Below are 57,671 nucleotides of genomic sequence, written 5' to 3' on the forward strand. Positions count from 1 at the left end.
CTACTGCATTGGGGCATCGCTTCGTCGAGCCGGTGCTCGAATCCTCATGTACTGGCGTGTACACTGCGGTTCTGCGCGCCGTCTCTCCTCGCGCTGCCCGCACTGCAGCGAGTTTCGCAAGAAGTCTATTTTTATACGCTACTGCATTGGGGCATCGCTTCGTTGATCCGGTGCTCGAATCCTCATGTACTGGCGTGTACACTGCGGTTCTGCGCGCCGTTTCTCCTTGCGCTGCCCGCACTGCAGCGAGTTTCGCAAGAAGTCTACTCTGGATTTACTCTTGCCAGAATAAGTAAATATAGATAGGCTGCCCTTTTTAATTAATGAAATCCTGCATGCTTGACGTTCAATCCCTCACTTTTGACTATCAGGATAAGCCTTTGTTACAGAAGGTTCAATTTTCTGTAGCTGCAGGACAATTGCTGCATTTGCGTGGCAATAATGGCGCTGGCAAAACAACATTGCTCAAATTATTGACAGGTTTGCTTCAGCCCCAGGAGGGGGAAATTCGTTATGATGGACAAGCAATCATGACGGATCTTGCTGCTTACCAACAAAAGCTTTGTTATGTTGGGCATAAAGGAGGGATTAATCCTTTACTTACGATCAAAGAAAATTGTTTCTTTGATATGCATTGGGGTAGACGTACCCTCAGTTTTGACCATCTATTAGCAGGCTTTGGTTTGCAAGGGTTTGGTGATGAAATGGTCTATCATCTCTCAGCGGGGCAAAGAAGGCGAGTTGGATTATTACGCATAGCAATGACTGATGCGAAATTATGGTTGCTGGATGAGCCTTTGGTCGCTTTAGATAAAGAAGCCATTGCTACCTTGATGACTTGCCTTGAAAGCCATCTTGCTCGAGGTGGACAGGTTATTTTGACTTCACACCAGAATTTGCCATTAAACCGGACGAGTTATCAGGAGTATTCCTTGTCATGATGAGTCTGTTAACCCTCTTTCGCCGCCAATTCCGACGCGAAACGCTCATCCATCTTCGCCAACCACGACTTTTGTTTCAGGCGGCCTTATTTTTTTTAATGGTTGCTGTTTTTTTTCCACTAACAATGCCACCCGACATTATTCTTTTGCGCACCGTTGCACCAGGATTAGTATGGATAGCCATGTTACTTGCTATGTTGTTAGCTTCTGTAGGGCTTTTTCAACAGGATTATGAAGACGGTGTTGTGGAACAATGGTTGATTTCTGGTTACCCCCTTAGCGTCATTGTAGGAGCAAAAATTTTAGTGCATTGGTTACTTAACCTGATACCCATGCTGATTTTTTGTCCCTTGCTGGCTTTATTGTTTAATTTGACTGCTTATGAAACAACAATTTTACTTTGCAGTTTGATTGCTGGTACACCGGCCATTCTTTTTCTATGTGCCCTGGCTGCAGCATTTAGTGCGGGCATGCAGCAAAAAGGGGTATTAATGGCTTTGATCTTATTGCCTCTTACTATCCCGGTCATGGTTTTTGGCAGTGGCAGTTTAACCGCAGTGATGCAAGGATTGCCTGTGCTAGGCTATTTAGCACTCTTGCTGGCTTTATCCATTCTTGCGGTTGGTTTTTTACCTTTTGCTATTGCAGCGGTGATTCGTATTAGCCTTGCCGAGTAATGCATGGTAAAATTTCTGTTTTTTTCTGATTCAATTATTCCCTATGTGGAAATTTTTATACCAACTGGCATCGCCAAAGGCATTTTATGAGCTGACACGATCATGGCTGCGTTGTCTGGGTGCAGGTGCTTTGCTTTTTCTTATACTTGGTATGATCTGGGGTTTGGTTTTTGCACCACCGGATTATCAGCAAGGTGATGCTTTTCGTATTATCTATGTGCATGTTCCGACAGCTTTTTTATCGATGGCAATTTATGGTTGGATGGGATTTTTGGCCGTGCTTTTGCTAGTCTGGCGCATTAAAATGGCTGGTTTAATGCTGGGAATTGCTGCCCAAACAGGGGCCGTTATGGCTTTTCTGGCGCTACTGACGGGTAGTATCTGGGGCAAGCCCATGTGGGGAACATGGTGGATTTGGGATGCACGGTTAACCTCCGAACTTATTTTATTGCTTTTATATCTGGCGATTTTAGCGACTGGAACGGCTTTTCAGAATAAAGAGCAGGGCGATAAAATCGTCGCTATTTTGACTTTGGTTGGTTTGGTAGATTTGCCAATCATTCATTATTCTGTTTATTGGTGGAATACCTTGCATCAAGGCGCAACCTTATCTGTTTTTGCCAAACCAAAAATCGCAAGTACTATGCTTTATCCTTTATTATTGACTCTGGCTGGTTTTTCTTTTTATTGTCTGTGGGTTATGTTACACAAGGCTCGTAATGAGCTAGTTCTGCGTGAACGCCGGCAGCAGTGGGTAAAGAACCTGGTGGAGAGGGAAGAATTATGACTCAGTTTATGCAATGGCTTGCCATGGGAGGCTATTCTTCCTACATATGGTCTGCATATGGTCTGGTAGTTGTCGTTTTGGCAATAAATACAGTTGGCCTACGATTACAACGCGCCCGTGCCCGCAAATTATTACAACAATGGTTTAAGAGACAGTCTTCATGAATGCTGTACGTAAGCGTAAAATGCTACTGCTTTTATTTATCATTTCTATTCTCGCGCTGGTCACGGGTTTAGTGCTCTATGCATTGCGCCAGAACATCAGTTTATTTTATACCCCGACTCAGATTGTCAATGGAGAGGCTTCCAGTAAACATACAATTCGTTTAGGTGGTATGGTGGTAAAAGGCAGTATTGTACGGGCAAGCAAGGGGTTGGCAGTTCAATTTAAGCTAACTGATTTCAAGCAAACAGTGACTGTCAATTATGCAGGTATCTTACCCGATCTGTTCCGTGAAGAGCAGGGAATTGTGGCGCTTGGTGAGCTCAGCACAGATGGGCAATTCAAAGCCCAGGAAGTATTAGCGAAACACGATGCCAATTATATGCCTCCGGAGGTTAAGGATGCCTTGGCTAAAGCGGCTCAACAAGGAGAAAAGAAAAGCGCATGATTGCTGAAATTGGTTTATTTTCTCTAATACTGGCTTTGCTATTTGCTTTTTTGCTGGCGATTATTCCTGCCTGGGGGCTTGTACGAAACAAAACAGATTGGGTTTCCGCAGCGCCGCTTTATGCATGTGGGCAATTTGTTTTTATAGCCTTGGCCTATTGCTGCCTCACGGCTTGTTTTCTGAGTGATGATTTTTCTGTGGCTTATGTACTCACCAATTCCAGCATTTCACTCCCCTGGTTTTATAAGTTATGCGCGGTCTGGGGGGGGCATGAAGGTTCGATGCTGCTGTGGGTTGCCATATTAAGTGTATGGATGCTGGCAGTTAGTTTCTTTAGTTCCGCGTTGGATTCGGCAATGCGTGCCCGGGTTTTAGTGGTGCTAGGCTGGCTTAGTGTTGGATTCATTCTTTTTCTGCTTTCAACCTCCAATCCCTTCATACGGCAATTTCAATTATTAGAGACAGAAGGGCGTGATCTGAATCCTTTGTTGCAAGACCCAGGATTTTTATTTCATCCACCAATGCTTTATATGGGGTATGTTGGGTTTTCGGTTGCGTTTGCTTTTGCGATTGCCGCACTTTGGGTGGGGCGGGTTGAGGCGTCCTGGGCAAAATGGACCAGACCATGGACTTTAGCTGCCTGGTGCTGTCTTACTGCAGGAATCACTCTGGGTAGTTGGTGGGCTTATCGTGAATTAGGTTGGGGCGGCTGGTGGTTTTGGGATCCTGTTGAAAATGCATCTTTTATGCCCTGGCTCGTTGGTACCGCTTTATTGCATTCACTCGCAGTCAGTGAACAACGACAGCAATTTAAGGCTTGGACTTTATTACTGGCTATCACTGCTTTTTCACTTAGCCTGGTAGGCACTTTTTTAGTCCGTTCAGGAGTATTAACGTCGGTCCATGCTTTTGCTGTTGATCCTCAGAGAGGTCTTTATATTCTATGCTTCTTATTAGTCGTGATTGGTGGCTCGTTAACCTTATTTGCATTGCGGGCACAGACTTTACAGCGCCGTGATAATCCTTCACCGCTTTCGCGTGAGAGTGCCTTACTGCTGAATAATGTCTTTCTGGCAGTGATGATGCTGACTGTATTAATGGGGACCGTGTATCCGTTACTCATTGACGGGCTCGGTTTGGGCAAGCTGTCTGTTGGGGCGCCTTATTTTAATTCAGTGTTTGTTCCACTGATGATTCCTTTAGTGATCCTCATGGGAATTGGCGTTCATTTAAATTGGCAGCGAGACAGTTGGCAAAAACTGGGGACTAAATTGCGACTTGTTTTTTTTGCCAGTCTTCTCTTACCTCTGGGTTTAGAGTTTGCTTTAACCGGACGCATTGATGGTTATGCACTCTTGGGGTTAATACTTGCTTTCTGGGTGGTATTGAGCACAGTAAAACTGATTCATATTCGTAGCAAGCAGCGAGGCTTAAGAAATCTGGGTCAGGCTTTTTGGGGAATGGTTGTTGCTCATTGTGGGGTCGCCGCAACTATCATTGGTATTGCGATATCGAATTGTTATGGCATTCAAGATGATGTAAAAATGGCACCAGGTGAGTCTGTATCACTGGCAGGTTATACCATAAAATTTTTGCGGGAAATTCCTTTAGAAGGCGCAAATTATCACGGCACACAAGCGTACTTTGCGATTGGGCACAAGGATAAAAGCACTGTTATCTATCCTGAAAAACGTATTTACAATGTTGGGCAAATGGCAATGACTGAGGCAGCGATTGACGTCAATCCCTTTCGTGATATTTATGTTGCTTTGGGTGAGCCTCTTGATGATGAAGCCTGGTCGGTGCGTTTGTATTACAAACCGTTCGTGCGGTGGATCTGGGGGGGCGGTTTTATGATTTTAGCAGGAGGTTTACTTGCCTTAGCGGATCGCCGTTATTACCAGAAACGTCAGAAGCTCGCTAATCAGATACAAGAGGTTGCGGTATGAAAGCACTGTATTGGCGGTTAATTCCCTTAGTAGTTTTTAGTCTTTTGGTCGTTTTTCTCTGGCGTGGTTTAAGTTTGGAACCACAGACTCTTCCTTCCGTACAGATAGGGAAAACTTTACCTGAATTTCAATTATCAACCTTGGCTAAAGATCAATTATTCACCCCACAATTGATGCACGGACGAATTGCTTTATTAAATGTGTGGGCGAGCTGGTGTGCTGCTTGTACGGACGAACAGGTCTTTTTGTTGCGGCTCGCTCGTGAAGGGGTACCGATATATGGCTTAAATTACAAGGATAGTAGTGAAAATGCCAAACGCTGGCTTGCAGAATGGGGTAATCCTTATCAAGTGATTGGCGAAGACAAAACAGGGAAAGTGGCTATGGATCTCGGTGTTTATGGGACTCCTGAGACATTCCTTATTGATAAGAAGGGTATTATTCGTTACCGCCATGTTGGTATTCTGGACGAAAAAACCTGGCAAGCCGATTTCTTACCGCTTATGAAAACGTTGCAGGGTGAAGCATGATGAGATTGACGGCTTGTTTAAGCCTGCTCCTGGTTTCTTTGTTTTTATCTACAGGGCATGCGAATACACTTTATCCTTTGGAAACGCCGAAACAGGAAGCGCAATTTTTACATCTATTAAAAGAGCTGCGTTGTCTGGTTTGTCAAAATCAGGATTTGGCTGACTCCCATGCAAGTCTCGCCAAAGATTTGCGTATGCAAGTGTATGAGTTGGTTAAAGAGGGAAAAAGTGACAGTGAAATTATTAGTTATTTAACTGCCCGCTATGGTGATTTTATTTTATTTAAGCCACCAGTTAAGCTCTTGACGGTATTATTATGGTTTGGTCCTGCTTTTTTTCTTTTGCTGGGATTATTAATTTTTTGGCGTACTTGTTTGAAGCGAACGACAAATGAATGAATGGTGGCTTCCGCTGTGTTTTATTACCCTGGTTCTGCTGGCGTTGTCAGTGGCCTTATACCCATTGCGTAAAACGACGTGGTTTGCGGCTGTTTTGGCGCCAATAGTAATTATTGGGGTAGCTGCTGCCTATTGGCGCTGGGGTGCGTGGTCTACCTGGCAACATTATAGGCAGGAAACAGAACGGCAGCGTCGAGTTGAAGCAGTTCTTCAAACTATTAAAAGTCCGACGGAATTAGTTGATCGATTAAAGGCGCGTTTACAAGCTAATCCTGACAGTGCACGGGGATGGTATTTATTGGGCAGGCTTTATGTCAGCGAAGGACAATGGCAAATAGCTTCTGAAGCATTTGCCAAGGCACATCAACTCGATCCCAACGATATAGCAACCACCGTCAATTATGGACAAAGCCTTTGGCAGTTAAATCAACAGCGTTTTGATGAGCAGATTAGAACTTTATTTACTAATTTGTTGCAGCAAGATCCTGACCAACCAGATGCCTTAGCCATGTTAGCCATGGATTCATTCATGAATCATAATTATCAGCAAGCAATTAACTATTGGCAGCATTTATTGAAATTGGCTCCTGAACAATCAGAAGAAGCGCAAATGATCCGCAAAGCCATTGCCAAAGCCCAGCAACAGCTTCAATAATGATTGAAGACTTTTCTTTACAGTCGTTTTTCGTCTACACTCAAATTCAGGATCAATGTATTGCCAATGATTTCAAGGAGAGAAAATGAACAGTCGAGTTTATCAAATTGTTGAACTGGTAGGCACATCGGAAGAGGGCATTGAAGAAGCAATTAATAATGCTGTGGCTCAAGCAGCAAAAATGCATGGTAAACTGGATTGGTATGAAGTCGTGGAAACACGTGGCTTTATTGAAGGAAGTAAAGCCAAATATTACCAGGTTCATTTGAAAATAGGTTGCCACGCACACTAGGGTTTTTTGTTTCATTGAGGTGATCAAATAGCATTTTATCTCCACCCAATATCAGGATGAAAAGTCCGTTTCATTGTTGGGTCAAAATGACCCAACCTACTTTGCTAAACAAGTGTAGCCTTGATGCAGCGTAGCGAAATCAAGGTTTATTTATCTCAATGTTTGTATCATAAGCGTGGGCATATTCACTGTTTAATTTTGGAGAGTGAATACCTTGATTACGCTACGCTGCATCAAGGCTACTAGACGGTATGACAAAAATATAGCGAAGCGCTCACATGTCACACTAATTCGACATAGTCGCGCAGGGCTTTTAGAAAGTGCATGCCATAATGGTTGAGTTTATGTTGGCCTACCCCGGAAATATTCAATAAATCTTCCATCGTTTGCGGTTTCTCACGCACCATTTCATGCAAGGTTGTATCGCTAAAAATCATGAAAGGTGGTTTATTTTCTTCATCGGCTAATTGGCGGCGCAGAGCGCGTAATGTTTCAAACAGTGGATGATGAGTGGCAGTGAGAAGATTGCGTGCTTTTGTTTTAGCTGTTTTATTTTTCGCATCCACATTAACGAGAGCAAGAGAAACTTTTTCTTGTCCTTTTAATAGGGCGATAGCCTTTTTAGACAGGCGCAACACATTGAACTGATTCAGATCCTGATAACAATAATCCCGATGAATCAATTGCCATGCTAATTGCTTCCAGTAAGCAATTGATTTGTCCTTGCCAATGCCATAGGTGCTTAAAAGATGATGTCCTGATTTTTCGATTTTTTCGGAATTCTGCCCGCGCAATACTTCAATAGTATAGGTTAAACCATAACTTTGGCGTAATCTGTAAATACAGGAAAGCAATTTTTGCGCATCTTCAGTTGCATCGACGGTTTGGGGCGGATTATCGCAGACATCGCAATTGCCGCAGGCTTGATCACTCGTTTCAGCGAAATAACGCAATAGAATTTGCCGGCGACAATGAGTTGCTTCGGCAAAGGCCAACATATGGTTCAATTTAGACGTTTCTACCCGTCGCTGGGCTTCGTTATTGCCTGTAGCAATCCAGCCGCGTAATCTGGCACTATCTGCAGGATCATAGAGAAGCAGGGCTTGTGCAGCCAAGCCGTCGCGGCCAGCCCTGCCAGTTTCCTGATAGTAGCTTTCTATATTTTTCGGCAAATCGTAGTGCACGACAAAACGCACATTGGACTTATCAATACCCATACCAAAAGCAAGTGTTGCGACAACAATCTCAACGCGATCGTGGCGAAATAAAGATTGCACTTCGCGTCGTTCACTATGAGACAAACCAGCGTGATAGGCTTTAGCACTGTAGCCAGCTTCCTGCAATTTTGTTGTAAGGCGTTCCACCCCGTTGCGAGTACCGCAGTAGATAATGCCTGACTGTTGTTTTTGTGTTTGTAGAAATTGGTTTAACTGTTTTAGGGGATTATTTTTGGCAAGCACAAGATAGTGGATATTAGGGCGATCGAAAGAAGCAATAAATTGTTTGGGATTGTAATTAAGTTTAACAATAATATCCTGCCGTGTTTGTTGATCAGCGGTTGCTGTCAGCGCAATGACAGGCACTTCAGGGAAATGCTGTTTCAATAAACCCAACGCGGCATATTCAGGACGAAAATCGTGCCCCCATTGAGAGATACAATGGGCCTCATCGATAGCAAACAAAGCGACAGTGCACTCTTGTAACCGTTCAAGAAAAGCCTGGCTTACCAGGCGTTCAGGGGCAACATAGAGTAAATCAAGTTCGTTATTATGTAATTGGGCCAGTACTTGTCTTGCCTCATCGCTGGTTAATGATGAATTATAATAAGCGGCGCGAATTCCCTGTAATTTCAGCGCAGCCACCTGATCTTCCATGAGTGCAATGAGGGGGGATACCACAATCCCTATTCCCTCGCGTACCAAAGCGGGAACCTGATAGCATAGTGATTTACCGCCACCAGTGGGCATAAGTACCAAAAGGTCATTACCAGCAATTAATTCATTGATAATTTCTTCTTGAGGATGGCGAAAAGCGTCAAAACCAAAATAGTTTTTTAAGACATGAGCAGCTTTTGCCTGTTTAATATCAAAATTTGTGGTGGTCTCCATGTGATTTTTCTTGTTTTTTATTTCACGGACGGCAAAAATTGGCAATAATAACATCTTTATCAAACTGTCATAAGGTTGTTTGGTCTTTGAATTGAATTCACGTTTAACTAAGGATGGGGTATGGATTTTAAACTCAGTGAAGAGCATCTCGCTTTTCGTGATATGGCTGCAGAATTTGCGCGTAATAAATTAGCGCCCAATGCAGCGAATTGGGATGAACATGGTTTTTTCCCGGTTGAAACCTTGCGAGAAGCGGCAAGCCTCGGTATGGCAGGAATTGTCTCTGCTGACGATATTGGGGGCTCTAATCTCAAACGGCTTGATGCTGCTCTTATTTTTGAACAATTAGCGACTGGTTGTATCACGACCAGTGCGTATCTTTCCATCCATAATATGGTGACCTCTTTAGTTGATCGTTATGCCGATGAGCCTTTACGCAGGGCCTGGGGGCCACGTCTGACTTCCATGGCCGCGTTAGCCAGTTATTGTTTGACAGAACCTGAGTCTGGTTCTGATGCTGCTTCATTAAAAAGCCGTGCAATTTTAGACGGTGATCATTATGTTTTAAATGGCGCTAAAGCGTTTATTTCAGGCGGTAGTGTCAGCGATGTCTATTTATGTATGGTAAGAACAGGTGATGAATCCCATCATGGGATCTCCTGTTTATTAATTGAAAAAAATACACCTGGGTTGAGCTTCGGTAAATTGGAAAGGAAAATGGGATGGTGCAGTCAGCCTACCTGTATGGTGTATTTTGAGGATTGCCGTGTCCCTGTGGCTAATCGGGTTGGTGCTGAGGGGATGGGGTTTAAAATTGCGTTATCAGCACTAAATGGAGGCAGGGTGAATATTGCTTCCTGTTCTTTGGGAGGGGCGATTGCCTGTTTGCGTTTAACTCAAAACTATTTAAATGAGCGGAAGCAATTTGGTAAATCTTTAAACCAGATGCAAGCCTTGCGTTTTTATTTTGCTGATATGTTAACGGATTTTGAGGCTGCTCGTTTAATGGTATACCGCGCTGCTGATGCTCTGGATAAAGAAGATCCTCATGCTCCCATGTATTGTGCGATGGCTAAGCGTTTAGCGACTGATATTGCTTTTCGTATCAGTGACAAAGCAATGCAGTTGCATGGAGGTTATGGTTACTTACACGATTATCAGATTGAGCGCATTTTCCGTGACCTCAGGGTGCATCAGATCCTCGAGGGCACTAATGAAATCATGCGGGAAATTATTGCTAAAGCGAGTTTGGATGAAGCGTATTTTATTGATTAACAGGAGTTTCTAAATGAATTTAATTGCCCAAGAATTGGATAGCAACGGGATCTTGACCCTTACTTTAAATCGACCAGAAAAATTGAATGCTCTAAGCAGCGACGTTTTGCATGCTTTGGCGGAAATTTTCGCCTCGGCAAAAGAAAACAAAAAAGTCAAAGCATTGCTTTTAACCGGAACAGGTAAAGCCTTTTGTGCTGGTGCGGATATCTCCCGCCTGGCAGAGTGTAATGCACAAAGCGGCTATCAATTTGCTTGTGAAGGGCAACATGTCTTTAGACAATTAGAAACCCTGGGCAAACCTTCCCTGGCCGCAATCAACGGTTTTGCATTTGGTGGGGGTTGTGAATTGGCAATCGCAGCCACGATGCGGGTTGCAGCGACTACAGCACAGTTTGGTCAGCCGGAAGTAAAGTTGGGGGTTATCCCCGGGTATGGCGGGACACAGCGTTTGGCAAGGCTCATAGGTAAAGGGCGTGCGATGGATCTGTGTTTAACGGGCCGTTTTATCAATGCAGAAACAGCGCTCAATTGGGGATTGGTCAGTGAAGTCTTTGCACCCGACGTATTGGTAGAGGAAAGTAAACGAATTCTAAATGGCATTTTAGCAATGGCTCCATTAGCTATTGCGAGTGTCATGGAAGTGATTGATCATGGCTATGATTTGTCTTTGACTGATGCACTGCATTTGGAAGCGGTTCATTTTGCCAAGGTTTGTGCCAGTGAGGACAAACAAGAGGGTGTGGCTGCTTTTTTGGCAAAACGACAGGCAAAATTCAAAGGAGTCTAGTATGACAGCGGATATTGCTTTTGCTCGTGAGCGGCATATTGGTTTAGTGACCTTAAATCGCCCTAAAGCTTTAAATGCGTTAACTCTGGAGATGCTCAAGGCCTTACAGCAGCAGCTAGAACTGTGGCAGAGTGACGATGATATTCATGCGGTGATTGTTCAGGCTGAAGGTGAAAAAGCATTTTGTGCTGGAGGTGATGTACGTTGGCTTTATGACGCAGGGCTTAACAAAGATCCCGTGCAAATGCAGTTTTTTTGGCATGAATATCGGTTAAATCACTATATTCACAGCTATAGCAAGCCCTATATTTCCTTGATGAATGGGATCACCATGGGAGGGGGGGTTGGTATTTCCTTGCACGGTTCCTATCCTATTGCCAGTGAACGGTTTGTTTTTGCTATGCCTGAAACGGGGATAGGTTTTTTTCCTGATATCGCTGCCAGTTATTTACTGGCTCGTTGCCCAGGAAATTTCGGAGTTTATCTGGGTTTAACAGGCGATCGTTTAAATGCCCAGGAGGCTCTTGCCTTGGGTTTGGTGAAGCAAGTAATTAGCTCAGATAAATTGCAAGATGTCCTAATGAGTCTTATTGCTGCTGATTTATCACACAATGCTTCTCAAGCGGTTGTTAATTGCCTGCAGCAATTTGCCATACCTGCTGAGCAAGCTGTGTTTGAGAAGAAGCAAGCCATAATTGATCACTGTTTCGCGCAAGACAGTGTAGAAAAAATCTTTGCTTCATTGCAGCTAAGTGGAGATGACTGGGCTCTTCAGACTTTAGAGCATTTACAGCAAAAAGCACCTTTAAGTCTTAAGGTGACTCTGGCTCAAATTCACAAAGCAAAGAACCTGTCGATGGCTGAATGCATTAAGATGGATTATTGCCTGGTTGGCCAATTTATGCGTGATCCGGATTTTTACGAAGGGGTAAGAGCTTTATTGGTTGATAAAGATAAAGCACCACGCTGGCAACCCGAAACTCTGGCTCTGGCTAGTGCTGCCAAAGTGAATGATTACTTTGTCTGTAAAGGGGAAGCGCTTTCATTAATCAATGAATAACTAGTCAGGATAAGTTCTGGATGCGACGCATAACGATGAATACTGCCGCCTTATTTTTATCTCTATGCACAAGCATCCAGAACCACACATTTTTTCATGTTATTCCCTCTGCGGCTAATAAAGAAAAAATGCTTTCCTACTTTTTATAAGAAATGACTTTATTTCTGCCTTGTTTTTTGGCTTGATAAAGCGCGCGATCAGCGAATTCGATCAATTCACTTTGAGTTTCGGCATGCTCAGGCATCATTGCAATGCCAAAAGAAGCCGTGATTTTTTCAAGTAATTTTCCCTGAAAGGAAATTTCCAGTTTACTAATCTCCTGACGCAGTTGATCAATCCGTTCATAAACTTCTTCTGCACTGTTAACCTCAATTAACAAAATTAAGATTTCTTCACCACCATAGCGGCAAACAATATCGGTTTCTCTAATATTGCGTGTTAATAAATTTGCTACTTCTATTAAGACAACATCACCTGCTTCATGCCCATACGTGTCATTGACCTTTTTAAAGTGATCAAGATCCATAATGACGGATGCTAACTTGCTATTTTGCCGTTTTGCACGTTGCAATTCTCTGGCAAAAAATTCTTCCAGATAGGAACGATTATACAAATTGGTGAGCGGATCTCTGATCGAGCGCATTTTGATACTGGCATGTAATTTAATATTTGACAGAGAGAGTGCTATCGATTCCGCAATACTAATAATAAGTTGCTCGTATTGGGTCTCTAGTAGTTGCTGAAATTCTTTTTCACCAAGATGCTGGCTATTTAAAAATTCCAGGTACAGGAGACCTATGTTTTCATTCTGGGCTTGAAGAGGTATACAGACATAACAGGGTATGGGTTTGACAGCTTTGACATGCTGGCATGGAATACTTTGCTCCGAGTTGTAATAATGATAAATTTGCCCGCGTCTGATAGACCAGCATTGCTCGGTACCGATTATTTGTTCTTCTACAGCAGGCTTTCCCCAGCCTGTCACACAGTCCATATAATTTTTAGACGGGTGAGCCAAATATAAACTTCCTGCGGTGTTGGGTAGGAGTTTTTGTCCGTAAATTGCGATAGGTTCCAGGGCTTCCTCAACAGTTAAGCACATTTGCAATGTACTGCTTAATTGATTAAGCAGATACACAGCATGATTCCTTTGCTTGGTTTCTTCTATGTTTTTTGTTAGTTGGGCATTGGCTCTCTCCATCTCTTTTTCTATTTTTAAACGCTCCGTTACATTTCTTGCAATTTGTGAGGCGCCAATGAGTATATTGTCTGCATTATGAATGGGGCTATAAGTAATTTCATAACTGTTACGTGTCAGTTTTGAATCACCTAATTCTTCAATAATGGAAAATTTTTTATTGCTGAGAGCTTTTTCCCATAGATTAATCTGGTTGGTTTGCTCACTAGGCAGATGTTGTAAAAGATCGTTTAAATTGTCACCCAGGGAAATGGATTTACCAAAAAGTTGCAGAAAATCCTGGGCGTAGGAAGGATTAAAAGCGATCAAATTATAATTTTTATCAATGGCGGCAATGGAATCATTTGTCCCACTAATGATGCCTTTTAGTTGATCTTCTGCTTGTTTTCTTCTCTGAATAAGTTTAACGGTGCGCGAAAATTGTATATTAAATATTCCAAGGAACAAAAAAAACAGAACAAACGTCAGGGTATTGGTCATTTTGATGTAGCTAAGCGCTGTATCGCTGGTTTTTTGCAGCTCATCATCTCTTGCGTTTAGCAGGGATTTTTCTGTATTAATCATAGAAACGATGATTGTTTGAAGCTCGTGCAGTAAAGTACCTCTATGTTTGGTTAATAGGTCTTCAGCCGCTTCTTCCCCCTTTTTCTGATAAATTGCAATAACGGAATTACTGAAATGAATGCGCTCTTTTAACAGAGTGCTTAAATGGTTCAAGCGTTCAAGTTGTTTCGGATTATCTTTAATGAGTTGTTTAAGACTCTGTACTTTTGTTGAAGCGGTAGCGCTGGCATGATTCAATGCTTGTACAGAGTTGGCATCACCTGTAATGACATAGCCTCTCGTATACACGCTGATTTCTAGAATATTACCCCATAAGTCATTAATCGCGCTAATAAGCTCCTGTGTACGTAATACCCATTGCTTGGCATTCAGCAGGTGCTGAATCTGTACATAAGACGAAACATTCACGCCTATTTGCAAGAAGAATAGAATGAATAAAAAAAGATTTAATAAAACCCTTTGATTAAAATTTTTCATGGCATTTAGGTTCAGGTTCTTACTACAGTTTAGTCTCATTAGAAATAAACCATCAATAGAAATTAAAAAAACGATTTATTCAGTATGTTTTCTATTGGTAGTTACTAAAAAAAGAGCAAGGCATAAAGATAAATGCCCGTATTTGAGGATTACGGTTTAAATTTTTTTAATCAGGTAGCAGCCTATGCAATTATTGGCATGCCCGGGACGTTCATATTCAACTGTAAAACCCAGTGTCTGGTACCAGGCATAAGCTGGCCAATCCTTGAGGGTAAAAACAGTGACCGCTTTGCATCCTTTGCTTTTAGCCCATTCTTCTGCCTTGGTAACCAATGCCTTACCATAACCCTGATTGCGGAACCGCTTATCAACCCACAGCCCCCCAATTTCTGCGGGGCCAAAATTATCGAAGCCGGAAATAGCAGCGATAATTTTGTTGTCGTTATCATAGGCTGCAAAAAAATACCCACCTGTACCCGCCATACCTTGCTGGGCCGCGTAATGGTTGATCCCATGATAAATGGCTCCATGATCTTCTTCGCTGGGATTCTCAATAAATACGATGGATTCAATAGACATTTTATACTCTTAAAATTCCAGGACTATTTTCATTGCGCTTTTAAGCTTCTTCAAAAAGTCGAGATAAACTAAACTAGATAATATCTTTATAGCGAATAAAAGCGAAGGTAGATGATGCCTCAGGAACCGCTCAAACACAAAATTGTTATTGTAGGTGGTGGTGCAGGAGGACTGGAGTTAGCTACCCGGCTTGGTAAAAAATTGGGTAAAAAGCATAAAGCGGATATTACTCTGGTTGATGAAACATCCACTCACGTATGGAAACCTTTATTACACGAAGTGGCTGCAGGTTCTCTTGATTCTAATATTGACCAAATTAATTACTATGCCCATGCCTCTAACCATGATTATCATTTCCAGCCAGGAAAAATGATAGATTTGGATCGAGAACGTAAAATGATCATGATTGCCCCCTTACTCGATGAGCAGGGTGAAGAGATTATTCCAGCAAGGACACTGCATTATGATTCGCTGATTTTTGCTGTAGGCGGCCGCTCGAATAATTTTGGTGTGCCCGGAGTGAGTGAGTTTTGCCTGACAATCGATGATCTTGAACAGGCAAATGTGTTTCAAAAAAAATATCTCAATAAAATTTTATCGATTAATTATTTCCCCAATTCCCCACCAAAACCTCTTAATATTGTCATTGTAGGGGCAGGTGCTACAGGGGTAGAGCTTGCAGCAGAATTACATCACTCACTCACACAAGTTCAAGCCTATGAACTGGATAACTCCGCAATAAAATTGGCTCAAATTACCCTGATTGAATCCTCCAATCGTATCCTGTCAGGACTGCCAGAAGGAGTGACTGACTCTGTCTGTAAGAAGATGCAGTCGCTCGGGATGAATGTTTATACCAATACGAAAGTGATTCAAGTGCAGGCAAATGGACTTCACACCGAAAAAGGCCAATTTATCCCGGCTGATCTCTGTGTCTGGGCAGCGGGTATAAAAGCCCCCGATTTTTTAAATAAAATAGCAGGTCTGGAAACGGATCCTATTAATCGCCTCATAATTAAACCAACACTGCAAACGACGCGGGATGAGAGTATTTTTGCTCTAGGTGATTGTGCGCATTTAATTGATCCCCATACAGGTTTTCCGATGCCTGCGAGAGCGCAAACAGCTCATCAGCAAGCCAGTTTTCTAGCCGATAGATTCAACGCTGAATTTTCCGGCCATAAACCAGAGAAAGTATTTCAATATCGCGATCGAGGTTCTATTGTTGCCCTGGCCTGTTATGGCGCTTATGGCCATTTGACCAGTTTTGCCAAAATCCAGCATTTTATCAGTGGTAAGGTTGCACTTTACACTTATCGGAGTTTGTATTTTTATCATTTGGCAACTTTATATGGTTTTTGGCCTGCCTTATGGCTGAAACGTGCCCGTAAGCAATTATTAAAAGTAAGGCCCCGGTTAAAGTTACACTTTAGTAAATATTAATTTGCAAATAAATAGAAGCCAATATTCCGTAATTGAATGTGGTAAAATTGTCTGTTTTTGTTATTTCACTTAGAATGCGCATATCGAATGCGCAGCAGGTTTTCTTTATGTCTGATTTTTACCAGGATTTTACCAAAAGGCGGACTTTCGCCATTATTTCTCACCCGGATGCCGGTAAAACAACCGTTACCGAAAAACTGTTGTTATTCGGAGGTGCAATTCAGCTGGCCGGAACTGTAAAAGGGCGCAAAGCAGATAGGCATGCGACCTCTGACTGGATGGAGATGGAAAAAGAAAGGGGTATTTCCATTACCACGTCCGTCATGCAATTTGTCCACAACCATCATGTGATGAATTTGCTGGATACACCAGGCCACGAAGATTTTTCCGAAGATACCTACCGTACACTGACTGCAGTTGATTCCGCACTGATGGTTATCGATGTGGCAAAAGGGGTAGAGGAAAGAACCGTTAAACTAATGGAGGTTTGCCGTTTGCGCGATACCCCCATTATGACCTTTATCAATAAATTGGACCGTGAAGGGCGAGAGCCGATCAGTCTGCTTGATGAAGTAGAAACTGTTTTGGGCATTCAATGCGCTCCAGTAACCTGGCCGGTGGGAATGGGTAAACGCTTTAAAGGGATCTACCATCTTTATCAGGATACGGTCTATCTCTATGAACCCGGTAAAAATACACAAAAGCAAGATGCGGTGCAGATTAAAGGGTTAGATAACCCGCAGCTGGATCAACTCCTGGGGCAAACGGCACAAGAATTACGTGATGAAATTGAACTGGTCAAAGGGGCTTCTCACGAATTTAATCTGGCTGATTATTTGGCTGGAAAAATGACACCGGTCTATTTTGGTTCGGCAATTAATAATTTTGGTATTAAAGAATTATTGGATGATTTTGCCCAATATGCCCCAGGCCCTATGCCGCGGCAGACCGTTGAGCGGATAGTTGAGCCGCAAGAAGAGGCTTTCACAGGCTTTGTATTTAAAATTCAGGCCAATATGGATCCTAAACACCGTGACCGCATTGCCTTCTTACGCATTTGCTCTGGCACCTTTAGGAAGGGAATGAAGTTAAGCCATTTACGCCTGGGCAAAGAAGTGCAAATTGCCAATGCGTTGACCTTCATGGCTGGCGACCGCAGCCACGCGGAATTGGCGATGGCAGGTGATATTATCGGCTTGCATAACCATGGCACAATTCGTATTGGCGATACCTTTAGTCAAGGAGAACTGTTGAAATTTACAGGTATCCCTAATTTTGCCCCTGAACTGTTTCGCTTGGTACGTCTGAAAGATCCTTTAAAAAGTAAGGCATTGCTCAAGGGTTTGATTGAATTGTCTGAAGAGGGGGCGACCCAGATATTTCGACCACTCAACTCTAACCAATTAATTCTGGGTGCTGTTGGGGTTCTTCAATTTGATGTGGTGGCGCATCGTTTAAAACACGAATACAAGGTAGATTGCGTCTATGAGGCAGTGAATGTAAGTTGTGCTCGTTGGGTTTATAGCGAAGATGACAAGGCAATGACTGAATTTCGTACTAAGGCTCACGACTATCTGGCACTGGATGGCAGTGATTCCCTCATGTATCTCGCCCCTACCAGAGTGAACCTGACCATGGCCCAGGAGCGTTATCCGAAAATTCATTTTTCAGCAACGCGTGAACATTAATTGATCATGTGCTATTCTAGCGCGGCTAATTTGGACTTTTATTAACGGAATATGAATTTTACGGGCTTGCCTTAATAATCCCTTAAGGTTTCCTAACTAGTATTAACAGCATTGCTTTAGACGTTTTCAGGTGTAAAACATGGCCAAGATTAAATTTAGAGAAACTCCCTTTATCAGAAACATCTTAGATATTTATGATCAAGAGCGTGCTATGGCTAGCATGAGCTCAAGCATTATCATCAATGACGCTCCCCAAGGATGGCTTTACACCTTTGGAATAACGAATAAAGAGTGTTTTATTGATGGACTGGAACAGCCTAAAGCCGGCGGCCTGTCTGATGTTTATCGACGTATTTCAGAGACTAATCCTGAAAAGGGAGTAAAAAGAAACTGCGAATTCTTTAATTTTGTTTACAATACTTGCTACCAATACATCACTGATAACCAAACACGTTATTTTGGCCGTGCTGATTTGACCGATATTTCCCATGGCAAAGTGTTTGCCATGATATTGATTGCCCATCTTTGTCAAAAAGCAATGACCCTTCCTGAGGAAGAACAGGATAAATACCGTTTAAGAATTTATAATTTCACCGTTCAGCTCATGAAAAACAGCGATATCAGCCGCTCCTCCAGTGTAGATGGTGAGATGCTTAGTTGTATTACTGCGCTTGATAACATTTGTATTGCGCATCGGAAACAGCCGGCACAGGAAGAAGATGCCATTGAAAAGCTGTTTTTAGAGGTCGGAAAGACAATTGGCACTATGGAGGAGATACTTCTTCGGGTTGATCAATATACATTGCCGCTCATTACTGGCCAGGAAGGAATTACTGGGGATCAACTGCGCAGTTATTATGCCAGAGCAGAAGATATTACCCTTACTCTTAAGCAACAAGGCGTTTTAAGTAATCCTTTGGTTGTTGAGTTGTACCGCAAGCCACATGACAAATATACAGACGAAGGTGGTTATAAAGACCTCTATGATGGCTTGGCTTATGATTTAAGTGCAGCGGAGGATAATTCCTTTCTGTTAAAGCACTTTGATCAAGGTCAGAGGGAAAATTTTATTCGCCTGTTGCAACTACGCGATCGATTGCAGGTTTTAAAGTCCGAGCTGGACAAGCTTTACAAATTTACGAAGACCAATCAAATCACTTATTTAAATGATTTTCTTTACCTTGTTGATCCCTATCTTAAAGAAATGCACCGCGTTAGAGGCGAGTTGCAAGCTTGTGCAGAACGTTTTGATGCCGATTGCAGCAGAGTTTATCGTGCTCGCCAGGAAGACAAAAGTTGGTTTCAAGAGGCTAGAAGACAATGGGAAAAAATCTATTATAACAAAGATTTTCTTGATGGTTTAAGAAGTGGTATTGTCGCATTAGCGCATAATATTGCCTCTACCTTCGCAAGGATTCCTTTCGATCGCTTTAATGCTTTGGAGGAACGAAGTGTTGAAGCGGGAGAAGTTGTTGCTCGTGGTGAAGTTCTATTTGGTGCTGATTTTAGTAAGGCAAAAAGTAATTTTCAGAAAGCAATAGCGACTGCACAACAATCTGAATTGAATAGACAGGCTGAGTTAATTTTAATTAAGCAGCAGGATATTTCTGAAGAATATGATCATCTGATAAAAAAGGCTCAAGCCTCTTCTGATCCGCATAGAGACAGATTAATTGAATTACTGAAGCACCGCAAAAAAATCATCGACGACATGATCGAGGCAATGTTGCAGCAAGCCCGCGATGTAGAAGAAAGCGGGATTGTTGACGAAGATGATTTTGTGGTCATTGAGCACAGTGGCGTTACTCTTGGGATGATGGAAATTGAGCATCAGTCAGGGGGGTTTTTCCAACTCATTCGTAACTATTTGGCCTCTCCATCTACCGCTGCTTTTGAAAAATTAAAACTGGAGCTTGAGCAAAGCAAAGCCCGACTGGCGGAAGTGGAAGAAACTGTTAGGGAAAAAGATGAGCTTATTAGTGCCAGAGATATCGAAATTGCAGCATTGAGAAGCGATTTAGACGAGCGTGATAAAAAAGTTTCTGCGTTTGAAGAGCGCTTTCAAGTTCTGAACGGAGTTACGGCTACCTTGTTGGGTTTAAAAAGCCCGGAGTTGGTAGAGATATTATTAACCGATAATGTAAGAAGCATAGATGGCCTTGCTCTTCCTGAGGCTAAAAAACTGCACAACGTATTGGCTAATTTTTCGAACATCATTAAGCAAGGATTCAATTACGAAAAAGCTTATGCTGATAATGCGAGTCGATACGAAATTACCCGGTTTTTCTCTCACAATGAGAACGGTAAAAAACATGCGAAATTGGTCATGGCAGATTGGCAGGCTCATTTAATAGCCCTTTTAAAGCACCATGTAGAGCAGGCTCTCAAAACAAACAACAATATAGTTGATGAAGCGTTTATTACAGACTTATCTACCAGGCTTTCCGAAGCCATCGGATCGTCAATTGATCACTTAGTGATTGACGAGAGGTACAGCAGTTATAAACAACACTCTTACCGTAATTATTTATATCATTTCCATCAGCAAATAGTTGACGCACACCATACAAAGATCGACTTGGTTCAAGAGCCTGCAGCGATTTTAAGTGTGGATGAGGTTGAACAGGCTGTTGATGCAACTTTTGATGAAAAAACCTTGCGTGACTTTAGTAAGAGTCTTTATCCTCAACAAAAAGTTGAAGACCAGCAACCAACCAGCTCCTGGATCCCCAGGATATTCTAAAGTATCGTAAATAAATAAAAGGGGAGTTTGATACTCCCCTTTTTTTATGTTTACTTAGTTTGACCGGATCTCCACAAAATGTCGTTTTTTGTGGAATAACTCACAGTCTTTTAAGTAGAGCAATGGGCTTTGACCAGATACGAACCCTGGTTAATTAGTTTTACTTTCGCGCCAGAGTCGGCACTAATCGTTATTTTTTCCCCATGATGAATAACCATGGATTCCCTGGATCCTTTTTCAAAAAGTTTGCCATTAATTTTTGCTTTTTTATTAATCATTTCTGCATACAGTTCAGTATGAGAGCCTTCAATGTGGGTCGTGCAAATAGCTGTAATTGTCCAAAACCAAGAGTTTGCGAAGATTACGGATTCATTGGGAGCTAGTCGGTATTCGATACTGACACCTGGTGAAGTAGTATGAATATAATTCATTGCTAGGGTTTTTGCGCTAAATAGTGCACCGGCACATAGTAAACTACAACCGATTTTTCGCAGCATAAAAATTGTCTCCTAAATGACACACACAAATACCATAACGTTATTTTCTCAGCATGGCAATTTAAGCCATGCCCCTATAAAGGCTTATATCAAGAGTCGCAGAGGTATACAACTATTGAAATAGGTGATCGAATAAAAGTTTTACAGGATTGATAATTGGCAGTCTGTTTAATGCTTAAGACTGCCTTTCCGGTTAAATTTCAGCCAAGGCTTTGGCAATTGACTCCGTCATGGTCTTTGCATCTCCAAAGAGCATGTAGGTGTTGTCGCGGAAAAATAAATCATTTTCCACACCGGCGTACCCGGGTGAAAGACTGCGTTTTACAAATAAAACAGTTTTAGCCTTTTCAACTTCCAAAACAGGCATGCCATAAATGGGTGAGTTGGGATCAGTTTTGGCAGCTGGATTAGTGATGTCATTAGCACCGATAACAAAGGCAACATCACAGGTAGCGAAGTCGCGATTAATTTCACTTTGCTCAAAGACTCTATCGTAAGGGATATTGGCTTCTGCCAGGAGCACATTCATGTGCCCAGGCATACGGCCAGCTACTGGATGAATGGCAAAGCGAACTCGAATTGAATGGGCTTCAAGTGCGCTGACCAGCTCTTTTACGGCATGCTGAGCATGGGCAACCGCCATCCCATAGCCGGGAACAATAATCACATCTCTAGCATTGCTTAACAAGAAGGCTGCGTCTTCGCCATTGGCTTGTCTAACTTGCTGTGATTCATGGTGGGCTGAGCCACTGCTGACCGTGCCCGCATTTTTTAAACCACCAAAAATGACGTTAATAATTGAGCGGTTCATACCGACACACATGATATAACTCAAAATGGCCCCGCTCGCACCGACCAAAGCACCCGTGATGACCAATAGATGGTTGCTCAGCGTAAAACCGATACCGGCTGCTGCCCACCCAGAATAGGAGTTCAGCATGGAAATAACTACCGGCATATCAGCACCACCAATCGGGATGATTAACAAAAAGCCAATCAAGAAAGACAAGAGTGCAAGTAAGCAAAATGTATGGAAGGGTTGCGCGACAATAAAATAGATAAACAAGCCAAGAATGGCTAAACCCATGAAGATGTTAAGCGCTTTCTGTCCTGGAAAACGAACGGGTTGCCCTGACATCCAGCCTTGTAGTTTCAAAAAGGCGATAATCGAACCGGAAAAAGTGATGGCACCGATAATTAAACCCAGACTCATTTCTACCAGACTTGCTTTTTCAATGTTTCCTGGGGTACCGATATTAAATGAGTGAGGCGATAAAAAGGCACAGAATGCTACAAGGACGGCAGCCAAACCCACTAAAGAGTGGAAACCAGCCACTAATTGGGGGATAGCGGTCATATGGATTTTTAGTGCGATAAAAGTACCGACCGCACCGCCAGCCAGGATTAATACGATAAGCAACCAATGATGATTCATGGAAGGCATCATCATGGTTGCAATAATGGCGAGAGCCATCCCAAAAATTCCCAGCAGGTTACCTCGCCTTGCAGAAGACGGGCTTGCCAAACCTTTAAGAGCCAAAATAAAGCATACTGCTGCAATCAGATAAAAAAAAGGAAACAATGAAGTCATATTATCATCCCTAATAAGGCATTATTTTTTTGAGCTTTTATACATCAGCAACATGCGTTGAGTAACCACAAAACCACCAAAAATATTAATGGCAGTGATAAAAATCCCAATACCGCCAAGCCAGGTAATCGTACCCGTTAATTGGCTGCCCGCAGCAATCAAAGCACCAAGAATAATGATACTGGAGATTGCATTGGTCACAGACATCAACGGCGTATGCAGGGCAGGGGTTACCTTCCAAACCACGTAGTAACCGACAAAACAAGCCAGGATAAAAATAGTCAGAATAGCGATATAGGGATTACTGAGCGTATTAATACCAGTCATATTAGTTCTCCTTAACCGTGTGGAAGGGGAGGTAGTTACCCTCATGGCAGAGCAGGGCTTGTTTAACAATTTCATCCTCCCTGCTAAAGGTAAGCACAGGTGGTGTAGATGGCAGCAAAAGGCGAATCAAATTAACCAGATTGGTAGCATATAACTCGCTGGCTGTTGCCGGGACAAGACCAGCTAGATTGCTGTAACCCACCAAAGTCACTTCACCATGTTTAATGACTTTGTCACGTTGGCTAAGCTCACAGTTACCACCCCGAGCTGTTGCCAGATCAACAATAATAGAACCTGGTTTCATCCCTTCCACCGTTTTTTTAGTCAGCAAAACAGGCGCCTTGCGGCCGGGAATTAACGCTGTAGAAACAACGATATCAGACTGCCTGGCATATTGATCAATAAGTTCAGCTTGCCGGCGTTTATATTCTTCACTGGTTTCTCCAGCATAGCCGCCACTGGTCTCGCTGTCTTCTTCACTGACTTCAATGAATTCGGCACCTAAACTTTCTACCTGTTCTTTCGCTGCCCGGCGGACGTCAAAGGCATAAACGACAGCACCCAAACGCTTGGCAGTAGCGATAGCTTGCAAGCCTGCAACCCCTGCACCCAGGATTAGGATCTTGGCTGGATGAATCATTCCAGCAGCAGTCATCATCATGGGGATAGCGCGATTAAAATGGTTGACCCCTTCAAGTACTGCACGATAACCAGCCAGATTCGCCTGGGAAGATAAACTATCCATACTTTGTGCACGGCTGATGCGTGGAATGAGGTTCATTGAAAAAGCACTCACTTTTTCTTTACAGCACCAGGTCAATAGCTCGCCTTCCTGTTCATTATCAAGAGGGCCAATCAGTAAAGAACCTGCAGGTAAGCCTTGCAAATCTTTAGGAGAGGGTTCATTGACAGTGACAAGGATCTTGGTCTTTTTCAGGAGGTCTTTTTTATCAGCGACAATGCTGGCGCCCGCTTCTTCATAGTCAGCATCACGAAAGCCAGATGCTTTGCCAGCATCTGCTTCACAAGCGACTTCAAGGCCCAGTTTCAAATAGTGTTTGACTGCATTAGGTGTAATGGCCACCCGGGTATCATTTTTACTTTCGTTTAAAGCTGCGATAATCATCTAAACATCCCTTTACCTTAGATGCCATCTATCCTATTGGAATCTGTTTGATATTGCTAGCATTTCAATCGCTGTTCTTGCGGAATTTGCTGATGGCTGCATTATCCTGTGTTTTGCCAGAAAAAGTGCCCTCTAAGGTAGTATTTAGATCGCCGGCCATGATTGAGAAGTAGTTCTATTTCCTCTAAAGTAGGCACTATTGGAGCAAGCCAATCGATGGAATATGGAAATTCTCGCCTTTTTTGCCGGGATAGCCTTTGCTTATACAAAGTCTATCTATCCCCTGTTATTAATTGTTGCTGCCTTGTTTTTGAGAGCACATTGGTCGCTTGTCATTTGGTTTTTAACCGCTATTCTTTGGGTGCTTTTTCATCAATTCTGGATTGCTGATCGGGGAATGCCTGAGCAATTGGTTATTGCCAAGGCGATACTGCAGGGCAGGGTAACCTCTATTCCTGCCACTAGTCCGGGAAAGGCACAATTTCAATTTGCTGCAACCAGTTTGGATAACAAGCCTGTCCAAGTTACTTTGTTGTTATCCTGTTACCAGCGCTGCCCCATTTTTAAACTTGGACAAGTTTGGCAATTGCAGGCCAAATTGAGGAAACCAGCCAATTTAGGTAATCCCGGCAGCTTTGATTATGTGAGTTCTCTCGATGCACGCCATATCCACTGGACAGGTTATATCAAACTTAAACCATTGCCACCTGAGCTTCTAGAGCAAAGAACTCACCCGGAGCGTTTACTTACTCTACGTAATAATTTAGCGGATTCAATGGCGCAATTAATGCCTAAAGGCCATGTCTTGGGTATTTTACAAGCACTAACGTTGGGAATAACGTTTAATGTGGATAAGCAGCAATGGGATTTATTTCGCCGTACTGGAACGACGCATTTAATGGTTATTTCCGGTTCCCACATTGGTTTGGTGGCCGGTTTAACCTATTGGTTAATAAAATGGTTGTGGTCCCGAGCAAGCCGCCTTTGTCTTTATTGGCCGGCGATTCAGGTTGCGTCTATTGTTGCTTTTTGTATGGCGCTTGCTTACGCCTTGCTGGCAGGTTTTGCTGCGCCGACACAGCGTGCGCTGGTGGCCTGTTTTTTTCTTTTTTTACGTCATTTCCTAAGCCAACGTTTTACCGTCTGGCAAGCCTGGCGTTATGCCTTGCTTGCCGTGTTGTTATTTGAACCCCATGCTGTCTTAATGCCGGGATTTTATTTGTCATTTATAGCGGTGGCAATCTTAATTCTCGTTACCCAGCGTTTTCCCTTTAAGGGAGTCAAACAAGTTTTTTGTTTGCAATTAGCCTGTTTATTAGGTTTGATGCCGCTCACTTTGTATTGGTTTTCCTACGGCGCAGTCAACGGAATGGCAGCCAATTTATTAGCGATTCCCTGGATAGAGTTTGTTATTGTACCGCTTGCTTTGGTGACGATGCTCGTGACGCAATGGCTTGCTTTACCGGTCTTGGTGATGCCTGTTTATTGGGCAACAGAAGGATTGCTTTATTATTTACGATGGATTGATTCCTTTGCCTGGCTCAATCTGGATTTTTCTTTTACGCAATTGCTTTCGCCTTTGGCATTAATGGCAGCAATGGGCCTGTTACTGTTATTACCCCTTAGAACTATTCTTCCTGCTGCGCTTGTCCTCGGACTTGCGGGTCTTTTTCCTGCTTATCCGCGTGTGAAGGAAGGCGATGCATGGATTGATGTTTTGGATGTAGGCCAGGGTTTGGCTGTTGTAGTGAATACTGCCAGGCATACCCTTGTTTATGATACGGGTGTGAAATTTTATAAAGGGGGTGATATGGGAAAACTGGCGATTATTCCCTATCTCAATACTTTGGGAATCACCAAACTTGATAAAGTCATCATTAGCCACCCTGATTTAGATCATCGCGGTGGCTTGCCCTCTTTGCAGGCAAACTACCCAATCGGAGAACTGGTAGTGGACCAGGTCGCTTTTTATAAACAGGGGACTACTTGCCATCATTATCCAGCCTGGCAATGGGATGGGGTTTTCTTTCGTTTTTTTACAGTTGTGAAGGCTTTTAAAGACAAAAATAATACGTCCTGTGTTCTTCAGGTAAGCAATAAGAAGGGGAATGTTTTATTGACTGGCGATATTGAAAAAGCAGGCGAAGAGGATCTGCTTGGCACTTATGGCAAACAATTGCGCTCGACTGTTTTAGTCGTGCCGCATCATGGCAGTAAAACCTCTTCCTCAGCTGCTTTTATTCAACAGGTGTCCCCACAATACGCAATCATCTCAGCCGGTTTTGATAATCGCTACCATTTTCCCCATCAACAAACGATTAATACGTTACAGAAAAATAAGGTGAAAATTTATAATACGGCCGATTGTGGTATGGTAACGATCAAGCTAGATCAAGAGAGTAGTGGTATCAAGTTTTCCTGTTACAACAGAGGAGAACGTCAGTAAATGCCCTGTATTTATCCAATACTCGTTGACAACAAAATATACATACTATAGCATCATCCCAATTAATTTTATTCTTGGATTTTTACTCATGGTGCGCATAGCTATTTTTTTATTTTGTATTTTTTCTACGCTTGTAGTTAATGCGAGTACCACCTGTAAGTTCCATGAATGTGTAGCCGTCGTTGATGCAGGAAGTACCGGTTCACGTTTACATATTTATGCCTATGATGTTGATCAAACGAACTCTCCGATTAATATCAAGGAGTTATGGTCAAAAAAAATTAAGCCCGGTATTGCTACCATCGAGGCTAACCAGGCAACCATGGATGCTTATCTTACCACCTTGTTTAGTGGTGCTCCGGAAGAAAATTTAGAGGTTTATTTTTATGCCACGGCGGGTATGCGTCTACTGCCGCAACCCAAGCAACATCAAATGTACGTTTTGTTGAGACAATGGTTTAGTACACACCATGAATGGCAACTACGTAATTCCAGAACAATTACTGGCAGTGAAGAGGGGATCTTTGGCTGGCTGGCGGTGAACTACCAGTTGGGTGTGCTTAGCAATGCCGCTAAGGAAAAAGCAGTGGGTGTGATGGATATGGGTGGTGCTTCCGTGCAAATTATTTTCCCGGTGAAAACTGAGGAAGGGCTAAGCAAAAAAGATGTGCGTGAATTTAACCTTTATGGCCGTCATTTGATTTTATTTGTCCACAGCTTTCTAGGTTTGGGTCAAACTGAAGTGGCTCATCAATATCTCGATACGGCCTCTTGTTTTGCCGAGGATTATGAGTTGCCAAAAGGGATGCCTGCCGCTGGCGATGCCTACTCCTGCAAAGAAGCAGTGTCGCCTCTAATCACGGGGGTGCACCATGTTGACAGTATTGTACAGCCCACTATGCAGGCTAATCCAGTAGACCAGTGGTTTGTACTGGGTGGAACAGCCGAGCTTGCACAAAGTAAGCCCTTTACTTTTAAAAGGCAGCAATTCACTAACCAATCGTTGCTGAGTCAAGCGGATGCTGAGATTTGTCACCAGCGCTGGGGGAGTTTAAGCAATCAATACCCGGGAAATGATTTTCTCTATGGTTATTGTTTATTCCCTGCTTACTACTATGCGTTGATGGTAGACGGTTATGGGCTCCATCCACAAGAACCAGTCAATTTCCTGTCTGCCAATCAGAGCGGTGACTGGACGTTGGGTGTGGTTTTACACGAGCATAGTGCCTAATCCGTTTCTCCACAGGGTCTGTTGCCATTTCTATTCGTTAGGCCGAAAAGCTAGCGAATGGCAGTAGACCCCTGCCGTATATGGAAGCAGGAGAGACTAAAGACCATCTTGCTTCGCTAACTTCAGCAAGTATATACTTTCGCATGATTGCCGTTGTAGCTCAGTCGGTAGAGCACTTGATTCGTAATCAATAGGTCCGCGGTTCGATTCCGCGCAACGGCATTAGGTTTATCGAAAAAATAAAGCTCTGCGGGGCAATTATGGGGCAATTGGAATAAAAGATTGGATGTTACATTAAAACGCTTCTTACAAGCTGAAAAGTAAAAATTAAAATTACGGCTAGGGCCCAAGAAAATAATCCTATGTATTGAAAAAAATCCCAACTTATATTTGTTCGTAAAAACTTTATCGTGATAAAAAAATAATATTTAATGATGTTCATTTTTACAGTATAACCAGGAGGTCTAAAATTACCTTCATAATAGTTATTTCCAGTTTTAAGTATAAAAACACCATCAATATAGTATAAATCCTTGGAAGGATTAATTTCAGTATATAATTCCTTCAGATTTTCGTTGTGACTGCCTTTTCGTTCCATGTAGAGTCTTAAATTACGATGAAATGATAATTTAATCTTATTAAAAATTTTATTAGATTGAAAATCCTCTTTTAACCAAAAAATACAAAGAAAAATCCCTAGTACAAGCCCTATTTTAAAGCTTAAATCTATCTTGGAGGGGATTACAAAGCTTACTCCATAAACTCTTAGGGGAATATTAGTGCTTAGGAGAAGAATCGAGCTACTGAGAAGGAGAAGAGTTACCATAAATTTTTTCATGTAAATTTTTCCTTAACTAGTGATTCCGATCGAAAGAAAGAATGTATATTTATTTAGCACTTAACTTATTCCGAAATTAAGAGTAGTGGGTTACAGAGCCTACTTGCTAAAGAAAGTATTGCTGATTTCTTCTTCAGATGAACATTTAGGTTCCTCTGAGATTTTCCTGATGAAAAAAGAGAATTTGAATTTTAGTATTTTTAATTCATATCCTTTATTTTATCCTTAGATATCCTCTTTGCTTCAAGTAATATTGCTTCAACAGAGGTGCGATCATCGTAAAAATCTTCTAATATTCTTTGACAATAATTTCTTGTTAGTTCTACATCTTCTCTAAATATTTCTTTCCATTCATCATGCAGGATATCATTTCCCAGAACTCTGATCTCTTCATGAGCACGCTTTTTTCTAGACTCTGTGATAATGCCGTCTTGCGCAGCATCATTAATTTGCTCTTTCAAATTTTTCTTACCTATTTTATAACCATTATCTCTAAGAGTTTTATCTAAAACTGAGCGAAAAAGTCCTGCTGCAGCTCTATAGCAGCCATTCCCTAAACATTTTTCAGCTTCTCTAAATTCTGATTTGATGCCATCAGGGGTGCTTGGAGGTAATGCTAATAATTCATAGGTAATTGGGTAAAAACTAATTAAACTGCCTGAATTTCCGGGATATTTCTCACCTGAAAAACGAACGACACCTAATGCTCCTCGGTTGCAGCCAGCACATTTAAATAAACGATATGACATTGTCCAGCGATTATGATAGCTATCTTCAAATTTATTTTCGATAGCTCCAAATTCTTTATTTTCTGATTTCCATTCAAAAGTACTACTTCTACTCCCGCAGCCTGGACAACTTGCAATAATTGAGCCTTGTGATTTATTTAAAGTCTCCACTATATTCTCCGGGAGTAATTTAAAAACACTTATTTCTAATAAAATGATAGACCATCCATAACTATGGGTTTTTAGCACTTCTCTGAATATTTAATCGATTGCTTTTTCCTAAAAAGCCCCCTAAATGCCCCTTTTGACATATTAATTTTTAATTATAATTTAAAAATCATTTAGTTAATTTATAATTGCATGAGATTAATTATCAAGCGTAGCAAATGTTTTATCAAAGAGCTTGCTTAGCCAAGCATATAACGAAATTCAATTTCAGATTTGTCGCAGGGGTGGGAGGGGATAGCCGGGGTTTTAGGGACTGTAGAGTCATCCGGTAGTGCACAACTCTCTGAGTTTTTCTTTAGGTAGCTATCCAAGTAATCGCTTTGATGAGATCGCTATCTTTAAAATGTGTTAGAAAAATTAATGACAAGAAACTAACAATTTCAAGCTCAACCATACATCTTATCTCCAACAAGAACATTATTTTAACAGTGCCAATCGGTATTTTCCAATTTGGTGAAAACCAAGGGCTTGGTATGCGCATATAGCGGCATTATCATTGGTGAACAAAATGGCTCTTTTGACTTGTCGGTTAGCAGCTTGTTTTAGACAAAGATACACAGCAATTCTGGCAAAACCTTTATTTCTTAATGAAGGCGGGGTATAAACGGGGCCGATCTGTACAATATCAGGTAGATTGGCATTAAATCCACATAGGGAAACAGGCGTGTTATTTACAAATAAAACCCATCGATTTTGGCTAAGCTGCGTATCTTGAATTTCATCAATAATGGATTGTTCAAGTGTGGGATTACCAGCATCATCCCCGAGTGCTTCAATATGATAAGCGATAAGCCATTCTTTGATGATATCCATGTCGCAATCTTGTACTGGTTTGAGTGTGCAGCTATATGAATGAATTGCTTGAGGTATAATCATTTTCCCGAGATTAAGTAAGAATAATTTTTCCTGATAATTAATGGCAAATAGGGACAGGTCTAGGTTTAGCTTATCAATGACAAAACCGGCTTGGGTGTCTTCGCCAAGTATTCCGGCAATTGGTCTTGTTCTTTTGAGCTCAAATTTTTCTACTAACGCTGATAATGCAGAAAAATTTTCTGTTTGCATCATCACATTACCATTCCAATAATGAGCTAGAACACCATTAATTTTATTGTTTTCAAAGGAGCCGTAATATTCTCCGTGAAAGGGTGCATCTTGGTAGGAAATTCCCGAGTGGTATAAGTTGTTCCTAATGAACATAGTCGTTTCTTGGTAATGATTGAGATAGGATGACAATTCATTTCTATGCAATTCGTCCAGCTTTTTTATCACAATCATTTTTTACCTCGATATGAAGAGTGCTTTTAATGCATTTTTAGATATATGTTAAGATAGCAAGCGTAGCAAGCGTAGGTTGGGTCGAGACCCAACATTAGATCTAAAAGAGCAATGCCTAGGGTCAGATCTTGCTTTTTGCCAACTTCTAGTCAAAAGACAAATGTCAGGTTATTAGCCTTATTTAAAATTAAGCAGTGATTAATAAAACCATACTTTATTAATCACTATTGTGCTATATTTTGATTAATAAAATAGGAGGTTATTCATCATGAAATGGAATTGGCAGCTTGAGGATTGGCCTAATTTTACTTGGGACTCAGATAAATTAGTTGTGTATGAACGGTCTTTTACTGAGAGTGCTGGGATTATTATTGGTTCCTCACAACATATTTCTCAAGAAGGTAAGCAAAATTTATTTATCGATTTAATGTGTACTGATGCTTTAGATAGCTCTGAAATTGAAGGTGAGCATTTAAACAGAGATAACGTTCAATCCTCCATAAAAAAAGAGTTAGGGGTGTCTACAGAAGCTACTAGAGCTAGCATGGCAGAGCGTGGGATCGCTAAAATGATGGTTAATTTATATCAAACGATTCCTAGTCCGCTAACGCATCAGGTTCTATTTGAATGGCATCAATTTTTAATGGGTAATAGCCATCATTTAGAAAATATTGGTCAATATCGTAAGCATGAAGAAGCAATACAAATTGTTTCTGGGCCGGATTATGAGCGAAAAATACATTTTGAAGCGCCTCCCTCATCATCTGTTCCGGCCGAAATGGAGCAGTTTATTGATTGGTTTGAACGGAGTTCTCTCACTGGCTCAGCCTCTTTACCCACATTAACACGAGCAGGAATAGCCCATTTATGGTTTGAGAGTATCCATCCTTTTGAAGATGGAAATGGAAGAATAGGGCGAGCTATAGCAGAAAAAGCCTTATCGCAAGGATTTTCAAAACCAGTAATGACAGTATTGGCAAAAATATTATTAAAAAAGAGAAAGGAGTATTATCAGCAATTAGGTTTAGCAAGTAAAACGTTAGACTTAACATCCTGGTTAATATGGTTTGCTAACATCGCCTTAGAAGCGCAACAAAACACTTATTTGTATATTGATTTTATTATTAAGAAATCTGTAATTTTAAGGGAAGTGGCAGGGAAAATTAATTCAAGGCAGGAAAAGGTTTTATTAAGATTATTTCATGCTGGGCCTGAAGGATTTGCAGGTGGTTTAAGTGCTAAAAATTATATGAGCATAACAGGCGCGCCCATCGCGACAACAACCAGGGATCTAAATGACTTGGTTAAAAAAAATATTCTCAAACGAACTGGAGAACTTAAAGCGACTCGTTATTTTTTAAATCTCGAGAAGGCTTAAATGGAGTTCGACAGCGTTTTTATTGATAAATTTTTCAACGAAAAATGCTTTTTCTCCTCCAGAGGTAACACGAATCGTTGTAGCTATCCTTTTGTGAGTTGTCTGCCACACCAAGCAGGGCAGACTGTTGGTTTTGATAATCAGGAAACATCCTTACTTCAATCAGCCACCTAATCGGTTATATGATAAGTGAGTAGAGGTTTGTCAGTGAAGGTGGATTCTTGCCCTGTAGGTAATCTGATTAGGAAGTAAATTTTTTCTTTTCCAACGCATACCAAAATGCTCTGATTGCCTCTTCTACTTGATTATATGTGTTGGCGAGTTGCTGACTGTCCTGCGGTTTTAATTTTACTGCTTCATGAAAACGTGCCAGTGCCCTATTGAGTTGGGGTAGGGTAAGGTAATTGATGCCGCCTCGAACACGATGCAATTCTTTGCGAAGGGTTTCATCATCATGACTCGCATAAGCTTTTGCCAAGGTATCCAGACTCATTCTGAGATCAATCTCCAGCATTGATAATAATTCACGAAGAAGACTCTCATCCCCATTCATTTGATCAAGGCTTGCTTGCCAGTCGATTACGGCTGCTTTTTCCTCCTCACTGATTTGGATTTCATTCCCTAGGGAGGCGGACTCTGATTGTCTCTTTTTAAACACGTACTGTTGTAAAAGGCTTTCTAACTTCGATTGCTGTAATGGCTTGCTGCAAACTTCTTGCATACCGGCCTCCAATGATTCATTCACCTTTTGAGCATCATCGGCGTGTCCTGTGATTGCTACAATGGGTACTTGTAATGCGTTTTGATTATTCAATGCACGGATCTGTTTCGTAACTTCAATACCGTCAACGTCAGGTAATCCTATATCCATCAGAATTAAATCATAGTCGTTATTTTGAACCATTGAGAGTGCTTCCATGCCATTTTCTGCATGATCATGAGCGCACTGAAAGCGATTTAAGTAAGCTTGCAGGCTTTTAGCGGCAAGGGGATTATCTTCTACTACCAGGACAGAGGCCACAGCATCGACTTTTGTTATCTCCGCTGGCTTTACGGTACGGTCAAATGGCAAGGCTTGTACGGTAGAGATTGGTGGCTGACGAACCGGTATTTTTTCTCGATCAGAATGATCAGAGACAACCAGTGGAAGAGTAATAATAAAACAAGTTCCTTTACCTACTTCACTTTGGATATTAATTGTGGCATTCATCGCTTCGATGTAACGCTTCACGGTATATAGACCTAAACCTGCACCTTTGTATAATCCTTGATAAGCAGGAGTCAGGCGAGAAAAATGTTCAAATATTGTTTCAAATTTATCTTCTGGAATACCAATGCCACTGTCCTCTACCAATAGTTGTAAGGTCATCTTATCGCCCAAGCGATAAGATGAGGTCCTTTCATCAAGCGATTTCACGTTGATTTTGACAAAACCGTTGTTGGTAAATTTTAAAGCGTTAGATAAAAGATTAAGCAGGGTGCGGTCAAGGTAATTCCGTAATCCACTAAAATAGGTAGGGATAGATTCCTCTATATCAAAGGACAATTGTAATTTTTTATGAAAAGCGACCGGTTGTAAAAGATCAATGTTGTGTTTAACTAAATCACGAAGATTAAAGGACTCTACTTCTTCTGGCCGATGTCCTGATTCCAGGCGCATGGTTTCCAGAATTTCATTACAAAGTTCTAATAGTTGATCGGTTGCTCCTATTAGAAGCTGGGTATCCTCCTGTACGGTTTCAGTAATCTCTTTTAATAAAGAAAAAAAGGTTTTGGGGGTAGCTAAATTTTCCTCTTCTGGCGTTTGTTGTAAAAAGGAACGGGCATTGTCCGCTATATTAAACATCTCTTGTGACATCCCAATAATCCCACTTAACGGGGTGCGAATATCATGGCTCATATTGGCAATGAAATCAGATTTTGCCTGGTTGGCTGCTTCAGCTGCCCTTTTAGCTTGAAGTAAGTCTTCTTCCATTTTCTTACGTTCGGTAATATCAACGGAGATGCCAACCATCCCTACAATTTCACCCTTCGTATTATGCAAAGGGACTTTATTGGATAAATAAATTTCTTTAGTTCCATCAGGATAATGCAAAGGTTCTTCTGCAGTTAATGATACTCCTTTATCCATAACCGCTCTGTCTGCTTTCCTATAGTGGGATGCTGATTTATCATCATAAAGATCAGCATAAGTTTTCCCAACGATCTCGTGTCTTGATTTTAGATCTAACAATTTAGCCATATTGTTGTTACATCCAAGGTATACGCAATCCCTGTTGATCCAATAAACACTGACTGGCATCTCGGCAATAATATTTTCCATGTAATTATAAATATTTCTCACTTGCTCTAATGTGCTTTTGCTCTCATCAATTAAATGGCTAGACAAAAGTAGGTTTAGATTACTGATTTCTTGATGAGTAGAGTCCTCAAATTCTTTTTGAATGTTTAAAAGAGACTCGTTCTTTTGATCCTGGACGGTCCCAACCAGGATGAATTCATCCATCTCTGGAGGGTTCGCTAAACGCCACAGAACGGTTTTATCTCTGGTGTGGGAAACTAAATGTTGAGACTGTAGGGTGGTGTTTGGATCAAGATTGGGGCATAAAACTGAAAAGGGTTTACCTATCGTGGTGGCTTTTTTTATTTTTAATACCGTTTTTGCTTTAACATTGAGATCTAAAATAATGAGTTCCGATGATAGCAAGATGATGGGCTGGTCAACCAGGTTTATAAACGTCGATAATATCTCTGTGGTTTTAGGCATGAAATCAACCCGGTTTAATGTTCAACCAAGTAAATGGTAGGCCAGGGAAAAAATAAAAACAAATAAGCCTGAATCATTATGCCCGCGAGTTAATTCAAATATCTATTAAAATTCTAATAAATCACCTCCAATGACTTCATTTAATAGGGAAGGTTCAATATTTTTCTCACTTAAACTCTTGTTGAGTTTGCTGGCTAAGGTTTGGATGTTAGGCTCGTAAAACATACTTTCGTGATCTCCTGGAACGATGTGGAGTTCGATGGGCCGTTTCGAATAATTTTCCCACCAATTTAAAGGGGCATCATATTGAAACATCTCGGTCAGCTTTTCGGCTTTAAACAAGATTAATTGGCTATTAATAATAGGCAATTTGTATTGCGTTAACATTTTTTCCCTATGCCACTGCAGGTCTAGCAAAAATTTAGAATTATAGACATTATTTTCTACATACTTTTTTAAGAGTCTCGAATTTTGTTCCTTCATGATGTCTTGGAAATAAAGCTCATTACTTTGAAGTGTGGGATAAAATGCCCAGCCATCGAGTGAGATAATGGCACTAACAGTTTCCCCTTTCTCCTCTAACTGTCTCGCCATTTCAATCGCGACAGTACTGCCAAATGATGAGCCGCCAAGCAAATAAGGGCCATAAGGATAAATAGCCTGAAGTGAATCGATGTAGGCGCTAGCCATCTCTTCCAGGGTATCAAAAATGAATTCGTTTTTATCAATGCCTGGGTCTTGTATCCCGTATAAGGGCCTTTCTTTGTCTAAATATTTAGCAAGAAGTTTGTACCAAAATACACTGCCGCCAATAGGGTGAACTAAAATGAGAGGTGTTTTATCCCCGGTTTCTTTGAGGGCAATAAAATTTTCAGATGGATTATAGAGAGTTAATCGTTCATCCGCTGTACGAGTCTCCATTTCAATTTCTTTCGCCAAAGAGTGTATCGTTGAGAACTCAAAAAAATTTCTAAGGCTTAAACACACTGAAAATTGCTCCTGAATTAGCGAAATGATATTCATAGCGGAAAGTGAGTTACCTCCCAGCTCAAAAAAATCATCATGAATTCCAAGATGGTCAATTTTTAACACAGAGCACCAGATTTTTTTTAATTGCAATTCAATATCATTATTTGGCTCTGCGTAATCATTGCTGGAAGTCAATTGTTTACAGGGTGCGGGTAAATTCTTTCTATCTACTTTTCCGCTTGGGGTTATTAAAAATTTGTCTACAACAAAGAATCGGGAAGGGATCATGTAGTCAGGAATCATTGCTTTCAGGGTGGAGCGAATATCTGTAGCAGATAGTTGAGCGTTTTGATCCAGTACAACGTAGGCTGATAACGATATTGAATTATCAGAGCCAGGTTCTGGTATGACAATGCATTGACGAATGGAAGGAATTTTTTCCAAATGGGATTCAATTTCATTCACTTCTATCCTAAATCCGCGAATTTTGACCTGACTATCACGTCGACCAATATATTCTATAATTCCGTCAGATTGCCATTTGACTAGATCACCGGTTTTATACAACCTGTCATTCTTTTTGTTGCTGAACGGATTAGCTATGAATTTTTGCTGTGTAAATTCTTGATTATTTAAATACCCGCGCGCTAAACCCTCCCCGGCGATGTAGAGCTCACCTGTCATTCCAATTGGCACAGGCTGCAGTTTGTCATCCAAAATATAGGCTTTTGTATTAGAGATGGGTTTACCGATTCGACTTGCATCGCTTTCTGCATCCCCTGGGGTACAGGTCAGTGTTATTGCGTCAATAGTCGTTTCAGTTGGGCCATAGAGATTATGCAGTTTTGCTCCAGAGGCGTTATTTTTAAAAAAAGCACCGATTGTTTCTGGCAAAAGCGCTTCACCACCACAAAAGACCTGTTTAAGTGAATGACAGCTATCAAAACCTGGTGTAGACACTAATTCTTTCAACATGGAAGGGACAAGCTGTAAAACACTCACCTGATTGTCTTTGACTAAATTAGTCATTTGGATGGGACTGGCATGAGCATCTGCTGGCGCTATTACGAGTTTACCTCCTATGAAGAGAGGCATAAAAAATTCCCAAACGGAGGCGTCAAATGAGAAGGGAGTCTTCTGTAGAAAGACATCCGTATTGCTAAAGGAATATTCTTTTTGCATCCAAACCATGTGATTACAAATAGCACGATGGGAAATCGCTACGCCTTTTGGTTTACCAGTTGTTCCTGATGTGTAAATAACATAAGCTAAATTTGAAAACTTGCTGACATGTTGTAGATTTTCATCCGGTAAATTTTTTAAATCCAGGACGGAATTTATGTTAATAATTTGGCCTGTGTATCGATGAGGTCTTTTCTTTATTGATTGTTGATCCACGATTAATAGGTTTGCTTTACTATCATTCAGCATATAGGAAATGCGTTCATCAGGATAATTGGGGTCTAAGGGAAGGTATGCCCCTCCTGATTTTAAGATTCCCAAAATACCAACAACCATTTCTATGCTGCGATCTAAACAAATCCCTATCAAATGATCCTTCCGCACGCCCTGGCTTCTCAAGTAGCAAGCTAATTGATTCGCTTTTTGATTGAGCTCGAGATAACTAATTTCTGTACCTTGAAAAACAGCAGCGATTGAATCGGGCGTTTTAGTAACTTGTTCTTCAAAGTACTGATGTAGCAGTTTTTTATAGTTATATTTAAACCCTGTATTATTCCAGGCATGCAGCACATTATTTCTTTCTTTTTTACCCATTATTGAAAGAAGGAAAATAGTTTTATCAGGATTATCAACTAAATCTTCCAGTAGTGTTAAAAAATGTCCATTCATATTTTCAAATAATGCATAAGAGCCAGGCGGTGAGTTGTCATTGACATTGCTATGAAAATGGAACCAGTCGTGATTTGCTGAGATAAAAATAGTTAATTTTTTATTCGTCTTGCAGGGGGGGGGATTGTTTGCATCGATGAACCTGATACTGGCGTCAATTTGACTGGAAGACTTTTTTAATTGTGGGTAGCGAATAAAAATATCTTTGGTGTAGGTGCTCTTTTGCAACAGCTTTGTTTTTTCGATTGAGACCAATGTTAATACGTCCTTGAATGCCATAGTACTATCAAACCTGGTTGACAATGGGAGATGGTCTGATAAAAAATTATTCAGGAATAAAGGTTTCGATTGTAATTCCAGTGGGCTCAATTCTACGGATAAATTTCTATAATTGTTTAGCCGGTATAAATAAATTAAGGTAGCTGTTAACAAGATGTTCTCTAAAGAATGACCATCACTCGATAGTTTCTTTAGTTTCTTTAGCAAGGTATTGGGAATTCTGGTTTTCATCTCGCCAAATACGGCAACTGATTCCCTGGGGCTCGGTAGTTTAGACAAAAATGAAATCTCTTCATGGGCGCATTTTAAAAACTCATTAACCCAGAATTTTTCTACTTTAGGGTTTTGGGCAGGGCACGTTGATAATTTTTTGAGCAATCCGGCATCAATTGGGTCAAGCTTTGTATGGATAGTGATATTCAATAAATGAACCAATGTTGGAATATCGTAATTTTCTCCATCAAGATCAGTAAGCTCTAAAATGGCAATATCGAAGGTTGCGGTAGCTACTTGAATGTAACTCTTTGAAAGATTAACAATTGTTCCTGGCTCCATGCCTGAGATTGCATTTAATTTTTTTAACGCTTTTACGACAAAAATTTTTCCATTCATTATAATTTTGGGAACGACTAATTGATTTAAATAGTTTCCCATGGAGAGAGCCCTACACAATCGATCGATATCATCAGCGGATTTTTCCCAAGCGATAAACCCCAAATTAGCGGGCTTATCTTTCAGGCCGTAGTAGGAGCGGCATGATAAATTTTGTTTGACTGGTTTAGTGGTGTTAGTAGCAAGCTCATCAACAAGTTCACGAAATGAGTGGATAGCCTTTTCGTAACATTTTAGATTTAAACTAAGTGCTGTATCAAAATCATCTATGGGAATGACGGGTTGTTTCAGGATATTACCGGCATCAATCCTTTCATCCATAATGTGCCAACTAATCGCATGTTGCGTTTCGCCATTAAGAATCGCCCAGGTGGTTGCATACAAACCAGCATATTTGGGTAATGGAGAATTGTGATAATTTATAGCGTAATAACGCGGAAGCGCCAGAATTTCTTTGGAAAGGATTTCCCCATTGACTATGCTAAAGAGGAAATCAAATTTCCCACCCAGGTGTTTTTTTTCAAATTGCCTAACGCTCTCGATATAAGGAATAAAATTAGCAGTACACCATTTTTCGATTTTTTCTGACGGAGATATCAAACCAAGCAATTCATGGCCGCTAGCCAAGATAATATTTGCACATTCTAATGTCATATTATCGTCACCAATAATGTAACAGCTAAAGGTTTTTTTTGCGCTCATACATATGCTCAATAGATAATTTGAAAATTAATATGCAAATCAAAACTCAAGTGGAAAACCAATTCATCTGAATGAAAAGCTACTCACCAGAACTAGTCGAGTGCGACGGTGATATGATGGCTCAGATGAGCTACATTAGCAGGTAGTATTTTATCATAAAATTGTTGTTAAACTAATCAATGACAATAAATTTGATTCAAAGTAGCTGGGATATGTTTTTGAAATCAATACGCTACGAAAATTTTTTAATGCTAGAGAGGGTAGGACTAAATTTTCCTTAACACGTCCTAAAGCCATCTCCGAAAATTTAAAAATCGTCGAGTCAAGACTGTTTTTTTATTATTTATTTGTTTATGATGCCCCACCGAGGGCTTATTTTTTACGTCCTTACCTATTTGTGGATAATTCTTTACTCGCCTCGTCCATTTTTTATAATAAAACATCTAATTCTCATACGCCCCCCTTATTTTAAAAGGTTTTTGCCATTTTTTCTTTCATTATTGATTTTTACGTTATCCACAAAAACTGTGGATAAAAATGTGTATAGAGTGGTAAATCTCAATGAACTAAAGCAGTTGAGTAGGTGCTCAACAACTTAACATGGTTGATCATCCGCGAAACGCATAGATAGTTACGTACAGTGGCTACTGATGCTTATTGCTCCTGATTTGCGCTTTAAAATTAAGGCGGGCATACAGGAATTTTATTTTTTAACAGGAATTTAAACAAATCTTTAGAGAAGGAACTTAAAATGAACAATAGAAGGCTACTGGCATTGGGTTTAAGTATGTCGCTTGCAACCCAGGCTTGCCCTTTAATCTATGCCAAGCAGATTTATCCGGCAGAAGTTTTGGGAAGAGATCTGAACTTACCTGGACTTGGTTGGATAGGTCATGTTGGTATTTCAACAACGTATAGGATGTCTCCTGAAGGTATGGGAAAAAATGCCGACCAGGTAATAGAGGTACTCAATGAAAATCCAGTAGGGCAAATTAATTCAATAAGCAATTTTAAAGCCCGCTCAAAATATTGGGGAAGTAAATTTGGACTTGCTGATAGAGGTATGATTGGTTATCGAGTGCTTGTCGAAGCAAATCATCAACGTTGGTGGTGCCCTAAATATACCTCTGATACCTACTATCATATTGGCTCAGGGGTTCCAACGACTGGTCAAGTCATAGAGTGTGGTACTTGGCGCTGTGATACTTATGCCTGGTGGGCATTTTATAGCCAAGGCATCGATACAATGCCGGGACGCGTTTGGTTACCAATAAAGGTGTTTCATGCATTTCCTTATTATAATGACGAACGGAAAATAGACCTTCCTCTAAATAATTTAGATAATAATGTAAATAAAACCTTAGAGAATGTCACATCCGAAGAACTTAATGCAATGCCATATGAGGAATTCCAAATGATCATGGATGCACCATCAGTACACTATGTAACGTCACCCTCCACCATTCAAATGCAATTTGCTTACGATTCAAACCTAAATGACGTTAAACGCGGAATTATGATAGATAGGCTCATTGCTGAAGATACCGAGCCCGATTTGGTCAAAAAATTGTTAAAATTATACAGTGAGTCAGACAGCATCGAAGTAAAAAACAAAATTGTTCAAGGTTTAATGCTTTATAATCAGAGGCATCGAAATGTTAAATCCTATATCAATAATGAGCAGCCCCTGCTAAAAGTTTTTTTTACTGAGCTTTTAAATTCCAAATCGTTAACCCCTAAGATGGCTGATGATGGTGTTAGAGGTTTTATCGATACCCATTCCCCTGATGAAGTAATGGCTAATCTTGATAAAATTAATAAATGGCTGCGCGAGGTGGATCATTATTCGTCGATTATGCTGAAGTATACTTTGGTTCATAAGTCCAAATCATTACAACGAATCTATATGAAATCGATAGTGAAAGAGCTTCGTGAGGCGAATAACTCGGATTTAGACAGTTATTTATTTGGTCCATTATCGATTGGGTATAAAGGCACCGGAAAAAACCTGCTTGAACCAGAATCCAAGCAAATGGTCATAGACTATTTGCACGAGGTTCGTCATAAGTACAGTCCCCAAGGCATTCAGGCTAACCCAAACGATTCTCATCGTATAACCACCGCACCGTATTATTTTGAGTTAAAGAAGAACATGGGAATTTAACCCCCGAGGCGCCAGACAATACTCTGGCACTCCAGTTCGGTCAAAAATTACGTACGTGGCTAATAGAGCTTGCCAACAAGCGTAGCCTGGTTGCTTGCAACCAGGATTGCTGGGAAAATTATGATTGTACAACTATTTGACGGGATCGTTCAGGCCCTGACCCCCATAGTTCCAAGGTACAACTTTAGGTTTTTCTCGTTAAAATCCCCTCGCTGCTAACCCTGTTTCTTCCTCGGTTTTGCCCTTAACCAAAGTAATAGCCGAACGAGTTAGCAGAGTTAATGTATCAAAAATAGAACTTAAAAGAAGAAAAGTTGGTAAAGCTAAACTTGTTTTTAACAATTGACCCGAGCACTCCAAGGAATCAGCTGAACAGTCCGATTTAGACATTGAAAGTTCAACGACAGATTTGACCGCATAAATTGCAGACAATGCAGCAAATCCAGTGAAAACCATAGCGGAAATAGCTAAATTAAGTATGAAAACATTATCAGAAACAAATCCTTATCTACAGGATAAGGAACAAGCTAAGCGCTTAAATGCTCGTTCTACAAGAACTTCTTGTGGGGTGGAAGGCATTAAAGCGAAAGATAAAGGTTTGACTCTGAAAATCGACCATTCTCGTTCAAGTGCTGTTTTAGAAGAAATGAAAAAAAGGCTGCATAAAAGCTAACTAGCTCTTAGTATCTCCACGAACACTTCTTTAATTGGTTCGTAATTTCCCATTACCCCATAATGTATTGCTTGAATATATTTGTTATAGCCCTCTGTATTAGTGGTTTTATCAATGGGCTCAAAATTCAATTGTGGTAATCCAGCCTGCATTGCCATTATATTCGCCAGTAACCTTGAAACTCTTCCATTTCCATCTCTAAACGGGTGGATAATAATTAATTCAACATGAACAACACCCAACGCGTTAGCAAGTTCATCATACATTTTAAAAAATAATCGGTAATCATTTGCATGGCATATGGGATCAGGACTTGACCCTGACTTCCATTACGTTTTTTCGACTCATACTCCCAAGACAACATCGCGCAGCGAAGGCATCATAGGGTTGTTAAAAAAAGTAATAGCGTGATAAATTGAATTTTTCTAATAACAGGGAAGGTCAAGGATGAGATATCTGCACGTTGGATTAGGTATTTTAACGGCGGCAACAGGGATGGCGCATGCTTCGCTGCAATCCACTATGGCCCAACCCACAACCTGTATTACTTCTCAATTCAGTGCTACTGGGAGTCAATACTGGAAGTCAATTGTTTTAAAGTTGACGAATAATTGCAATCAGGCCGTCGATTTTCAAAATACAACGATATCGTTTCAGACAACCGACGCATTAAATACGTCCTTTTGGGGTGATTTTTCACCGTTGTCTTACCCTGACAATGCATTAAATATTACTTCACAACAACAGCCTGACAATCGGTTTTTAGCAACCTTTAACCTGCATTTCCCGAGTTTCTCTGGTGCCAATAGCCTCTTACCCATCGGCAGCTCTATTTCAATTAAATATGGGGCAACTACCGATAGCCATATAGAAGGGACTACCAAAGTTTATCTTAGCACGGGAGTAGAAACAGGCAGTATTCAAGTCACTAATTCCTCAGCAAAGCCAACGAATGTTTCGCAAAATTATGCAATGGTTCATTTGACAATGAATGGTCAATCGGTCGGCGATATCCAGTTACCTTGGCAAAGTTCAAAAACGTTATCGGGTCTTGCTGCCGGTAATTATAAAATTTCAGCCGATACAGTCACCGACAGCGCTGGCAATAATTATGTCGGCCAGGCCAATCCCAGCAGTGTTAATTTAGTTGCCAATCAGACAGTGAGCTCAATCATTAGTTATGCACAGCGGCAGCAACAGGGGAAATTACGCATCAATTTGCAAAATTTGCCTAATGAGATAGCCGGTTACAGTGGCAATCCATCTGTCTTAATTACCCAGGGCACCTCAGGGAACTCGCAAACCCAATCATTAACCTGGGGCAATGCGACAACCGTCTCTCAACTGGCTGAGGGTTCAACTTACCAATTCGCCACATCGACCATTAATTACAATGGTTACAACTGTTTGCCAACCTTTACTCCGACCTCTTTAGAGGCCAACGCGACCAACGTCCCGGTTACTAATTTAACCTATCAATGTATTCAGGTAGCACAAGATTCTGTGCGATTAGAGGTTAATGGCGCACCGACTTCTTTATCTGCGTTAAAAATTACTTTAACACCCAATAACGGTTCACAATCTGTCGAACAAATTGTCGATTTAACGAATGGCAGTGGCTCAGCGTCTGTCTCTTTAACCGATGGCGTTATCTATACTGTTTCAAGTGATACGGTATCTGGTTACGCGGTACGATTTTCCCCTCAGCCTTTAACAGCCACTCCAGATGCCGTTGAAATAATTACCTTAACTCAAGAAGTTGCTTCGGGTGGACGTATTATTGGTTATATCCCTGGCTGGAAAACCCCGCCTACCGCTCAGGCATTAGCCAATGCGGGATATACCCATGTCATGATTGCCTTTGGAGTATTCAGTACAAGTACACCTGGAGTCATCACGCCGGCTTTCGATACCGTTACGGAAGACTATATCCAGTCGCTTCATGGCGTTGGAATTAAAGTTCTTCTTTCTTTAGGCGGTGCTTTAACAAGCCTCCCTAATACAAGTGTTGATTTTCATCAAGTATTAACTGCCGCTGCTTCACCAGAAGGCTTTAAACAAACCTTTATTAATTCGTTAAATGGCTTAATCACGCAATATCATTTTGATGGTTTTGACATCGATATTGAGCACGGCATTAATGGTGGTGGGACTTTTTCTCAACCACAAGGGGATATTGCTGTACTCGCTAGTATTATCAATACGATGCACAATCAAAATCCTTCGCTCCTGATTACCTTAACACCGCAGGTTGCTAATGTCGCAGCCACAAGGGGGTTTGATCAGACCTGGGGCAATTATGCTTCGTTAGTGATGCAAACTCATGCCTCGCTGGCCTGGGTTGGGATTCAGCTTTACAATACAGGCTGTGCATTTGGTATAGATCTCATATGCTACGGTCCCACGCCTACCAATACCCCTGATTTCTCTGTCGCGATGGCTACTGATTTACTGGCAAATTGGCCTGCTAGGGTGAATGGACAAAATACAGGCTTTCAGCCTTACATTAGCCACTTACAACCGTCACAAGTTGTCATTGGTTATCCTTCTTCTAACGCAAGTGGACAAAGTGACGGCTCGCCTGTAATGCCGACCGCCACGATTAAGCGTGCAATTCAATGCCTTAAAACAGCGGTTGCTGGTAATACAAGCTGCGGCAGTTATATTCCACCGCAAGCCTATGGCAATATTGGCGGTGTCTTTAATTGGGAAGTCACTTATGATCAAAATAACAGTTTCAAATTTGCGACGGAACTAAAAAACTGTGTCATTAATGGGGTTTGCAATTAATCCCGGGTTGCGCGCCGTTTGAAAGAGGGGCGTGTAAACGAAGTCAGGGCTTGAATTTTGTATTCAACAATCAAAATTCAAGCCCTGATCCCATAGGTACTCCATAGTAAGAAAATTCAGAGAATAGCACTCAGAGTAATGGCAGGAATAGAAACGCAGTTGTTAATTGAAACGCTTTGTAGAGGAGCTAATTTGCTCCTTTAGTGTCTGCTGAATTCTAAAAATTCATTGCAAGACACTAAAGAATCAAATAGTATAAAAAGCGCGTTTGAAGTATTAAATGCAACAAGCGCTGACAGAGAGGAATTCGAGCGCCTCCCCGCCAGCTGACCAAATTTATCACAGGAGATAAAGATGGCTAAAGGAATCTTAGTCTATTTCAGTTTTATATTTCAATGGCATGTCCGTAAGAAGCCACCAAAATTTCCCATTATTTACATCGGTTGAACATTAAGGGCATGGTTTACAGCGTGCTTTTAATTCGCTTTTAGCCAGAAATCTTAATTATTTCAGCGACTAGAGACACAGGAATTATTTTTTTCAGTAATTCCTGTGCTAAGTCACACCTTTTAAAAAATAACGGAAGAATAATGGTGAAAACAAAGCAAGAAACCTTGAGGAAAACGAATTTAATCGACAGTCCCTTTTTTAAAGTGTTTGCAAAGAATTACCTGGACTACTTAGGGAATAGCAATCCTACCCATAAACAGCTAGCTGAAATCCAGGCCTTACTGTCCAATACCTGGATACGACTTCCGATTTGTTTCGACCTACGTTTAAGTGAGCAGGAAAAACAGTGCCTGTATCTATCCGCACAAGGTAAAGAGGTGAAAGAAATAGCTGCGTTTTTAAAGGTATCCACCCGAAGAGTGACTCAGCATCGGCAATCCATCTTTCAAAAATTGAATTGTAAAAATATAACCAGTGCAATTATTGTCGGGCTGCGGTTTGGGTAATCAAAGCTGAACATCTATTAGACGAAAAGTAGATTGCTTGGGTAGATGGCAAATTCCAGATGGGGGAGATGTAAGATGTGAATCTTGATATAAATTTTGTTGTACAACTATTTAAAATAAGTAGGACATTTGGCGTATTGGGACAATAAAACGATGCTTTATTAAGCATAATCCTGCTATATTCTGATTAATAAAAAGTAAGATTATTAATCATGAAATGGAATTGGCAGCTTGAGAATTGGCCTGATTATACTTGAATCAAAAATAATTGTTGTTGCGGACAGCAGACGCAATGCCATCTCATCGACCCTATCCACTGCCATTAGGGATCAATGTAGCACTAGACGAAATTCAAACGTTTAAAGGCGTGTTATTCGATTCTGATGGAGTCAATGCTGGTCAAAAATGATTTCTCGAAAAACCGATCTTTAAGGTGAAATTAAAGTTGGATATTCTTTTGGATTAGGAGCACTGGATTTATGTCCGATAAAATTGATGAAAAGGAGTTACCATTTAAATCGGTTCTTGATCAGACTGATGATGTCGTTATCATCACTGAAGTTGAACCTCTCAATGAGCCATTTGGTCCAAAAATTCTTTATGTTAACAATGCATTTACAACACTTACTGGGTATACCCAGGAGGAAGTTCTAGGTAAAACACCCCGTATTTTACAAGGAGATAAAACCGATAAAAACACGCTAAAACGAATCAGGACAGCGTTGGAAAAAAAAGAAGCTATCCATGTTGAATTATTAAACTATGCCAAAGATCAAACAGAATATTGGCTCGATTTTACTATTATCCCTATTAAAGATAGTAAGGGGAGGATTCAGTATTTTGCTGCGATTGAACATGATATTACTGAGCGAAAAAAACTGGAAGATGCAAAGGCTATGCTTTCTGCTCTTGTTGAGTTTTCAGGGGAAGCAATCATAGGAAAAAACCTGGAAGGGATCATACAAAGCTGGAATAAAGCAGCCAGGAATCTTTACGGTTACACTGAAAAGGAAGCCATAGATGCTAATATAAAAATGCTATTTCCTAAGGAGAGGCAAGGAGAGCTTCAAGATATCATGGACAAAATTGTTAGGGATGAACACATCAAAGGCTTTGAAACAGTCAGAATGCATAAAGATGGTCATATTATTCCAGTTTCTCTTACGATAGCGCCAATAAAAAATGCGCGAGGAAAGATAATAGGGGCATCAACAACCGCTCGCGATATTACCCAACAAAAAATAAACGAAGAAAAATTAAAACACCTCGCGGAGCATGATGTTTTGACAGGATTGATTAATCGACCACTCTTTGAAGATCGCATGGTTCAAGCACTTGCTATTGCAAAAAGAACAAATTGTAATATGGCAGTTTGTTTTTTAGACATCGATGGGTTTAAAAATATTAATGATACTTACGGTCACAATATAGGGGATTTGGTATTGTGCACTGCAGCTAAATGCATGCAAAAATGTATACGGGACATTGATACCTTGGCACGGTTTGGTGGCGACGAATTTGCATTAATATTGTCCTACCTCAATGAAGAAAAGGATGTTATTAAAATAGTGAAGAAGTTAATTCATTTATTCTCAAAAGGATTTTTGATTGAAAATTATAAACTGAAAGTTACTTTGAGTATTGGTATTTCATTGTACCCTAGAGATGGCATGAATGATCTTCTTAAGAAAGCGGATGCTGCGATGTATTACGTGAAAAAACACGGCAAGAATAATTTTATTTTTTTCAATGCAATTGATAAGGACTAATTCAGGTTGGTATTATTTGTCCTGAAATTATGGATAAACACTCTAGTGGCATTTTCTGTGAATAGACAAAATAAAGGGATTACAATAAGCTTCAATGTTTAAAGAGGAGCTTCTCATATGAGTCTTACAATCTCCTATCTTAAAAATCATCCTCACGTAATTCCTGCTCTTGCAAAGATTTGGCATTCTGTTTTGGGACGTGTTTGGGTGCCAGACATTCCCATCGAACGTGTCGAGCAGCGTTTTCGTGATCATTTAAACGATGTCTTATTGCCAATGACCTTTGTTGCTTTTGATGGAAATAAACTCGTAGGTAGTGTTTCTTTACGTGAAAATGATGGAATACATCCGCATTTGACGCCCTGGCTTGGTTCTCTTGTGGTCGATACAGCCTATCAAAAATGTGGTATTGGAAAAATGCTAATTGATGTCACCAAGCAAAAGGCCATTGAATTAGATTTTAAGCAATTGTACCTGTTTACTTTCGATCCAACACTTCCTGCTTATTATGTGCGACAGGGATTTAATAAAATTGGTATGGATGAATTTAGAGGCCATCCTGTCACTGTGATGGAAACAGGGCTGTGAGCCGTTATTGGCTAAAGTCAATTGCTTTCTTTTGAAGCAGGGGCTCCTATCCCGGAAATCCGCAGCAAACTCTCTTGCAAATCTCCGCATTCTTCTTACAGGAGTATAGAGTTCTTTGAGCTGAATGATTAAATCTTATGCTATCATTTACTATGTCTTATTGATTATATCTCTTGAGGCCAAGGATCGGTAATGAGCGGACATGAAAAACAAAGACATTCAACATTTCAAAGAAGACGCTAAAGCCATTTTGGAAGCAGTTCCGGATTTGTATCTTATTTTATGCCCCAAATTGAATATTGTTGGTGCAAGCGATGCTTATCTTAAAGCCACGATGCGGAAACGAGAGGAAATACTGGGACAACCTATCTTCGATATTTTTCCTGACAATCCTGATGATCTGTCGGCAACGGGTGTCACTAATTTGCGTTACTCTTTAAATCGGGTATTAGAAGACAAAGTTTGTGATGCGATGGCTATACAAAAATACGATATTCGACGTCCTGCTGCTTTAGGCGGAGGGTTTGAGGAAAGATACTGGAGTCCTATTAATTGCCCCATTCTGGATCAAGATAACCGCGTAAAATACATTATTCACCGAGTCGTGGATGTAACAACATTTATTCATCAGCAAGCTCATGACGCCCAATCAAAAACGATGGAAATATTGCAAAGTCATGAGGGGCAGGTTGGTTTGGAAATCATGGAGAGAGCTAATAATATTCAAGAAGTTAATAAAACTTTGCAAGAAAAAGAGGGGTATAATTCGGCTTTTTTATCTGCTATTCCTGATGCAATGATTTTAGTGAATCGAGATGGAAAAATTGAATTTAGTAATAATCAGGCAGAAGTCATGTTTGGCTACACCAAAAAGGAATTATTAGGACAAGCAGTCGAGTTATTAATGCCTGAAAATGCGGCTAAAATACATCCTCAGCATCGTGAGGATTATTTTAATGCACCACGTGTACGTCCCATGGGGCTTGGCATGGAGCTTCAAGGAAAGCGAAAAAATGGGGAAATATTTATCATTGAAATTAGTTTAAGTCCGTTGCAAACCCCTCAAGGAGGGAGTGCTATCGCGATTATCCGCGATGTAACTCTGCGAGTTGAACAAAACAGATTATTACAACAAAAAGAAAAGTCTCTCAGAGAATTGTATGAAACGGTTGAGAAAGAAAAATCGCAACTTAAATCGATAAATCAAAAGATGTTTACCATTACACAATTAAGTGAAACTTTTCTTGCATGCAACACAATTGATGAAATACTGGAGTCCTTCTCATCGTTTGCTAATAAAATTCTGGGTTTCTCCAAGGGTGCTTTATATCTAATGCATAATTCACGCAACTATCTGGAGAAAAAAATTACATGGGATGATGTAAATCACTATCCAGTGATTTTTTCTTCGAATGAATGTTGGGCTTTGAGACGAGGCTGTATCCATGAAATCAGTGAGGTGCAACCGGGGGTTATATGTCGGCATATCAAAGAGATGAAACAAGAACAGCAAGCATCCTTGTGCATACCCTTAATGGCTCAAAATGAAATACTGGGTCTGTTATTTATTAACAGGGATTCCGACGAACAGAATACGTTAATTCCAGTGGTTGCAGAAACAGTTTCACTAGCCATTGCAAATATCAGATTAAAAGAATTACTTCACTCCCAGTCCATTCGTGATCCACTGACCGGCTTATTAAATCGTCGCTTTCTTGACGAATTTATGATCAAGCAAATAGGGCAAGCAAAACGTACCAAGACATCGTTGGTATTTATTATGGTTGATATTGATAATTTTAAAGCAATCAATGATAGTTTTGGCCATGAAATAGGGGACTATGTATTATCTCGCCTGGGTAATTTACTTCCGTCTTTAGTTCGAGAAGGTGATTTGGCGTGTCGCTACGGTGGTGAAGAGTTTTTAATTGTTATACCGAACTGCGATCCTCAGAATGCAAAACTCTTTGCTGAAAAAATTCGAAATAAAGTGGGCAGCATGCGGATTGTGATTGAAGAAAGGGTTTCTAATATTGCTATATCACTAGGGGTTGCAATCTATCCAAGCGACGGTTCTTCATTGAAAGAGTTAGTCGATGCAGCCGACCAGGCATTATATGCAGCTAAAAGACAAGGTAAAAATAAGACAATTATATTCACTGAAATTAATAAATAATAAGTCAGATGGTTATTTTGATAGGGTGTGCAAGTTAAGTAGTTAACCACTTGATTGCCTATCTAAATTTAAAAATTGTAGAGTCAAGACTGTTTTTTTAATATTTATTTGTTTATCATCGTCCACGGATAATTCTTTTTTTATTTTCTTATAAAGCCTGTGGATAATTCTTTAGTATTCCCGCCTATTTTTTAGGAAAAAATCCTTTTTAATAATTAAAAAGCCTTATTTTAAAAGGGCTTAACAAAACTCTGTATGGATTGTTGTTCATTTACCTTATCCACAATATCTGTGGATAAGGTTGTGTATAGAATGCTAAATCCTAATGGACTAATACAGTTACTCATGTGCTCAATTACTTAACACGATTCCCTTCGTTAAGAACGCGATGAGGTAGCTGGAAACCCCTAACCCAATTTGCTAGTACTCCCATGGTGGTTTAGGGGTAGTTGGGTAAGCGGTGGGTGTTTGTGTTTTTTCAACCTTCTCGGTTGTTTGATCGCCTGGTTGCTCTTCATTCTGCATGGCAGACCTTGTCTTGTAGGCCCTTTCCTTTAATTCCGGGTTTAAAATTTTGGGATTTAATCCGTGAAAATCAGTGCCGTCTAATTCTTCGACGTTCCGAGCAAAGCCATAGGTTGGGAAAAAGTAATTAAGTGCGGGCTCTAACGTAGAAGGTAAGACGTGTTCGGCAAGGATATGACCATTGTGCGAATTGGAGAAATAAACAGTCGTTGCTATACAACGTTGAGTGTGCGGATTTATTTCGGCACCAAAACCAGCCCTTGCTTTATTCATGTCGCCGGTGTGGTAAGCGCCTATGATTTGGCCCTGGCCATTTTTGACTAACCCTATGCCTAGACCCCAAGTCACCTGTTCTCTATCGCTTTCAGAAACCCTCACTTTTTCAACCAGCTTATCTTCTGAATAGGGGAAGAAATCGTTGATCATCGAATAAATGGGTTCAATAGGCCTGAAGGCATAATTTAATTGGTCGTCATTGATCCAGGCGGTTATGAATTTGGCATAGTCTTCCGCTGTTGTTCTCAGACTGTTGGCTGCGACAGGTTTCGGGCCATAGCTACTGTTTGGCATATTTAAAGCCCGCGGCCCAAATACGTACTCTTGAGCTAATGTTTCCAGATCCACACCGGTCAGCTCTTTAATTGCTCCTTGCAAGCAGTCAATACCAGGTCCTGAATAGGCATAATATTTACCCGGTGGAAACTGGAATTTAAACGGCTCTTCATCCGTGATATGTAAACCAGTTCTATGGGATAGTACCATTTCAGCGCTCAAGCATTTTGCCTGATCGTTCTGGTTAGGGAGAAATCGCTTGAGGAAGGGGTTTTCGTCATCTGAAATGATTTGTCCTTCCGTATCCCGAAACAGAGTATACAAAGGCGTTTTTAAATCAAATTCAGTCTTAAATTTCCCCAGGAATTCAGGTCGCTCTCTGTTGATTTTATTCATTTCGATTAATTTCAAGACCAAATAAGCAAAGACGGGTTTACTCAGCGAAGCAGCCTCAAAAATTGTTCCGGGCTTAACAGGAGTAGGGGAGGACGCTTCTGTGCCAAGCGTTTCTCCTATGGGCATCGTAAAAATGCCCCCATTTTTACAAGCAGCAACAGCTGCTCCCATGATCTTGCTTGATCTCATTAAATGCTGAGTCGACTCGCGGGTAATTCCATTAACCTCTTCTACTTCCTGAATTTGAATGGTGTCTTCAGGTTCAAATTTTTCGGTAGACATTGTTTAGCTCAAGATTAAGTGTTTATTTATTATACTCTATCTTCTCTGGATCCCGGTAACGTATCCATAACGCCAGTGTGATTGATGATATTTTTATAATAATTAGTTGATATTAAAAAGAGATATGGCAAACTTCGCTTTTTTAACGAGGATGTCTTAACATGAAAAAAAATTTTGTAGCAGCTTGCCTGATTATGTTGGTTCCAGTGATTTCTTTTGCGGGCATTAACTATAAGAATACCTACTGTGGTAATGAAAAATATTTAGGAAACCCCAAGACAAAGCGGCCACATCTGCACTGCGGCAAGGGTTTTATGTCTTATAAAAAAGCGAGCGGTGACCATACGGTTATAACTGGGATGGGTGATTGCAAACGAACAGATACTGTTTTTGATGATATAAAAGCGAATCAAACTGCATTTGCAAATTATACTGCGATTTATAATGCCCTTGTAGCCTACCACCAAAGTGGTTGCCCAAATCAATAATTACCGGTTAAAAAATCAAGGGAGTCAGTGTTACTCCCTTGATGGTTGTTAGAAAAGTGATTGCAAGTGGGAACGGGCTGCATCTGTCACTTCATGTACTTCTTTTGGGACAGGCATGGGTGCTTTGGGTTTAAATAGACCATCGCAGGCAACGCCAGCACTAATAACACTCGGGAAAGCGGTAGTAGCTGCCAGTGCAGGCAAGGCTGTCTCTGCTGTTCCCAGAAAAGGTGCAATAAAGAGAGCGGGATAACAGGAGCACAGTGTTAAGCCAACTCCATATCCTATTGCCCCTGCAAATAAAGTGATAATTGCCACAGCGGCAACTTTTAAAACAATATTGAGAAACGGATGCGCTTCTTCTGCAAGAATAAGCTGAGTATGAGCAATAAAGTCAGTAATGGATTTTTCTTTATCTAATCCATTGATAATCGATTCCTCAAGTTGCTCCAGGGCAGCTTGCAATTTCTGCTTTTTATCCGGGGATAAATTGCCCATTTCTTTGGCATACTTTATTTTTGCCTCGCTCCACAAGGAAAGACGTTGCTTATTAGCTAACTGTTGTTGCTTTACAACCTCTTCGACTTGTTGGCATAAATCTGAATTCATATCGTGATGGGCTACAACGACGTGTTTGCTAATTCCTTGAAGTGGCAATTGAGAAAGTTTTTGCATCGCTGGGAATTTGCTCGTGCAGTATTGAACTGTTCCAAGCATCATTAATGGTGTAGCAGGATTTTCTTGGAGAAAAGCATTGATAGCTGACTGGATTTTCTCTATTTCTATGGGTTGGTTTAAATCAATGCAGCAAAACCCTATTTTGCCCTCGTCATGCTCGACAGTGATGATACTTCCTTGCAATTGGTAATGTTCTAAAATCCAGGTGCTTAACAGTTTGTTCTCAAGGTCTTGAAACGCTGTTTTTGTTGGCGTTCCGCTACCAGTGGTTAACCGTTTAAAAAAAGAAATTTGTTCTTTACCCATGTTGATTCCTGGCAAATTTTGCCTAGTGTATTGTAGTTACATTAACGGAGTCTTAAATAGGATTTTTCCAGGTAACTAATTCTTTATACGGCACGAAATGGCCTGGACAAAAGGTGCCTCAGCGTTCTCATGTCCGATTTTGAGGCAAGAAAAGAACAGTGTTATAACAAGAGCTTATTATATATTTATCACCCATATTCAATGTGTTTACCTTTGGTAATTTCATAAATAACTGACTTCACCTTGAAACGCCGTTCAGCGCTTAAACTGTTTGCCAAGGTCATATAAAGTGAATCATCCATTGAAAATACGTGGGAGCTAATGCCACCAAAAGTGGGTATTGTTTGAATGACGGCAAATTGTCCTTCTTTCCATTGATACAAGGGAGATTGCAAGGCGGGGTTTGGATTATTGTGATTACCCGTAATAAAATTAATTCGGAAAAGGTAGTGCTCGTCCCTTAGAGTGAAATAACTAAAATGTCGTCCTCCTTCGCCTTGCAAAAGTTGATATGGATTAAATTTTTTCCTATCCCACTGATAAAGTATCGAATCTGTTTTAATATTGGCGTAGGCGAGATAAAATTTATTATCCAGCATAAAAAATTCAAAGCCTCGCCCGCCATCACCTTTAAACTGTTGATACAGATTAAATTGAGAGCCATCCCACAAATAAAGGGACGATTGCTTCAAGTCATCCGCAAAGGCCAGGAATAGTTTGTTATTGATAGAGAAGGCTTTAAACGAATAACCCCTGAGTGATGGAATGGTTTGAAAAGGAATAAATTTTTTACCATTCCACTCATAAATCATGGAATTAGTTTCTGGACTATTGCCTTTATTTTCTGGAGTAAACCCGCCATTTGCAACAGCTAAAAAGTGTCGTTGGCCAATATTAAAAGAGTACCATTGCTGCGCACCGTAAGTTAAAAATTCTTGTACCGGATAAAAATAACGTCCATCCCATTGATAGAGCATGGAATAAGTATGCAAATTAAAAGGAGGATGAGGACCTGAGTGGGCACTGGCAATCGCTAAAAAAGAATTTTTGCCAATGGAAAAAAAAGTAGCTGATTCGTTACCATGGCCGGGGATACGTTGGTATTCACGGAATTGACTACCTGCTTTCTTGAAAATTATTACATCAACGTCGGCGTTACCTCCGTCTATATTAGCAGGGGTGTCAGGGATGTCTTCAGCTAACTGCGCTACTGCAATGTAGTACTCATCCTCCAGAGTAAATGGTGTTAATTGCCGAGCGCCAGTAGTGTCGAGGTATTGGATAGGAATCAATAGTTGTTCTGCAAAAACCGAAGTGGAAAAAGAAATCAGTAAATATGTCATTAACCATTTGATTATTCTCATAATATCCTAATTATTTTCTGTTACTGAAAATATCAATGCTGAACTGGTATAGCCAAGATGGGTGAATAATTCATTGCGAAACATTAAAAAAATTTTTTCAATTAAATAGTTCTATCACAGCAAACTCTCCGCATCAATTAGCAGAATTCAATTATTGCCAATTCGGTTCCATAATATTCACCTAAGAAATACGTAATATTGCGATAATAAATTAGTCATACAATTTATGTATAGCAACGCACTTTGTTGTGGTGTTCAATGCATGTATTTTCAGCAATGCAAGAGCCTTATACCAAGGTTAAGGCTACAGTAGATAAGTTTAAGACTTTAGGGTTATCTAAGAAGTGCAATGAAATTCGCCATACCCTGACGATGTTGTTAACTAATCCTGAGATTATGTCTGAGCAACTTGCTGAAAAATTATTACCTTCAGCAAAAGGGGTACCATACCACATCAATTCCTCTGATCCTGAACAAGTCGTTGTGCTCAAAAAATTAATCAATATGTTGTTCAATATTGAAAAAATGCTACAAGATCTCGAACGAATCAATCTGAGTGAAACAGCAAGCCTTACAGAGTTAATCGCACTTGCTCCAAAAATTGCAAGAAGTCTTTATTGCGTGGTTAATCAAGTGTATGAGGCTATCCAATTAATTAATCACTCAAACGCTTCTGTTCAAGCAATTTTTGGCCCTTACTTTAATCAGCTTAAACAAAAAATGGCTCCCTTATTGGAGCAGCTAAGACAATTTACACCAAGTGGCACTATCCTGGATCAAAATTGGGGTGAGGTGTTTGGTAAAGCGGTTGAGTTTTTACCCAAAGAACACATAACACCAGACGAGGTAAGTTTCAATGCTCTGGGGCAAGCTGTTTTTAATATTCCAGACTATTTTAAGCAATTACAAACCATGCTTGAAAGCGGCTCCTTATTCCCTGAGCCAGACTTATCTATAGATCCCTCTAATCCTGCACTTTTAAAACAAAAGGAAAAAAGAGAAAAAGAAGCGAATGCCTTTGTTGCCAATTTGGATAGTATGGCCGTTAAAACCTGGTCCCAAGGACTCGGTATTGAATATGTTGCTGCGATTGGGCGGTTGGCAGGTTTCTTAAAAGATCATACGAAGGCCTTAGTCCAGACTGCCATACCAACCTCTAAAGCAGCCTACTTAAGACTCGAAGAAGCTTTACTTGATTTTAAACGCAAAGTACTGCCAGCTATCATAGATGAGTTGGAAGTTCTTGAGATAACTTTGGGTTTAAAGCCTGGTCTTTTAGTTGAGCCAGCTTTAAATGCCGCGACTACTTATTACAATAAATTAATTGAAACACTTAATACTAAAATTGAAGAAGCGAGAGTTAAAGCGGATAACGTAGGTGTAAAGGCTTTCTTATATGTCACTGAAAAGGATGAAGATAAATTAGAGTTAGGCACTAAATTCGAAGTAGGAGAGAAAGTCGCTCACTTAATTGATGAGACCTTCGTAGCACAAAGGATAAGTCGGCAAAATGCGAGACTCGATGCAGCAAGGGAAAAGATGTATGAGGTACAAGATATTGCCAAGGCTGCTGAATCATTTTTTGCAAAAATTAGTACGCGACCTGAAAAGTTAACTATCGAGGAGAGACAAGAATTAGCCTTCCTTTATCAGCAATTCCAACCGTATATGGTGGCTAGAGATCCCCGATTGGATGCGGAAATTGTAGGTTATCTGAATTTAACAGAGCAAGAAAAAGAGCGCTTATCTCAGGGAGCAGCAAGCGTATCACCAATTCCTGAGGGACAATCCTTTCTCAGGAGTGTAAGTGAATATGGTTTTCGACTGGTTGGAAATACCTTATTTGACAGGATTTTAAAGCAAGACACGGGAGTTATGAGTGCGATAAATAGAGAAATAGCTACCGTAGCAACTCAAATAGATTTAATTAAATCCAGTCAGGCTCAAGTGAAAGCGTCCTCCTATGAGAGAGTGGGTAAAAAAACTGCCCTTGAAGTGATTTCTGATAGCAATTGGTTAAAACCAGACACCGCTGCCGAAAACTTATCGTCTGGACAACTCAACAAAAAAATTGCTGAGTTGGGTGATCAATTAGATGAATTGGCACAAGCAAAAAATGCATTTTCAACGTTTATTGATTCGCTCAATGAAGTTGCAAAAGGAAATAAACCACTCAGTGGGGTGGATGAAGAGACCAAAGAGCAATTGCGGAAACAATATGCTCAATTCCAAAAATACATGTTCCTTGAAGAGAACGAGTTTCTCCACCAATGGGATAAACAAATAGTACAAGCCTTGATGCAGGATAAACCTCAAGTCGAAGACGTGCGTCCAGTGACTACTGCAGAAGTA

The 57,671-nt window shown here is 40.6% G+C and carries 45 protein-coding genes and 1 tRNA gene (1 of these 46 running past the window's edge); 29 read left to right on the forward strand and 17 right to left on the reverse strand.

Translation table 11 applies throughout. The features are described 5' to 3' along the window. Positions 1 to 335: 335 nt before the first annotated feature. From ccmA to Lfee_RS01870, 10 genes are all read left to right on the forward strand, one after another. A complete protein-coding gene (ccmA, locus tag Lfee_RS01825; RefSeq protein WP_058443584.1) occupies positions 336 to 941 on the forward strand; it encodes a cytochrome c biogenesis heme-transporting ATPase CcmA in 606 nt (201 codons plus the stop codon). Continuing rightward, positions 938 to 1,618 carry a heme exporter protein CcmB gene (gene ccmB / locus Lfee_RS01830; protein ID WP_058443585.1) on the forward strand — a complete coding sequence of 227 codons (681 nt, stop codon included), beginning with the start codon at positions 938 to 940 and terminating at the stop codon, positions 1,616 to 1,618. Before ccmA ends, ccmB begins: the two co-directional genes overlap by 4 nt. 43 nt (positions 1,619 to 1,661) lie before the next feature. Further along, a complete protein-coding gene (gene ccmC, locus Lfee_RS01835) occupies positions 1,662 to 2,405 on the forward strand; it encodes a heme ABC transporter permease CcmC (protein ID WP_058443586.1) in 744 nt (247 codons plus the stop codon). Further along, positions 2,402 to 2,569, forward strand: coding sequence for a heme exporter protein CcmD (ccmD, locus tag Lfee_RS01840; RefSeq protein ID WP_058443587.1), 168 nt, complete (start codon positions 2,402 to 2,404; stop codon positions 2,567 to 2,569). The genes ccmC and ccmD overlap by 4 nt, the downstream gene beginning before the upstream one ends. Continuing rightward, on the forward strand, positions 2,566 to 3,015 hold the full coding sequence (gene ccmE / locus Lfee_RS01845) for a cytochrome c maturation protein CcmE (protein WP_058443588.1): 450 nt from the start codon (positions 2,566 to 2,568) through the stop codon (positions 3,013 to 3,015). The genes ccmD and ccmE overlap by 4 nt, the downstream gene beginning before the upstream one ends. Then, a complete protein-coding gene (locus Lfee_RS01850; RefSeq protein ID WP_058443589.1) occupies positions 3,012 to 4,964 on the forward strand; it encodes a heme lyase CcmF/NrfE family subunit in 1,953 nt (650 codons plus the stop codon). Before ccmE ends, Lfee_RS01850 begins: the two co-directional genes overlap by 4 nt. After that, positions 4,961 to 5,494: a DsbE family thiol:disulfide interchange protein gene (locus tag Lfee_RS01855; RefSeq protein WP_058443590.1), complete on the forward strand. Its 534-nt coding sequence runs from the start codon at positions 4,961 to 4,963 to the stop codon at positions 5,492 to 5,494. Before Lfee_RS01850 ends, Lfee_RS01855 begins: the two co-directional genes overlap by 4 nt. Continuing rightward, positions 5,494 to 5,892: a cytochrome c-type biogenesis protein gene (locus Lfee_RS01860; RefSeq protein WP_370446967.1), complete on the forward strand. Its 399-nt coding sequence runs from the start codon at positions 5,494 to 5,496 to the stop codon at positions 5,890 to 5,892. The genes Lfee_RS01855 and Lfee_RS01860 overlap by 1 nt, the downstream gene beginning before the upstream one ends. Next, on the forward strand, positions 5,885 to 6,547 hold the full coding sequence (locus tag Lfee_RS01865) for a tetratricopeptide repeat protein (protein WP_058443592.1): 663 nt from the start codon (positions 5,885 to 5,887) through the stop codon (positions 6,545 to 6,547). The genes Lfee_RS01860 and Lfee_RS01865 overlap by 8 nt, the downstream gene beginning before the upstream one ends. Positions 6,548 to 6,632: 85 nt before the next feature. Beyond that, positions 6,633 to 6,839 carry a dodecin gene (locus Lfee_RS01870; RefSeq protein ID WP_058443593.1) on the forward strand — a complete coding sequence of 69 codons (207 nt, stop codon included), beginning with the start codon at positions 6,633 to 6,635 and terminating at the stop codon, positions 6,837 to 6,839. Between the two features lie 281 nt (positions 6,840 to 7,120). On the opposite strand, the gene recQ is transcribed toward Lfee_RS01870, so the two are convergent. Beyond that, the gene (recQ, locus tag Lfee_RS01875) at positions 7,121 to 8,947 is read right to left on the reverse strand and encodes a DNA helicase RecQ (RefSeq protein WP_058443648.1); all 1,827 of its coding nucleotides are present in this window, start codon (positions 8,945 to 8,947) and stop codon (positions 7,121 to 7,123) included. 120 nt (positions 8,948 to 9,067) lie between these two features. On the opposite strand from recQ, the gene Lfee_RS01880 reads away from it, so the two are divergent. The 3 genes from Lfee_RS01880 to Lfee_RS01890 are packed head-to-tail and all read left to right on the forward strand — an operon-like array spanning position 9,068 to position 12,072. Next, a complete protein-coding gene (locus Lfee_RS01880; RefSeq protein ID WP_058443594.1) occupies positions 9,068 to 10,222 on the forward strand; it encodes an acyl-CoA dehydrogenase family protein in 1,155 nt (384 codons plus the stop codon). Positions 10,223 to 10,235: 13 nt separating this feature from the next. Then, positions 10,236 to 11,012, forward strand: a complete 777-nt coding sequence (locus Lfee_RS01885) for an enoyl-CoA hydratase/isomerase family protein (RefSeq protein WP_058443595.1) — start codon at positions 10,236 to 10,238, stop codon at positions 11,010 to 11,012. Position 11,013: 1 nt separating this feature from the next. Further along, positions 11,014 to 12,072 (forward strand): enoyl-CoA hydratase/isomerase family protein, encoded by a 1,059-nt coding sequence (locus Lfee_RS01890; RefSeq protein WP_058443596.1) that lies wholly within the window; start codon positions 11,014 to 11,016, stop codon positions 12,070 to 12,072. Positions 12,073 to 12,208: 136 nt separating this feature from the next. Here the strand turns inward: Lfee_RS01890 and Lfee_RS01895 are convergent, their stop codons facing one another. Then, on the reverse strand, positions 12,209 to 14,311 hold the full coding sequence (locus Lfee_RS01895) for a diguanylate cyclase (protein ID WP_058443597.1): 2,103 nt from the start codon (positions 14,309 to 14,311) through the stop codon (positions 12,209 to 12,211). Between the two features lie 156 nt (positions 14,312 to 14,467). After that, positions 14,468 to 14,890 (reverse strand): GNAT family N-acetyltransferase, encoded by a 423-nt coding sequence (locus tag Lfee_RS01900; protein WP_058443598.1) that lies wholly within the window; start codon positions 14,888 to 14,890, stop codon positions 14,468 to 14,470. A gap of 111 nt (positions 14,891 to 15,001) precedes the next feature. On the opposite strand from Lfee_RS01900, the gene Lfee_RS01905 reads away from it, so the two are divergent. From Lfee_RS01905 to Lfee_RS01915, 3 genes are all read left to right on the forward strand, one after another. Continuing rightward, on the forward strand, positions 15,002 to 16,333 hold the full coding sequence (locus Lfee_RS01905) for an NAD(P)/FAD-dependent oxidoreductase (protein WP_238584848.1): 1,332 nt from the start codon (positions 15,002 to 15,004) through the stop codon (positions 16,331 to 16,333). A 107-nt stretch (positions 16,334 to 16,440) separates the two neighbouring features. After that, positions 16,441 to 18,021: a peptide chain release factor 3 gene (locus tag Lfee_RS01910; protein ID WP_058443599.1), complete on the forward strand. Its 1,581-nt coding sequence runs from the start codon at positions 16,441 to 16,443 to the stop codon at positions 18,019 to 18,021. A 139-nt stretch (positions 18,022 to 18,160) separates the two neighbouring features. Next, on the forward strand, positions 18,161 to 20,764 hold the full coding sequence (locus tag Lfee_RS01915) for a hypothetical protein (protein ID WP_058443600.1): 2,604 nt from the start codon (positions 18,161 to 18,163) through the stop codon (positions 20,762 to 20,764). Between the two features lie 110 nt (positions 20,765 to 20,874). On the opposite strand, the gene Lfee_RS01920 is transcribed toward Lfee_RS01915, so the two are convergent. From Lfee_RS01920 to Lfee_RS01935, 4 genes are all read right to left on the reverse strand, one after another. Next, complete coding sequence (locus Lfee_RS01920) at positions 20,875 to 21,261, reverse strand: hypothetical protein (RefSeq protein ID WP_058443601.1); 387 nt, start codon at positions 21,259 to 21,261, stop codon at positions 20,875 to 20,877. A gap of 193 nt (positions 21,262 to 21,454) precedes the next feature. After that, positions 21,455 to 22,852 carry an NAD(P)(+) transhydrogenase (Re/Si-specific) subunit beta gene (locus Lfee_RS01925; protein WP_058443602.1) on the reverse strand — a complete coding sequence of 466 codons (1,398 nt, stop codon included), beginning with the start codon at positions 22,850 to 22,852 and terminating at the stop codon, positions 21,455 to 21,457. A gap of 21 nt (positions 22,853 to 22,873) precedes the next feature. After that, positions 22,874 to 23,179: a proton-translocating transhydrogenase family protein gene (locus Lfee_RS01930; RefSeq protein WP_058443603.1), complete on the reverse strand. Its 306-nt coding sequence runs from the start codon at positions 23,177 to 23,179 to the stop codon at positions 22,874 to 22,876. A gap of 1 nt (position 23,180) precedes the next feature. Next, positions 23,181 to 24,305: a Re/Si-specific NAD(P)(+) transhydrogenase subunit alpha gene (locus Lfee_RS01935; protein ID WP_058443604.1), complete on the reverse strand. Its 1,125-nt coding sequence runs from the start codon at positions 24,303 to 24,305 to the stop codon at positions 23,181 to 23,183. A 223-nt stretch (positions 24,306 to 24,528) separates the two neighbouring features. Between Lfee_RS01935 and Lfee_RS01940 the strand changes: the two genes are divergently transcribed. From Lfee_RS01940 to Lfee_RS01950, 3 genes are all read left to right on the forward strand, one after another. Then, entirely contained in the window at positions 24,529 to 26,751 is a 2,223-nt protein-coding gene (locus Lfee_RS01940) for a DNA internalization-related competence protein ComEC/Rec2 (protein WP_064088340.1), read from the forward strand. An 88-nt stretch (positions 26,752 to 26,839) separates the two neighbouring features. Further along, positions 26,840 to 27,982, forward strand: a complete 1,143-nt coding sequence (locus tag Lfee_RS01945; protein ID WP_058443605.1) for an acetate and sugar kinases/Hsc70/actin family protein — start codon at positions 26,840 to 26,842, stop codon at positions 27,980 to 27,982. Between the two features lie 149 nt (positions 27,983 to 28,131). After that, positions 28,132 to 28,204: transfer RNA gene (locus Lfee_RS01950), tRNA-Thr, on the forward strand. Between the two features lie 67 nt (positions 28,205 to 28,271). Here Lfee_RS01950 and Lfee_RS01955 read toward each other — a convergent pair. The 3 genes from Lfee_RS01955 to Lfee_RS01965 form a co-directional block, all read right to left on the reverse strand. After that, positions 28,272 to 28,820, reverse strand: coding sequence for a hypothetical protein (locus tag Lfee_RS01955; RefSeq protein WP_058443606.1), 549 nt, complete (start codon positions 28,818 to 28,820; stop codon positions 28,272 to 28,274). Positions 28,821 to 29,020: 200 nt separating this feature from the next. Beyond that, positions 29,021 to 29,719, reverse strand: coding sequence for a DUF4145 domain-containing protein (locus tag Lfee_RS16590; protein ID WP_175055121.1), 699 nt, complete (start codon positions 29,717 to 29,719; stop codon positions 29,021 to 29,023). Positions 29,720 to 30,193: 474 nt separating this feature from the next. Beyond that, positions 30,194 to 31,054 carry a GNAT family N-acetyltransferase gene (locus Lfee_RS01965; RefSeq protein WP_058443607.1) on the reverse strand — a complete coding sequence of 287 codons (861 nt, stop codon included), beginning with the start codon at positions 31,052 to 31,054 and terminating at the stop codon, positions 30,194 to 30,196. Positions 31,055 to 31,322: 268 nt separating this feature from the next. On the opposite strand from Lfee_RS01965, the gene Lfee_RS01970 reads away from it, so the two are divergent. Beyond that, positions 31,323 to 32,432, forward strand: a complete 1,110-nt coding sequence (locus Lfee_RS01970; RefSeq protein ID WP_058443608.1) for a Fic family protein — start codon at positions 31,323 to 31,325, stop codon at positions 32,430 to 32,432. A gap of 241 nt (positions 32,433 to 32,673) precedes the next feature. On the opposite strand, the gene Lfee_RS01975 is transcribed toward Lfee_RS01970, so the two are convergent. Both Lfee_RS01975 and Lfee_RS01980 read right to left on the reverse strand, forming a co-directional pair. Continuing rightward, a complete protein-coding gene (locus tag Lfee_RS01975) occupies positions 32,674 to 35,199 on the reverse strand; it encodes a response regulator (RefSeq protein WP_058443609.1) in 2,526 nt (841 codons plus the stop codon). 105 nt (positions 35,200 to 35,304) lie between these two features. Beyond that, positions 35,305 to 39,612 (reverse strand): amino acid adenylation domain-containing protein, encoded by a 4,308-nt coding sequence (locus Lfee_RS01980; protein ID WP_058443610.1) that lies wholly within the window; start codon positions 39,610 to 39,612, stop codon positions 35,305 to 35,307. A gap of 751 nt (positions 39,613 to 40,363) precedes the next feature. Between Lfee_RS01980 and Lfee_RS01985 the strand changes: the two genes are divergently transcribed. Beyond that, the gene (locus Lfee_RS01985; RefSeq protein WP_058443611.1) at positions 40,364 to 41,776 is read left to right on the forward strand and encodes a hypothetical protein; all 1,413 of its coding nucleotides are present in this window, start codon (positions 40,364 to 40,366) and stop codon (positions 41,774 to 41,776) included. A 198-nt stretch (positions 41,777 to 41,974) separates the two neighbouring features. Here Lfee_RS01985 and Lfee_RS01990 read toward each other — a convergent pair whose 3' ends face one another. Next, positions 41,975 to 42,166, reverse strand: coding sequence for a hypothetical protein (locus Lfee_RS01990; RefSeq protein WP_131753180.1), 192 nt, complete (start codon positions 42,164 to 42,166; stop codon positions 41,975 to 41,977). Positions 42,167 to 42,221: 55 nt separating this feature from the next. On the opposite strand from Lfee_RS01990, the gene Lfee_RS01995 reads away from it, so the two are divergent. Next, entirely contained in the window at positions 42,222 to 42,449 is a 228-nt protein-coding gene (locus Lfee_RS01995) for a hypothetical protein (protein WP_058443613.1), read from the forward strand. Here the strand turns inward: Lfee_RS01995 and Lfee_RS02000 are convergent. Next, entirely contained in the window at positions 42,446 to 42,715 is a 270-nt protein-coding gene (locus Lfee_RS02000; RefSeq protein WP_058443614.1) for a Fic family protein, read from the reverse strand. The two genes, Lfee_RS01995 and Lfee_RS02000, sit on opposite strands and share 4 nt — an antisense overlap. 181 nt (positions 42,716 to 42,896) lie before the next feature. On the opposite strand from Lfee_RS02000, the gene Lfee_RS02005 reads away from it, so the two are divergent. From Lfee_RS02005 to Lfee_RS02025, 5 genes are all read left to right on the forward strand, one after another. Continuing rightward, a complete protein-coding gene (locus tag Lfee_RS02005) occupies positions 42,897 to 45,239 on the forward strand; it encodes a glycosyl hydrolase family 18 protein (protein ID WP_058443615.1) in 2,343 nt (780 codons plus the stop codon). Between the two features lie 590 nt (positions 45,240 to 45,829). Continuing rightward, positions 45,830 to 46,195 (forward strand): response regulator transcription factor, encoded by a 366-nt coding sequence (locus Lfee_RS02010; RefSeq protein ID WP_058443616.1) that lies wholly within the window; start codon positions 45,830 to 45,832, stop codon positions 46,193 to 46,195. A gap of 479 nt (positions 46,196 to 46,674) precedes the next feature. Next, positions 46,675 to 47,964, forward strand: coding sequence for a diguanylate cyclase domain-containing protein (locus Lfee_RS02015; RefSeq protein WP_058443617.1), 1,290 nt, complete (start codon positions 46,675 to 46,677; stop codon positions 47,962 to 47,964). 117 nt (positions 47,965 to 48,081) lie between these two features. Next, entirely contained in the window at positions 48,082 to 48,552 is a 471-nt protein-coding gene (locus Lfee_RS02020; protein ID WP_058443618.1) for a GNAT family N-acetyltransferase, read from the forward strand. A gap of 202 nt (positions 48,553 to 48,754) precedes the next feature. After that, on the forward strand, positions 48,755 to 50,728 hold the full coding sequence (locus tag Lfee_RS02025) for a sensor domain-containing diguanylate cyclase (protein ID WP_058443619.1): 1,974 nt from the start codon (positions 48,755 to 48,757) through the stop codon (positions 50,726 to 50,728). Positions 50,729 to 51,148: 420 nt separating this feature from the next. On the opposite strand, the gene Lfee_RS02030 is transcribed toward Lfee_RS02025, so the two are convergent. Further along, a complete protein-coding gene (locus Lfee_RS02030; protein WP_058443620.1) occupies positions 51,149 to 52,483 on the reverse strand; it encodes a serine hydrolase domain-containing protein in 1,335 nt (444 codons plus the stop codon). Between the two features lie 161 nt (positions 52,484 to 52,644). On the opposite strand from Lfee_RS02030, the gene Lfee_RS02035 reads away from it, so the two are divergent. Continuing rightward, on the forward strand, positions 52,645 to 52,971 hold the full coding sequence (locus tag Lfee_RS02035) for a hypothetical protein (RefSeq protein WP_112854537.1): 327 nt from the start codon (positions 52,645 to 52,647) through the stop codon (positions 52,969 to 52,971). Positions 52,972 to 53,019: 48 nt separating this feature from the next. Here Lfee_RS02035 and Lfee_RS02040 read toward each other — a convergent pair whose 3' ends face one another. Further along, positions 53,020 to 53,955, reverse strand: coding sequence for a hypothetical protein (locus tag Lfee_RS02040; RefSeq protein ID WP_058443621.1), 936 nt, complete (start codon positions 53,953 to 53,955; stop codon positions 53,020 to 53,022). A 188-nt stretch (positions 53,956 to 54,143) separates the two neighbouring features. Then, positions 54,144 to 55,319, reverse strand: a complete 1,176-nt coding sequence (locus Lfee_RS02045; RefSeq protein ID WP_058443622.1) for a hypothetical protein — start codon at positions 55,317 to 55,319, stop codon at positions 54,144 to 54,146. A gap of 258 nt (positions 55,320 to 55,577) precedes the next feature. On the opposite strand from Lfee_RS02045, the gene Lfee_RS02050 reads away from it, so the two are divergent. Next, positions 55,578 to 57,671, forward strand: the 5' portion of a protein-coding gene (locus Lfee_RS02050; protein ID WP_058443623.1) for a hypothetical protein. The gene runs 3,546 nt beyond the window's last position; 2,094 of the gene's 5,640 nt are visible here — the first part of the coding sequence; its start codon is at positions 55,578 to 55,580; its stop codon lies beyond the right edge, outside the window.

The sequence above is a fragment of the Legionella feeleii genome (genome assembly GCF_001467625.1).
Classification (GTDB): Bacteria; Pseudomonadota; Gammaproteobacteria; order Legionellales; family Legionellaceae; genus Tatlockia; species Tatlockia feeleii.

Excerpts from the sequence above, each read along its gene's own strand:
- ccmA (WP_058443584.1), top strand. The coding sequence starts at position 336 with ATGCTTGACGTTCAATCCCTCACTTTTGACTATCAGGATAAGCCTTTG.
- ccmB (WP_058443585.1), top strand. The coding sequence starts at position 938 with ATGATGAGTCTGTTAACCCTCTTTCGCCGCCAATTCCGACGCGAAACG.
- ccmC (WP_058443586.1), top strand. The coding sequence starts at position 1,662 with ATGTGGAAATTTTTATACCAACTGGCATCGCCAAAGGCATTTTATGAG.
- ccmD (WP_058443587.1), top strand. The coding sequence starts at position 2,402 with ATGACTCAGTTTATGCAATGGCTTGCCATGGGAGGCTATTCTTCCTAC.
- ccmE (WP_058443588.1), top strand. The coding sequence starts at position 2,566 with ATGAATGCTGTACGTAAGCGTAAAATGCTACTGCTTTTATTTATCATT.
- Lfee_RS01850 (WP_058443589.1), top strand. The coding sequence starts at position 3,012 with ATGATTGCTGAAATTGGTTTATTTTCTCTAATACTGGCTTTGCTATTT.
- Lfee_RS01855 (WP_058443590.1), top strand. The coding sequence starts at position 4,961 with ATGAAAGCACTGTATTGGCGGTTAATTCCCTTAGTAGTTTTTAGTCTT.
- Lfee_RS01860 (WP_370446967.1), top strand. The coding sequence starts at position 5,494 with ATGAGATTGACGGCTTGTTTAAGCCTGCTCCTGGTTTCTTTGTTTTTA.
- Lfee_RS01865 (WP_058443592.1), top strand. The coding sequence starts at position 5,885 with ATGAATGAATGGTGGCTTCCGCTGTGTTTTATTACCCTGGTTCTGCTG.
- Lfee_RS01870 (WP_058443593.1), top strand. The coding sequence starts at position 6,633 with ATGAACAGTCGAGTTTATCAAATTGTTGAACTGGTAGGCACATCGGAA.
- recQ (WP_058443648.1), bottom strand. The coding sequence starts at position 8,947 with ATGGAGACCACCACAAATTTTGATATTAAACAGGCAAAAGCTGCTCAT.
- Lfee_RS01880 (WP_058443594.1), top strand. The coding sequence starts at position 9,068 with ATGGATTTTAAACTCAGTGAAGAGCATCTCGCTTTTCGTGATATGGCT.
- Lfee_RS01885 (WP_058443595.1), top strand. The coding sequence starts at position 10,236 with ATGAATTTAATTGCCCAAGAATTGGATAGCAACGGGATCTTGACCCTT.
- Lfee_RS01890 (WP_058443596.1), top strand. The coding sequence starts at position 11,014 with ATGACAGCGGATATTGCTTTTGCTCGTGAGCGGCATATTGGTTTAGTG.
- Lfee_RS01895 (WP_058443597.1), bottom strand. The coding sequence starts at position 14,311 with ATGAAAAATTTTAATCAAAGGGTTTTATTAAATCTTTTTTTATTCATT.
- Lfee_RS01900 (WP_058443598.1), bottom strand. The coding sequence starts at position 14,890 with ATGTCTATTGAATCCATCGTATTTATTGAGAATCCCAGCGAAGAAGAT.
- Lfee_RS01905 (WP_238584848.1), top strand. The coding sequence starts at position 15,002 with ATGATGCCTCAGGAACCGCTCAAACACAAAATTGTTATTGTAGGTGGT.
- Lfee_RS01910 (WP_058443599.1), top strand. The coding sequence starts at position 16,441 with ATGTCTGATTTTTACCAGGATTTTACCAAAAGGCGGACTTTCGCCATT.
- Lfee_RS01915 (WP_058443600.1), top strand. The coding sequence starts at position 18,161 with ATGGCCAAGATTAAATTTAGAGAAACTCCCTTTATCAGAAACATCTTA.
- Lfee_RS01920 (WP_058443601.1), bottom strand. The coding sequence starts at position 21,261 with ATGCTGCGAAAAATCGGTTGTAGTTTACTATGTGCCGGTGCACTATTT.
- Lfee_RS01925 (WP_058443602.1), bottom strand. The coding sequence starts at position 22,852 with ATGACTTCATTGTTTCCTTTTTTTTATCTGATTGCAGCAGTATGCTTT.
- Lfee_RS01930 (WP_058443603.1), bottom strand. The coding sequence starts at position 23,179 with ATGACTGGTATTAATACGCTCAGTAATCCCTATATCGCTATTCTGACT.
- Lfee_RS01935 (WP_058443604.1), bottom strand. The coding sequence starts at position 24,305 with ATGATTATCGCAGCTTTAAACGAAAGTAAAAATGATACCCGGGTGGCC.
- Lfee_RS01940 (WP_064088340.1), top strand. The coding sequence starts at position 24,529 with ATGGAAATTCTCGCCTTTTTTGCCGGGATAGCCTTTGCTTATACAAAG.
- Lfee_RS01945 (WP_058443605.1), top strand. The coding sequence starts at position 26,840 with ATGGTGCGCATAGCTATTTTTTTATTTTGTATTTTTTCTACGCTTGTA.
- Lfee_RS01955 (WP_058443606.1), bottom strand. The coding sequence starts at position 28,820 with ATGAAAAAATTTATGGTAACTCTTCTCCTTCTCAGTAGCTCGATTCTT.
- Lfee_RS01965 (WP_058443607.1), bottom strand. The coding sequence starts at position 31,054 with ATGATTGTGATAAAAAAGCTGGACGAATTGCATAGAAATGAATTGTCA.
- Lfee_RS01970 (WP_058443608.1), top strand. The coding sequence starts at position 31,323 with ATGAAATGGAATTGGCAGCTTGAGGATTGGCCTAATTTTACTTGGGAC.
- Lfee_RS01975 (WP_058443609.1), bottom strand. The coding sequence starts at position 35,199 with ATGCCTAAAACCACAGAGATATTATCGACGTTTATAAACCTGGTTGAC.
- Lfee_RS01980 (WP_058443610.1), bottom strand. The coding sequence starts at position 39,612 with ATGAGCGCAAAAAAAACCTTTAGCTGTTACATTATTGGTGACGATAAT.
- Lfee_RS01985 (WP_058443611.1), top strand. The coding sequence starts at position 40,364 with ATGAACAATAGAAGGCTACTGGCATTGGGTTTAAGTATGTCGCTTGCA.
- Lfee_RS01990 (WP_131753180.1), bottom strand. The coding sequence starts at position 42,166 with ATGTCTAAATCGGACTGTTCAGCTGATTCCTTGGAGTGCTCGGGTCAA.
- Lfee_RS02000 (WP_058443614.1), bottom strand. The coding sequence starts at position 42,715 with ATGTATGATGAACTTGCTAACGCGTTGGGTGTTGTTCATGTTGAATTA.
- Lfee_RS02005 (WP_058443615.1), top strand. The coding sequence starts at position 42,897 with ATGAGATATCTGCACGTTGGATTAGGTATTTTAACGGCGGCAACAGGG.
- Lfee_RS02010 (WP_058443616.1), top strand. The coding sequence starts at position 45,830 with ATGGTGAAAACAAAGCAAGAAACCTTGAGGAAAACGAATTTAATCGAC.
- Lfee_RS02015 (WP_058443617.1), top strand. The coding sequence starts at position 46,675 with ATGTCCGATAAAATTGATGAAAAGGAGTTACCATTTAAATCGGTTCTT.
- Lfee_RS02020 (WP_058443618.1), top strand. The coding sequence starts at position 48,082 with ATGAGTCTTACAATCTCCTATCTTAAAAATCATCCTCACGTAATTCCT.
- Lfee_RS02025 (WP_058443619.1), top strand. The coding sequence starts at position 48,755 with ATGAAAAACAAAGACATTCAACATTTCAAAGAAGACGCTAAAGCCATT.
- Lfee_RS02030 (WP_058443620.1), bottom strand. The coding sequence starts at position 52,483 with ATGTCTACCGAAAAATTTGAACCTGAAGACACCATTCAAATTCAGGAA.
- Lfee_RS02035 (WP_112854537.1), top strand. The coding sequence starts at position 52,645 with ATGAAAAAAAATTTTGTAGCAGCTTGCCTGATTATGTTGGTTCCAGTG.
- Lfee_RS02040 (WP_058443621.1), bottom strand. The coding sequence starts at position 53,955 with ATGGGTAAAGAACAAATTTCTTTTTTTAAACGGTTAACCACTGGTAGC.
- Lfee_RS02045 (WP_058443622.1), bottom strand. The coding sequence starts at position 55,319 with ATGAGAATAATCAAATGGTTAATGACATATTTACTGATTTCTTTTTCC.